54 protein-coding genes, 1 tRNA gene, 1 pseudogene and 1 riboswitch (2 of these 57 cut by a window edge) are annotated in these 56,729 nt (G+C 56.8%); of the genes and pseudogenes, 34 read left to right on the plus strand and 22 right to left on the minus strand.

The window, feature by feature from the left end:
- Positions 1-433, minus strand: partial view of an NAD(P)H-dependent flavin oxidoreductase gene (locus WFM49_RS09980; protein WP_009462684.1) — the 5' end (the start) only. Its footprint begins 539 nt before the window's first position; the window shows 433 of its 972 coding nt (coding positions 1-433); the start codon lies at positions 431-433; the stop codon falls past the left edge of the window.
- Between the two features lie 246 nt (positions 434-679).
- On the opposite strand from WFM49_RS09980, the gene WFM49_RS09985 reads away from it, so the two are divergent.
- The 16 genes from WFM49_RS09985 (at position 680) to WFM49_RS10060 (ending at position 17,806) form a co-directional block, all read left to right on the plus strand.
- Complete coding sequence (locus WFM49_RS09985; protein ID WP_250756627.1) at positions 680-1,912, plus strand: CaiB/BaiF CoA transferase family protein; 1,233 nt, start codon at positions 680-682, stop codon at positions 1,910-1,912.
- Positions 1,913-1,943: 31 nt separating this feature from the next.
- Positions 1,944-3,479, plus strand: coding sequence for a 3-hydroxyacyl-CoA dehydrogenase (locus WFM49_RS09990; protein WP_009462680.1), 1,536 nt, complete (start codon positions 1,944-1,946; stop codon positions 3,477-3,479).
- Positions 3,480-3,743: 264 nt separating this feature from the next.
- Positions 3,744-4,556 (plus strand): SDR family oxidoreductase, encoded by an 813-nt coding sequence (locus tag WFM49_RS09995; protein ID WP_254500014.1) that lies wholly within the window; start codon positions 3,744-3,746, stop codon positions 4,554-4,556.
- A gap of 24 nt (positions 4,557-4,580) precedes the next feature.
- Positions 4,581-5,114, plus strand: a complete 534-nt coding sequence (locus tag WFM49_RS10000) for a cupin domain-containing protein (protein WP_026484076.1) — start codon at positions 4,581-4,583, stop codon at positions 5,112-5,114.
- A gap of 25 nt (positions 5,115-5,139) precedes the next feature.
- Positions 5,140-6,060 carry an alpha/beta fold hydrolase gene (locus WFM49_RS10005; protein ID WP_247966080.1) on the plus strand — a complete coding sequence of 307 codons (921 nt, stop codon included), beginning with the start codon at positions 5,140-5,142 and terminating at the stop codon, positions 6,058-6,060.
- Entirely contained in the window at positions 6,050-6,853 is an 804-nt protein-coding gene (locus WFM49_RS10010) for an IclR family transcriptional regulator (protein WP_083054297.1), read from the plus strand. Before WFM49_RS10005 ends, WFM49_RS10010 begins: the two co-directional genes overlap by 11 nt.
- A gap of 64 nt (positions 6,854-6,917) precedes the next feature.
- Positions 6,918-7,751, plus strand: a complete 834-nt coding sequence (locus tag WFM49_RS10015; RefSeq protein ID WP_336973020.1) for an SDR family oxidoreductase — start codon at positions 6,918-6,920, stop codon at positions 7,749-7,751.
- Complete coding sequence (locus tag WFM49_RS10020) at positions 7,744-9,453, plus strand: thiamine pyrophosphate-binding protein (protein ID WP_254500011.1); 1,710 nt, start codon at positions 7,744-7,746, stop codon at positions 9,451-9,453. Before WFM49_RS10015 ends, WFM49_RS10020 begins: the two co-directional genes overlap by 8 nt.
- A gap of 11 nt (positions 9,454-9,464) precedes the next feature.
- Complete coding sequence (locus WFM49_RS10025; protein WP_251196452.1) at positions 9,465-10,265, plus strand: aspartate dehydrogenase; 801 nt, start codon at positions 9,465-9,467, stop codon at positions 10,263-10,265.
- 25 nt (positions 10,266-10,290) lie between these two features.
- On the plus strand, positions 10,291-11,778 hold the full coding sequence (locus WFM49_RS10030; protein ID WP_336973026.1) for an aldehyde dehydrogenase: 1,488 nt from the start codon (positions 10,291-10,293) through the stop codon (positions 11,776-11,778).
- A gap of 128 nt (positions 11,779-11,906) precedes the next feature.
- On the plus strand, positions 11,907-12,878 hold the full coding sequence (locus WFM49_RS10035) for a VOC family protein (RefSeq protein ID WP_254500010.1): 972 nt from the start codon (positions 11,907-11,909) through the stop codon (positions 12,876-12,878).
- A gap of 89 nt (positions 12,879-12,967) precedes the next feature.
- The gene (locus tag WFM49_RS10040) at positions 12,968-13,186 is read left to right on the plus strand and encodes a recombinase-like helix-turn-helix domain-containing protein (protein WP_026484082.1); all 219 of its coding nucleotides are present in this window, start codon (positions 12,968-12,970) and stop codon (positions 13,184-13,186) included.
- 43 nt (positions 13,187-13,229) lie between these two features.
- Positions 13,230-14,249, plus strand: coding sequence for an aromatic ring-hydroxylating oxygenase subunit alpha (locus tag WFM49_RS10045; protein ID WP_083054292.1), 1,020 nt, complete (start codon positions 13,230-13,232; stop codon positions 14,247-14,249).
- Between the two features lie 78 nt (positions 14,250-14,327).
- Positions 14,328-15,296: a PDR/VanB family oxidoreductase gene (locus tag WFM49_RS10050; protein ID WP_336973031.1), complete on the plus strand. Its 969-nt coding sequence runs from the start codon at positions 14,328-14,330 to the stop codon at positions 15,294-15,296.
- Between the two features lie 177 nt (positions 15,297-15,473).
- Positions 15,474-16,490 carry a porin gene (locus WFM49_RS10055; protein ID WP_336973034.1) on the plus strand — a complete coding sequence of 339 codons (1,017 nt, stop codon included), beginning with the start codon at positions 15,474-15,476 and terminating at the stop codon, positions 16,488-16,490.
- A 29-nt stretch (positions 16,491-16,519) separates the two neighbouring features.
- Positions 16,520-17,806, plus strand: coding sequence for an MFS transporter (locus tag WFM49_RS10060; protein WP_035274997.1), 1,287 nt, complete (start codon positions 16,520-16,522; stop codon positions 17,804-17,806).
- Between the two features lie 29 nt (positions 17,807-17,835).
- On the opposite strand, the gene WFM49_RS10065 is transcribed toward WFM49_RS10060, so the two are convergent.
- Together WFM49_RS10065 and WFM49_RS10070 are read right to left on the minus strand one after the other, a co-directional pair.
- On the minus strand, positions 17,836-18,444 hold the full coding sequence (locus WFM49_RS10065; protein WP_083054288.1) for a hypothetical protein: 609 nt from the start codon (positions 18,442-18,444) through the stop codon (positions 17,836-17,838).
- A gap of 183 nt (positions 18,445-18,627) precedes the next feature.
- On the minus strand, positions 18,628-19,521 hold the full coding sequence (locus WFM49_RS10070) for a c-type cytochrome (protein WP_035269225.1): 894 nt from the start codon (positions 19,519-19,521) through the stop codon (positions 18,628-18,630).
- A gap of 243 nt (positions 19,522-19,764) precedes the next feature.
- Here WFM49_RS10070 and WFM49_RS10075 point away from each other — a divergent pair.
- A tRNA-Arg gene (locus WFM49_RS10075) sits at positions 19,765-19,839 on the plus strand.
- A gap of 400 nt (positions 19,840-20,239) precedes the next feature.
- Here the strand turns inward: WFM49_RS10075 and WFM49_RS10080 are convergent.
- The 3 genes from WFM49_RS10080 to gshA all read right to left on the minus strand — a co-directional run bounded on the left by WFM49_RS10080 (position 20,240) and on the right by gshA (position 24,827).
- Positions 20,240-21,016, minus strand: a complete 777-nt coding sequence (locus tag WFM49_RS10080; RefSeq protein ID WP_060186157.1) for a class I SAM-dependent methyltransferase — start codon at positions 21,014-21,016, stop codon at positions 20,240-20,242.
- The gene (locus WFM49_RS10085) at positions 21,013-23,067 is read right to left on the minus strand and encodes a TonB-dependent receptor domain-containing protein (protein WP_336973037.1); all 2,055 of its coding nucleotides are present in this window, start codon (positions 23,065-23,067) and stop codon (positions 21,013-21,015) included. The genes WFM49_RS10080 and WFM49_RS10085 overlap by 4 nt, the downstream gene beginning before the upstream one ends.
- A 176-nt stretch (positions 23,068-23,243) precedes the next feature.
- Positions 23,244-24,827 (minus strand): glutamate--cysteine ligase, encoded by a 1,584-nt coding sequence (gshA, locus tag WFM49_RS10090; protein ID WP_250756630.1) that lies wholly within the window; start codon positions 24,825-24,827, stop codon positions 23,244-23,246.
- 194 nt (positions 24,828-25,021) lie between these two features.
- Between gshA and WFM49_RS10095 the strand changes: the two genes are divergently transcribed.
- Positions 25,022-25,552, plus strand: a complete 531-nt coding sequence (locus WFM49_RS10095; RefSeq protein ID WP_250756631.1) for a hypothetical protein — start codon at positions 25,022-25,024, stop codon at positions 25,550-25,552.
- On the opposite strand, the gene WFM49_RS10100 is transcribed toward WFM49_RS10095, so the two are convergent.
- Positions 25,482-25,757 carry a response regulator transcription factor gene (locus WFM49_RS10100; protein ID WP_009462666.1) on the minus strand — a complete coding sequence of 92 codons (276 nt, stop codon included), beginning with the start codon at positions 25,755-25,757 and terminating at the stop codon, positions 25,482-25,484. The genes WFM49_RS10095 and WFM49_RS10100 overlap by 71 nt on opposite strands.
- Positions 25,758-25,960: 203 nt before the next feature.
- Positions 25,961-26,039: riboswitch (SAM riboswitch) on the plus strand.
- On the opposite strand from WFM49_RS10100, the gene metX reads away from it, so the two are divergent.
- From metX to WFM49_RS10120, 4 genes are all read left to right on the plus strand, one after another.
- Positions 26,029-27,273 (plus strand): homoserine O-succinyltransferase MetX, encoded by a 1,245-nt coding sequence (metX, locus tag WFM49_RS10105; protein ID WP_009462664.1) that lies wholly within the window; start codon positions 26,029-26,031, stop codon positions 27,271-27,273. Its footprint overlaps the riboswitch before it by 11 nt.
- Positions 27,270-27,899 carry a methionine biosynthesis protein MetW gene (gene metW, locus WFM49_RS10110; RefSeq protein ID WP_336973041.1) on the plus strand — a complete coding sequence of 210 codons (630 nt, stop codon included), beginning with the start codon at positions 27,270-27,272 and terminating at the stop codon, positions 27,897-27,899. The genes metX and metW overlap by 4 nt, the downstream gene beginning before the upstream one ends.
- 17 nt (positions 27,900-27,916) lie before the next feature.
- The gene (locus tag WFM49_RS10115; RefSeq protein ID WP_254499984.1) at positions 27,917-29,146 is read left to right on the plus strand and encodes a muropeptide transporter; all 1,230 of its coding nucleotides are present in this window, start codon (positions 27,917-27,919) and stop codon (positions 29,144-29,146) included.
- An 8-nt stretch (positions 29,147-29,154) separates the two neighbouring features.
- Complete coding sequence (locus WFM49_RS10120) at positions 29,155-29,772, plus strand: trimeric intracellular cation channel family protein (RefSeq protein ID WP_009462658.1); 618 nt, start codon at positions 29,155-29,157, stop codon at positions 29,770-29,772.
- A 20-nt stretch (positions 29,773-29,792) separates the two neighbouring features.
- On the opposite strand, the gene WFM49_RS10125 is transcribed toward WFM49_RS10120, so the two are convergent.
- From WFM49_RS10125 to WFM49_RS10140, 4 genes are all read right to left on the minus strand, one after another.
- Positions 29,793-30,527 (minus strand): LrgB family protein, encoded by a 735-nt coding sequence (locus WFM49_RS10125; protein ID WP_021447054.1) that lies wholly within the window; start codon positions 30,525-30,527, stop codon positions 29,793-29,795.
- Positions 30,527-30,877, minus strand: coding sequence for a CidA/LrgA family protein (locus WFM49_RS10130; RefSeq protein WP_009462654.1), 351 nt, complete (start codon positions 30,875-30,877; stop codon positions 30,527-30,529). The genes WFM49_RS10125 and WFM49_RS10130 overlap by 1 nt, the downstream gene beginning before the upstream one ends.
- A gap of 145 nt (positions 30,878-31,022) precedes the next feature.
- On the minus strand, positions 31,023-31,520 hold the full coding sequence (locus tag WFM49_RS10135) for a RidA family protein (RefSeq protein WP_336973045.1): 498 nt from the start codon (positions 31,518-31,520) through the stop codon (positions 31,023-31,025).
- A 92-nt stretch (positions 31,521-31,612) separates the two neighbouring features.
- On the minus strand, positions 31,613-31,990 hold the full coding sequence (locus tag WFM49_RS10140) for a RidA family protein (RefSeq protein WP_009462650.1): 378 nt from the start codon (positions 31,988-31,990) through the stop codon (positions 31,613-31,615).
- A 117-nt stretch (positions 31,991-32,107) separates the two neighbouring features.
- Between WFM49_RS10140 and WFM49_RS10145 the strand changes: the two genes are divergently transcribed.
- The 8 genes and pseudogenes from WFM49_RS10145 to WFM49_RS10175 all read left to right on the plus strand — a co-directional run bounded on the left by WFM49_RS10145 (position 32,108) and on the right by WFM49_RS10175 (position 43,926).
- On the plus strand, positions 32,108-32,983 hold the full coding sequence (locus tag WFM49_RS10145; RefSeq protein ID WP_336973049.1) for an ATP adenylyltransferase family protein: 876 nt from the start codon (positions 32,108-32,110) through the stop codon (positions 32,981-32,983).
- Between the two features lie 332 nt (positions 32,984-33,315).
- The gene (locus WFM49_RS10150) at positions 33,316-34,095 is read left to right on the plus strand and encodes a response regulator transcription factor (protein WP_250756633.1); all 780 of its coding nucleotides are present in this window, start codon (positions 33,316-33,318) and stop codon (positions 34,093-34,095) included.
- Positions 34,096-34,373: 278 nt separating this feature from the next.
- Positions 34,374-34,493, plus strand: a pseudogene (locus WFM49_RS18645) (ESPR domain-containing protein); the annotation flags it as partial.
- Between the two features lie 111 nt (positions 34,494-34,604).
- Positions 34,605-40,022, plus strand: a complete 5,418-nt coding sequence (locus WFM49_RS10155) for a YadA-like family protein (protein WP_336973051.1) — start codon at positions 34,605-34,607, stop codon at positions 40,020-40,022.
- Between the two features lie 107 nt (positions 40,023-40,129).
- Positions 40,130-40,699, plus strand: a complete 570-nt coding sequence (locus tag WFM49_RS10160) for a SecDF P1 head subdomain-containing protein (RefSeq protein ID WP_152978318.1) — start codon at positions 40,130-40,132, stop codon at positions 40,697-40,699.
- A 42-nt stretch (positions 40,700-40,741) separates the two neighbouring features.
- On the plus strand, positions 40,742-41,539 hold the full coding sequence (locus WFM49_RS10165) for a winged helix-turn-helix domain-containing protein (RefSeq protein ID WP_009462640.1): 798 nt from the start codon (positions 40,742-40,744) through the stop codon (positions 41,537-41,539).
- A gap of 527 nt (positions 41,540-42,066) precedes the next feature.
- Complete coding sequence (locus WFM49_RS10170) at positions 42,067-43,770, plus strand: sodium:solute symporter family protein (protein ID WP_021447052.1); 1,704 nt, start codon at positions 42,067-42,069, stop codon at positions 43,768-43,770.
- Between the two features lie 33 nt (positions 43,771-43,803).
- A complete protein-coding gene (locus tag WFM49_RS10175; RefSeq protein WP_009462638.1) occupies positions 43,804-43,926 on the plus strand; it encodes a putative transporter small subunit in 123 nt (40 codons plus the stop codon).
- 217 nt (positions 43,927-44,143) lie between these two features.
- Here the strand turns inward: WFM49_RS10175 and WFM49_RS10180 are convergent, their stop codons facing one another.
- The 3 genes from WFM49_RS10180 to WFM49_RS10190 all read right to left on the minus strand — a co-directional run bounded on the left by WFM49_RS10180 (position 44,144) and on the right by WFM49_RS10190 (position 46,300).
- On the minus strand, positions 44,144-44,803 hold the full coding sequence (locus tag WFM49_RS10180) for a LysE family translocator (protein ID WP_336973056.1): 660 nt from the start codon (positions 44,801-44,803) through the stop codon (positions 44,144-44,146).
- A gap of 1 nt (position 44,804) precedes the next feature.
- Positions 44,805-45,539 (minus strand): 2OG-Fe(II)-dependent halogenase WelO5 family protein, encoded by a 735-nt coding sequence (locus tag WFM49_RS10185; RefSeq protein WP_009462634.1) that lies wholly within the window; start codon positions 45,537-45,539, stop codon positions 44,805-44,807.
- A 125-nt stretch (positions 45,540-45,664) separates the two neighbouring features.
- A complete protein-coding gene (locus tag WFM49_RS10190; RefSeq protein WP_250756636.1) occupies positions 45,665-46,300 on the minus strand; it encodes a threonine--tRNA ligase in 636 nt (211 codons plus the stop codon).
- An 86-nt stretch (positions 46,301-46,386) separates the two neighbouring features.
- On the opposite strand from WFM49_RS10190, the gene WFM49_RS10195 reads away from it, so the two are divergent.
- Positions 46,387-47,328 carry a LysR family transcriptional regulator gene (locus WFM49_RS10195; RefSeq protein WP_336973060.1) on the plus strand — a complete coding sequence of 314 codons (942 nt, stop codon included), beginning with the start codon at positions 46,387-46,389 and terminating at the stop codon, positions 47,326-47,328.
- Here WFM49_RS10195 and WFM49_RS10200 read toward each other — a convergent pair.
- Both WFM49_RS10200 and WFM49_RS10205 read right to left on the minus strand, forming a co-directional pair.
- A complete protein-coding gene (locus WFM49_RS10200; RefSeq protein WP_026484105.1) occupies positions 47,325-47,849 on the minus strand; it encodes a carboxymuconolactone decarboxylase family protein in 525 nt (174 codons plus the stop codon). The two genes, WFM49_RS10195 and WFM49_RS10200, sit on opposite strands and share 4 nt — an antisense overlap.
- A gap of 103 nt (positions 47,850-47,952) precedes the next feature.
- On the minus strand, positions 47,953-49,278 hold the full coding sequence (locus tag WFM49_RS10205) for an aspartate aminotransferase family protein (protein WP_022983376.1): 1,326 nt from the start codon (positions 49,276-49,278) through the stop codon (positions 47,953-47,955).
- A 155-nt stretch (positions 49,279-49,433) separates the two neighbouring features.
- Between WFM49_RS10205 and WFM49_RS10210 the strand changes: the two genes are divergently transcribed.
- Positions 49,434-50,321: a MurR/RpiR family transcriptional regulator gene (locus tag WFM49_RS10210; protein ID WP_235484291.1), complete on the plus strand. Its 888-nt coding sequence runs from the start codon at positions 49,434-49,436 to the stop codon at positions 50,319-50,321.
- Between the two features lie 5 nt (positions 50,322-50,326).
- Positions 50,327-51,364, plus strand: a complete 1,038-nt coding sequence (locus tag WFM49_RS10215; protein ID WP_009462624.1) for a C45 family autoproteolytic acyltransferase/hydolase — start codon at positions 50,327-50,329, stop codon at positions 51,362-51,364.
- A 62-nt stretch (positions 51,365-51,426) separates the two neighbouring features.
- Here WFM49_RS10215 and WFM49_RS10220 read toward each other — a convergent pair whose 3' ends face one another.
- Both WFM49_RS10220 and WFM49_RS10225 read right to left on the minus strand, forming a co-directional pair.
- Entirely contained in the window at positions 51,427-51,990 is a 564-nt protein-coding gene (locus WFM49_RS10220; protein ID WP_250756637.1) for a cob(I)yrinic acid a,c-diamide adenosyltransferase, read from the minus strand.
- 9 nt (positions 51,991-51,999) lie between these two features.
- Positions 52,000-52,524: a GNAT family N-acetyltransferase gene (locus tag WFM49_RS10225; protein ID WP_009462620.1), complete on the minus strand. Its 525-nt coding sequence runs from the start codon at positions 52,522-52,524 to the stop codon at positions 52,000-52,002.
- A 111-nt stretch (positions 52,525-52,635) separates the two neighbouring features.
- On the opposite strand from WFM49_RS10225, the gene WFM49_RS10230 reads away from it, so the two are divergent.
- Entirely contained in the window at positions 52,636-52,941 is a 306-nt protein-coding gene (locus WFM49_RS10230) for a copper-binding protein (RefSeq protein WP_009462618.1), read from the plus strand.
- Between the two features lie 227 nt (positions 52,942-53,168).
- On the opposite strand, the gene hslU is transcribed toward WFM49_RS10230, so the two are convergent.
- The 4 genes from hslU to WFM49_RS10250 all read right to left on the minus strand — a co-directional run.
- Complete coding sequence (gene hslU, locus WFM49_RS10235; protein WP_026484111.1) at positions 53,169-54,506, minus strand: ATP-dependent protease ATPase subunit HslU; 1,338 nt, start codon at positions 54,504-54,506, stop codon at positions 53,169-53,171.
- A gap of 17 nt (positions 54,507-54,523) precedes the next feature.
- Complete coding sequence (gene hslV / locus WFM49_RS10240) at positions 54,524-55,057, minus strand: ATP-dependent protease subunit HslV (protein ID WP_009462614.1); 534 nt, start codon at positions 55,055-55,057, stop codon at positions 54,524-54,526.
- 340 nt (positions 55,058-55,397) lie between these two features.
- A complete protein-coding gene (gene dksA / locus WFM49_RS10245) occupies positions 55,398-55,835 on the minus strand; it encodes an RNA polymerase-binding protein DksA (protein WP_026484112.1) in 438 nt (145 codons plus the stop codon).
- 82 nt (positions 55,836-55,917) lie between these two features.
- On the minus strand, positions 55,918-56,729 hold the 3' portion of the coding sequence (locus WFM49_RS10250) for a CobW family GTP-binding protein (RefSeq protein WP_009462610.1). Its footprint extends 289 nt past the window's final position; the window shows 812 of its 1,101 coding nt (coding positions 290-1,101); its start codon lies off the right edge, out of view; its stop codon occupies positions 55,918-55,920.

The raw sequence follows: 56,729 nt of genomic DNA on the forward strand, positions 1-56,729 counted from the left end.
CTTCCAGCGCTTTTTCAGCATGACGCAAGGTGGTTACGTCGTGGAAGACTTTGCCACCCCAGGCGTGCACATGCGGCACGATGTCTTGCGGGGCGCGCAGGCTGGTAATCACCAGTGGCACCTTGTGGTCGGCGCACACACGCAGATCCTGCTCCAGGCGGTCGTTGGACTGGTGGATGATGTGGTTGATGGCGTAGGGGGCGATGCGGCGCTCGGGATGGCGCTCGCGTAGTTCGGCCAGGGTGTCGTCGATCTCGTCCAGCCAATCCTTGAGCTTTTCCTGGGGGCGGGCGTTCAAGGCGGGGACGGAACCGATGATGCCGCTGGCGCATTGTGCAATCACCAGGGCGGGGTTCGAAACAATGAACATGGGCGCTGCCATTACAGGCAGGGTCATAGATTGATAAAGCTGCTGCGTTAATGCCGATGGCATAAGGTCGGTCTCCTGTTATCGAAAGAAGTGCCCTGCCTCTTGAAGGGGCGGGGTCCTGCAAGGAAGATCTGCCGCTGATAATCTATCGTCACCTATTCTAGGACGGTTTATCGTCGCCCGGCTTGGTGCGCTGCACAAATTCCTCCGGCCTCGAAAATGACCATGGTTTGAGCACTTTTTTCTGTCCGTAGACCGGACTAAGAAGACGTAGTGCACAATAAGCGACTTGAAGGATTTTTGTTTGCTATGACCACGACTGAACGAAAAGCGCCCTTGGCGGGATTGCGTGTTCTGGACTTGACGCGCGTGCTGGCCGGGCCCTGGTGTACTCAAAACCTGGCTGATCTGGGTGCGGAAGTCATCAAGGTCGAACGTCCGGGTGCCGGGGACGACACCCGAGGCTGGGGGCCGCCGTATCTGCAGGATGGTCACAGAGCGGACACGGAAGATGCAGCCTATTTTGGGGCTGCCAACCGTAATAAAGAGTCCATCATTCTGGATATAGGCACTGCACAAGGTGCCGAGGTGGTGCGTCAGCTGGTCAGTCGCTGCGATATTCTGGTGGAAAACTTCAAGGTCGGTGGCCTGAAAAAGTACGGACTGGACTATGAAAGCCTGCAAGCCATCAACCCGGCCCTGATTTATTGTTCGATTACCGGATTTGGGCAGACTGGCCCCTATGCAAGTCGTCCAGGATATGACTTCATGATCCAGGGGCTGGGTGGTTTGATGTCCCTGACAGGTGAGCCAGGTGGCGAGCCGCAAAAAGCGGGTGTGGCTGTAGCCGATGTCATGACAGGCATGTACGCCACCGTGGCTGTGCTGGCAGCCGTGGTGGAGCGCCACCGTAGTGGCCTGGGTCAGCATCTGGATATTGCTCTGCTGGATTGTCAGGTGGCCATGATGGCCAACCAGAACATGAATTACTTGTGTACCGGACAGGCGCCACAGCGCCCCGGCAATGCACATCAGAATTTGGTGCCCTATCAGGTCTTTGAGGCCAGTGACGGGCATTTGATTGTGGCGGTGGGCAACGATGCCCAGTTTCGCAGTTTTGCGCGGGAGCTGGGTCACCCCGAGTGGGCGGATGATCCCCGTTTTGCGCGCAATGCCGGACGAGTCATGCACAGGGACGAGTTGGTGCCCATGCTGGCGCAGATCATGCGAAGCCGCAGGCGCGATAGCTGGTTGCAGACGCTGGAAGCCGTGGGTATTCCAGCCGGGCCCATCAATACGATGGAACAGGTTTATCAGGACCCGCAGGTGCTGGCGCGCGGCTTGCGCCTGGACTTGCCGACCGGGCAGGGGGGGAGCGTGCCTTCGGTAGCCAGTCCTTTACGTTTGTCGGCCACGCCGGTGCAGTATCGCAGTGCGCCCCCGCGTCTGGGAGAACACACCCGCGAGGTCCTGGCACGAGTGCTGGAGCTGTCGCCCGACAAGGTCGAGGCCCTGGTATCCGGCTCCGCTGCACAGGCTTAATTTTTATTGCTTTTCGATCAGGTTGTGAATCATGAAACAGATACAAACCATCGCTATTGTTGGCGCAGGTGCTATGGGAAGGGGCATTGCCCAGATTGCTGCCCAGGCTGGCAAGCAGGTCTTGCTGTATGACCTGAATGCGGACTCGGTCAAGGCTGCTTTGGCGGATGTACACGCCGTCTGGAGTCGTTTGCAAGAAAAAGGCCGCATGACGGCTGAACAGGTGGACGCGGCCAAAGCGTGTCTGCAAACCGCCAGCGATCTGCAAGCTCTGGCCCCTGCCGATCTGGTCGTGGAAGCCATTGTGGAGCGTCTGGACGTCAAGCAAGGCTTGCTGCAACAGCTGGAAGAGATTGTGTCGGCCGACTGTGTGCTGGCCTCCAATACCTCTTCGCTGTCCATTACCGCCATTGCCCAAGCTTGCCGCCACCCCGAACGCGTGGCTGGCTATCACTTCTTCAACCCCGTACCGCTGATGAAAGTGGTCGAGGTTATCGACGGCCTGCGCACCTCGCCGGAAGTGGGCGATGCCTTGATGCAAGTGTCGCGCGATATGGGCCACACGCCGGTGCGCGCCAAGGATATGCCCGGCTTTATCGTGAACCACGCCGGTCGTGGCATGAACATCGAGGGCCTGAAAATCGCCCAGGAATGCGTGGCGCCTTTTTACCAGATCGACGCCATCATGCGCGAGCAGGCCGGTTTCCGCATGGGGCCCTTTGAACTGCTGGATCTGACCGCGCTGGATGTGTCCCATCCGGTCATGGAATCCATTTACCGTCAGTTCTACGATGAGCCGCGCTTCCGTCCTTCGCCCATTACCGCCGTGCGTCACGCCGGTAAATTGTTTGGTCGCAAGAACGGCGAAGGCTTCTACAAGTATGAAGATGGCAAGAAACAGGTTCCTCAAGAGCCTGCTGTTCCCGCTGTCACCTCCTTTGCTCCTGTGTGGGTCTCGCCTTACCACGAGCAAGGTCAGGCTCGCGCGCTGCAATTGCTGAGCGAACTGGGCGTAAAAGTGGTGGAAGGCGACCAGCCACCGGCTGATGCGCTGATTCTGTTGACGCCTTATGGTGAAGACGTGGCGACTTTGGTGTCCTTGCATGGCCTGGACCCAGCTCGCACCGTGGCGCTGGATACCTTGTTCGGCTTGGAGAAAGGCCGCCGCCGCGTGCTGATGTGCTCGGCTGCGACCACACCAGAATGGCGCGATCAAGCCTGGGCCATGCTGGCCAGCGATGGTACGGCGGTTAGCGTGATCGAAGACTCTGCCGGTTTTGTGGCCCAGCGTTTGGTGGCTACCATCGTGAACATCGCCAGCGATATCGCTCAGCAGCAGATAGCGACCCCATCAGATATCGACGCCGCTGTGCGTCTGGGCCTGGGTTATCCGCACAATGGCCCGCTGTCCATGGGTGATGCCGTCGGCTCGCGTGATTTGCTGGATGTATTGAACACCCTGCAAGCTGTCACGGGCGATATGCGCTACCGCGCCAGCCCCTGGCTGCAACGCCGTGTCCAGCTGGGTATGTCCTTGACGGCATTGGCTCAGTGCAAGGCGCAGTAAAGCTGTAGTCCTTTCCGTTTTATCTGCCAAACAGGGCCCCGCATTTGCGGGGCCCTGTTTGTTTTACCCGCCGGTTTTTATCTTTAAGTGTCTGTGTGTTTAGGGGCAGGCACCCTTTTGGGCTGTCGACTAGGGTTTTTGCCGATACTCCGTCCATAAGGCTTTCGTTAATCTGTGTTCATTCCATTAGTAAATCAACGTTTCATTAGTGAAACAAAACAGGTTTTACGATCTTGAGCAGATCTATTCCAAGGTTTTAAGCGCATGACTATTAGTACCGCTATCGATCCCACGTCCTTGCAGGTTCTGCTGGCTGATCTTCCTCGCGATTTACTTGCCGGGCGACGAGTGCTGGTGACTGGTGCAGCGCGTGGCCTTGGTCTGGCGTTTGCTCATTGCATTGCACAGGCCGGGGCTCGGGTGGTGATTGCCGACATTTTGTTTGATCTGGCACAGCAAGAAGCCCAGCGTTTGCGCGCTGATGGATTGCAGGTTCATGCCGTGGCACTGGATCTGGAGGACAGCGAATCGATTGATCGCTGTGCCACGCAGGCTGTGACTTTGATGGGCGGATTGGATGGTTTGGTCAACAACGCCGCCATCACCAACTCGGGTGGCCGCAATGCGCATGAGCTGGAAGCCGCCATGTGGGACAAGGTGATGGCGGTCAATGTGCGTGGCACCTGGCTGATGAGTCGTGCGGTGCATGGTGCGCTCAAGGCCAGTGGTCGCGGCGCCATCGTGAATCTGTCCTCGGATACGGCTTTGTGGGGTGCCCCCAATTTGCTCGCCTATGTGGCCAGCAAGGGGGCAGTTTCTGCCATGACGCATTCCCTGGCTCGGGAGTGGGGTGAGGACGGTATCACCGTCAACGCCGTGGCACCGGGGCTGACCTTGGTGGAAGCCACCGAATACGTGCCTTTAAGTCGCCATCAAGCCTATTTGGACGGACGTGCTATCGCCCGCGAGCAACAGGCAGCAGACGTGTGTGGCGCCGTGGTTTTTTCCCTTTCTGGACTGTCACGCTTTGTGACGGGCCAGGTCCTGGCCGTCAACGGCGGCTTTGTTATGCACTAAGGCTATCGATCAAGGAGCATGAAGATGAGTGAGCAGACCGTGGAGACGGAAGTAAGCAGCTGGAGTCGCCCGGAGGGTGCCTCGCTGGAGGATTGGATGAATACCCGCATTGCCCGTTATTCCACCCGCAAATACGACTGGAATGCGCTGAAGTTCCAGGCTGATTACGACCCGAAATTCCGTCGTGCGCAAATGCGTTATGTGGGTACGGGCGGCACAGGTGTTACAGCTGACATGAACACAGTGCCTGCAGAAAACTTCACCTTTTCGACCATGGTGATTCCGGCTGGTCACGAAGGCCCGCCCCACCTGCATACCGATGTGGAAGAGGTGTTTTTCGTGATGCGCGGCAAGCTTAAGCTGATCATTGAAAAAGATGGTGAACGGTTCGAGACCATCCTGACGGATCGCGATCTGGTGTCGGTGCCGCCGGGTGTGTATCGCGAAGAGATCAACATCGGTGATGAAGACGCCTTGATGTGTGTGATGCTGGGTGCGAAGAAACCCGTCACGCCTACCTATCCGGCTGATCATCCTCTGTCCAAGATCAAGCGTTGATTGGGCACAGCGGAGCATCCAGATCATGAATCCCCTGCCTGGCACCTTGCCGCTTTTATCCGCCCGGGAGACGCGCTATCTGCAGGCCTGTCTGCCCTTGTCGACCGTAGACATCGGTCGTGGCCGACAGGTGGCGGTGCGATGCGCGGGCGACGGTGAGCAATGGGTCGTTTGCTTGCACGGCATCGGTTCGGGCTCGGCGTCCTGGTTGCGGGTGGCACAGCAATTGCCACCGGGCCTGCGCTTGCTGGCTTGGGATGCTCCCGGTTATGGCTTGTCTACTCCTCTGGAAATGGACAAGCCCACGGCGCTGGACTATGCCCGGCGTCTGCAGGAACTGCTGCATGTTCTGGAAGTGAAGGATTTTGTGCTGGTCGGGCACTCCTTGGGTGCCTTGATGGCGGGCGCCTATGCCCGTCATCTTGATCAGGGAGAGATGCAGGCGTTGTTCCTGATGAGCCCTGCAATTGGGTATGGACGCCCGGGTTTGGAACAGCGCCGTCAGGCAGTGTGGGATCAGCGTATGGCGCAGGTGGCGTCGGGTGATATGGGCTTGATGGCTCGTCAGCGTCACCAGCGATTGCTGTCGGAGCAGGCTACTTCCGAAAACCGGGAGTTGGTGTTGTGGATTATGGCCAGTCTGCACCTGGCGGGCTATCAGCAAGCTGTGCAGATGTTGTGCCAGGAAGACCTGCTAACCTACCTGCCTCTTTCCAGCAGCGTGCCTGTCGCAGTGAGTTGTGGCGAAGTGGATGTGGTGACAACTCCTGAGGCGTGCGCCGGGGTGGCGCGGGCTTGTTCCCAACATTTACAACTGGTTCCCCAAGCGGGACATGCCAGTTATGTCGAGCAGCCTGGTGCCATGCTGGAAGCCTTGCAATCTTTGCTGGGCCAGACGCAAGCCTTGCGTTCCGTGGCCACGACCAGGAGTAGTCATGAGCAGTGAATTGAATAAGAGCGATGCCAGTGCTGACCGTTATACCGTGCCCGCGCTGGAGCGGGGCCTGCTGATTCTGACCCAGTTCAGCCGGGATCAGCGCACTTTGGGTGCGCCCGAACTGGCGCGACGCCTGGACTTGCCCCGCTCGACCGTGTTTCGCCTGCTGTCCACGCTGGAAGGCATGGGTTTTGTGGAGCGAACCGAGAATGGCCGTGATTACCGTTTGAGCGTCGGTGTCTTGCGCCTGGGTTTTGAATACGTGGCCTCCCTGGACGTGACCGAACTGGGCCGTCCGGTGATGGAGCGTTTGTGTGAGCAGGTGCGTCTGCCCTGCAATCTGGTGGTGCGTGATTTGCGCTCGATTGTGTATGTGTCCCGCATTGCGGCGCCAACCCCGTTTGCCAGCTCGGTGACGGTAGGGACCCGCTTGCCAGCGCATGCCACAGTGCTGGGCCATGTGCTGCTTAGCCAACTGAGCCTGACTGAGTTGAAAGAGCTGTACCCCGAACCGGAACTGGAGCGCTTTACCTCCCATACTCCAGCGGATGTGCCCCAGCTGTACGAGTTTTGCCAAGCCATACGCGAACAAGGCTATGCACTGAGTGAGGGCTATTTCGAGTCCACGATCTCGACCATTGCGGCCCCTGTGTTCAATGGTGCGGGCAAGGTAGCAGCGGCACTGGGCGTAACCGCCATGGCGGCCAGTTTTGAAGGTGAGCGTCTGGCCGAGATGATTGCTCAGGTCAAGGCAGCCGCCGCCGAGCTCTCGGAGCTCGTCAGGCATTCCCCCCATAGTTAAGACTCCGTTAGACGGGTCGTGGATGAGCGATCGGTCCGGGGCAGGAAGAAAGAGATAGAAAACCATGAATGTTGACAATAGGGTGCAGTTCTCCAGCGATATGCTGGCTGGTCGCGTGGCCGTCGTCACTGGTGGATCTTCAGGCATAGGCCTGGAGACCGTGCGCATTCTGGCGCAGGCCGGTGCCGCCGTTGCTTTTTGCGGCCGCAATGCTCAGCGTCTGGCCAGTGCCCGTGAAGTGGTCCAGCAATCCGTGCCACAGGCGAGTCTGTACACACAAGAGTGTGACGTCCTGGATGCGCAGCAGGTTGCCGACTTTGCCCAGGCCAGTCAGGACGCGCTGGGAGCTGCTTCCATATTGATCAACAACGCTGGTCAGGGGCGGGTATCCACCTTTGCCACCACCAGCGACGAGGATTGGCGTGCGGAGCTGGATTTGAAGTTTTTTTCCGTACTCAACCCCACACATGCTTACTTGCCACAGTTGCGGGCCCAGCGTGCGGTTCAGGGTGATGCGGCCATTGTCTGTGTGAATTCCTTGCTGGCACGTCAGCCCGAGCCCCATATGGTGGCCACCTCGGCAGCGCGCGCAGGCTTGTTGAATCTGGTGCGCTCCATGGCCACCGAGTTCGCACCGGACGGCTTGCGCGTCAACGGCATTTTGATTGGTCTGGTGGAATCCGGGCAGTGGCGACGACGTTTTGATGCGCGTGATGACGCCAGCCAGAACTGGGATGAGTGGAGCGCACAACTGGCGCGCAGCAAGCAGATTCCATTGGCACGCCTGGGCAAGCCACAAGAGGCCGCCAACGCCATCGTTTTTCTTTCATCCCCACTGGCTTCCTACACCACAGGCAGCCACATCGATATTTCTGGAGGTTTGTCCCGTCATGCGTAACGCCCCGAATAAACAGCCGCTCGTGACCGTCGGTGCCGTTGTTGCGGCTTTTCTGGAGCAATGCGATGTAAAGACCGCCTTCGGCGTTATTTCCATCCATAACATGCCCATCCTGGACGCTTTTGCCCAGCGTGAGCAGATCCGTTTCGTGCCCGCAAGGGGCGAGGCGGGGGCGGGCAATATGGCCGATGCGTATGCGCGTTCCACGTCCAGTCTGGGTGTGTGTCTGACCAGTACCGGCCCTGCTGCTGGCAATATCGCGGGCAGCCTGGTGGAAGCTTATACCGCTGGTGCGCCTTTGCTGCACATTACGGGTCAGATCGAAACGCCTTTTCTGGACCAGAAAATGGCATACATCCATGAAGCGCCCGATCAACTGACCATGCTGGAAGCCGTGTCCAAGGCGGCCTTTCGTGTACGCAGCGCAGACAATGTGCTGGGTGTGCTCAAGCAGGCTGTGCAATGTGCGCTGACAGCCCCCAGCGGTCCGGTCAGTGTAGAGATTCCGATTGATATTCAGCAGGCATTGATCCCCATGCCGCTGGACTTGTCCCCCTTGCCAATTCCTTGCTTTGAGCCGCAGCCTGCTGCGCTGGACCGCCTTGCCAAGTCCTTGCAATGTGCTCGCCGTCCCTTGCTGTGGCTGGGCGGTGGGGCTCGCAAGGCCGGTGCCGCTGTGCGTCGCTTGCAGAAGCTGGGCTTTGGGGTGGTCAGCACCGTGCAGGGTCGCGGTATTGTTCCTGAAGATGATGCAGGCACGCTGGGGGCCTACAACATTCACAAGCCGGTTGAAGATTTTTATCAGACTTGCGACGCCATGCTGGTGGTGGGTTCGCGTCTGCGCAGCAATGAAACCCTCAAGTATGAATTGAAGCTGCCCCGTCCTTTGTATCGCTGCGACGTGGATGCCGAGGCACAAGGCCGCGCTTATGTCAGTGATGATTTTGTTTGTGGCGACGCCGAACGTGTGCTCAATGGGCTGGCCGATCGTCTGGAAGCTCAAGACTACCAGGCTGATCCGCAGCTGTTGAAAGATCTGGCCAAGGTACGCGAAAGCGCGGTGGCCAGTTTGCATGACGGTCTGGGCCCTTACACCGAACTGGTTCAGCAGTTGCAGAAGCTGGCTGGCCGGCAGTTCAACTGGGTGCGTGATGTGACCATCTCCAACAGCACCTGGGGCAATCGCGAACTCCGTATTTTTGAAGCTGATGCAGGAGTGCATGCCACTGGCGGCGGGATTGGCCAAGGCATGCCCATGGCGATCGGTGCCGCTGTAGGTGCACAAGAAACTCAGTCGGGTCGCAAGACGATCTGTCTGGCCGGAGACGGCGGCTTCATCCTGAACCTGGGTGAGCTGGCAACAGCGGTACAGGAGAAGGCCGACATGCTGATCGTCCTGATGAATGACCAGGGCTACGGCGTGATCAAGAATATTCAGGATGCCCAATACGGCGGCCGTCGCTGCTATGTGGATTTGCACACGCCTGACTATGAACAACTGTGTGCTTCATTGCAGTTGCCGCATGCACGTGTGCAGCAGCTGGACGACTTGCCGCGTCTGTTGCAGCAGGGTTTGAAGGCTCAAGGGCCGTTCATGCTGGAAATTGACATGGTGTCCATTGGCAGTTTCAAAGGCCGTTTTGCAGGCCCGCCCGTCAACACGCTGAACCAGATTCCCGCTCTGGCGGGTAATCCAGAGTGAGGGAGGCGGACATGCTGACTATTGCCGTCATTGGTTGTGGTGCCATCGGTACCGCTTTGCTGGAAACCATCCAGAACGACAGTAATTTGTGCGTCGGAGCGATTGTGGTGCCTCAGGCCTGGATGGAACAGGCCCAGGCCACAGTCACCCGCTTGGCACCGAAAGCCCAAGTGGGTGAGTACGTGCCGGAAGAGGGCATTGATCTGGTGGTCGAAGTGGCCGGACACTCCGCCATTGAAGGTCATGTCTTACCGGCCTTGCGTCGTGGTATCCCGGCCATTGTGGCTTCGGTGGGCGCCTTGTCGTCGTCGGATCTGGCTGAGCAACTGGAGGCCGCCGCGGTGGCCGGTGGTACACGGGTGGAGCTGATTGCGGGTGCGATTGGCGCGGTAGATGCAATTGCCGCTGCACGTATTGGTGGCTTGGATGCTGTGGTCTACACCGGCCGCAAACCGGCTCACGCCTGGCAAGGTACGCCTGCTGAAGAAGCCTTTGATCTGGAGCACCTGGAAGCACCCACAGTGATCTTTGAGGGAAGTGCCCGCGAAGCGGCTCGCTTGTACCCCAAGAACGCCAATGTAGCGGCCACGATTTCCCTGGCAGGCCTAGGTTTGGATCAGACGCGGGTTCGTCTTTTGGCAGACCCTGGTGCCCAGCGAAATACCCATACGGTTGAGGCCAGCGGCGCATTTGGCGAGCTGTCGCTGACCATGAGCAACAAACCTTTGGCGAGCAATCCCAAGACCTCGGCATTGACGGTGTTCAGTGCCGTGCGAGCCCTGCGCAATAGCGCGGATGCCTTGGCGATTTGAGTCAGCAACAGGATTAGAGGTTTTTATGATTTTCCAGAACGTGCTTGATATTTGCGTAGCAGGCCAGTGGCGTCAGGGCGGGGGCGATGTGTATGAAAGCCTGTACCCTGCCACCGGCGAGCCGATTGCACGTGTGCGCGCTGCGTCCGAGGACGATGTGCTGGAGGCGATCGAGAAGGCGGATCATGCATTCCGTCACAGCGGGTGGGCACAAAAACTGCCACATGAACGCGCCACTGTATTGCACAAGATTGCCGCCTTGATTCGGGCCGAGGCAGAAGAGCTGGCGCAAAAGCAGCGCCTGGACAATGGCAAGCCCATTAGCGAAACCCGTGCGCTGGTGGCCAGCGCCGCTGCAACCTTCCAATATTTTGCCGCCGCCTGCGAAACGTTGGAAGAAACGATTACGCCGTCTCGTGGCCCTTTTGTGACCATGAGCGTGTACGAGCCCATGGGTGTGGTAGCGGCCATTACGCCCTGGAATTCGCCGATTGCCAGTGAAGCCCAGAAGCTGGCACCTGCTTTGGCGGCCGGCAATGCCGTTATCGTCAAACCTGCTGAAGTTACGCCCTTGATGGCGCTGGAACTGGCACGAATTTGTGAACAGGCTGGTGTGCCCAAAGGAATGGTCAGCGTGCTGCCCGGCAAGGGTTCGGTGATCGGAGATGTAATCACCCGTCATCCGCTGATCAAGCGCGTGTCTTTTACCGGCGGCACGAGCACGGGCAAGCATATTGCCCGTATCGCCGCCGACAAGATGATGCCGGTTTCCATGGAGCTGGGCGGCAAATCACCCACCATCGTGCTGGACGATGCGGATCTGGAACACGCTGTCGCGGGTGTGCTGTATGGCATTTTCAGCAGCTCGGGCGAGTCCTGCATTGCGGGCTCCCGCTTGTTTGTGTCGGCCCCCATTTATGAAGAGTTTTTGAATCGTCTGATTGCAGGCGCACAGTCCTTGCGCGTGGGCGATCCGGCACGTGATGACACGCAGATGGGCCCTCTGATTACGGCCCGTCATCGTGACAGTATCGAACGCTATGTGGAGCTGGGGGTATCGGAAGGCGGAGTGATCCGCAGCGGCGGGGTGCGCCCTGAGCACGACGGTTTAACAGGCAGTCTGCGCAATGGCTATTTTTACACTCCGACCATTATTGAAGGCCTGAGCAATCAGGCCCGTACGGCCCAGGAGGAAATCTTTGGCCCGGTGCTGGTTGCCATGCCGTTCGAGAACGAAGAATCCCTGATCGAAGAGGCTAATGACAGCGTGTACGCACTGGCTGCCGGTATCTGGAGCCGTGACTTCAAGCGAGCCTGGCGTCTGGGGCGGCAAGTGCAGGCAGGCACGGTCTGGATCAATACCTACAAGCAGTTTTCGGTGTCGACGCCTTTTGGAGGTTGGCGCGATTCGGGCTTGGGGCGTGAAAAAGGGCGGGCAGGGATTTTGCAGTATATGGAGCAGAAAAGCATGTATTGGGGCACGAATGAGGCCCCCATTGCCTGGGCAGGTTAAGCCCTTTGGGACTGTCGTCCGGCTTGAGGCTTGATCGCGCAGGCCTTTTAAAAAGCAGCGCGATTATCTGCAGAACGCCGTCAGCACGGCAAGACCCATAAAAAAACAGAAATTTGGATGGAGCGGAGATGAGCATAGTAGGCATTGATCAGATCACCTATGGGGTGGAAACGCTGGACGAATCGCGCCAGTTTTTTCAGGACTGGGGTTTGACGCTGGCAAAAGAAACGGCGGACACCTTGCACTTTGAGTGCTTGAACGGTTGTCAGGTTCTGGTGGTGGATATTGGCAAGGTGGATTTGCCGACCGCCATTGAGGATGGTCCAACGGTACGCGAAGTGGTTTGGGGTGTGGAGAGCGAGGCCGACCTGGATCGCTATGCAGCTGCCCTACGCGATCAGCCGGGGTTCTCTGACCAATCAATCCAGGGTGTGCGACGGGTTGCATGTCAGGACCCCAATGGTCTGGCCATTGCCTTGCAGGTGACTCGCAAGCGTGAGGTGGAGACCGATAGTGCACCCATGAACACCTGGAACGAGCGCCGTCGTGTCAACCAGCCAGCCCCTATCTATGAGCGTGCCGTGCCGATTGAAGTCGGGCACGTGGTGTTCTTTGTGGCGGATGTGGATCGCGTGGAACAGTTCTACGTTGAACACCTGGGCTTTGTGTCGTCGGATCGCTATCCGGGCCGTGGCGCCTTCTTGCGCTGCACTGAGGATGGTGGGCACCACGATCTGTTCCTGCTGCAGCTGCCTACTGGTAAGCGAGGCATTAATCACGTCGCCTTTACGGTGCGCGATATTCACGAGGTTTTTGGTGGTGGTCTGCACTTTTCGCGCTGCGGCTGGGAAACCCAACTGGGACCGGGGCGTCACCCGGTCTCATCAGCCTATTTCTGGTACTTCCGCAATCCGGCTGGAGGCCTGATCGAGTATTACGCGGATGAAGATCAGTTAACAGCGGATTGGGAGCCACGCGAGTTCGAGCCGGGCCCCACCGTGTTTGCAGAATGGGCCATTGATGGCGGCCTGGATGGCAATACACGCCGTCAGAAAACTGCGCTGGCACCGGAAGGGGCCTTCTTGACCGAGAAAAAATAAGGGATTGGGTCTCAGCCCCGACAAGCGGCTGCCAGGAGTCACTCTTAGCCCGCTCATTTTCAATACATGAACGTATTTCAGGAGGAATTATGTCTGTGCGTTATCTCCAGGCCAATCAAGCGCAACGGCGCGAACCCACCTTGTACGAAGACCTGCTTGGCGATGCAATCGAGCGCGCCTTTGCCAAGGGCGTGCATGATTTGCCCGGCCTGGTTCAGCAATTGAATCGTGAAGGCTTGTCCACCCCTGATGGACAGGCCTGGACAGAAGAAAACTACAGCGACGCGATTGCGGCCCTGGCCCAGTAAGCGCCGGCCCTCGCGTCCACCAAACCTGTTTAAGGAGACTCCCATGAACCATACGCCCGACCAGGCTGTTGAGCATTTACTGAAGGTTGGTCTGAAGAACCTGTGGTATCCGATTTGCCCCGCTTCTTTCATCAAAGAGACGCCCATTGCCCTGCGTCGTCTGGGGCAGAAAATTGTGCTGTGGCGCGATACCACTGGCACCGTGCATGCCTTGCTGGACCGTTGTCCGCACCGTGGTGCGCCGCTGTCGCAAGGTGTGGTGCTGGGAGATCGCATCTCCTGCCCGTATCACGGCGTGGAAGTGCGCAGTGACGGGGTAGTGACCCGTGTGCCCGGCAGCCCCGGCTGTTCTCTGGAAGGGTCGCGTGCAGGCCGTCGTTTCCATGTGCGTGAGGCTGTGGACACTATCTTCTTGTACAACGATGTCGAGCCCGTGGATGAGCCGCCCGAGCTGGTCTTGCCTGAAGAGCTGGCCAACCAGGAGTCCTACTCCAGTTTCCTTTGCTACAACGAGTGGAAGAGCGATTACCGCTATGTGCTTGATAACGTCATGGATCCCATGCACGGCACCTTTTTGCACAAGCAGTCGCACTCCATGGCCGAGGGCGATAGCCAGGCCAAGTTCGTCATTCGTCAGACCGATATCGGTTTTGTCTTTGAAAAAGAAGGCCAGCGTGATGTGAACTTTGACTGGACCGAGTGGGCCGACACCGGCATGCACTGGACGCGTCTGGAGATTCCGTATCCCAAGACGGGTGGCCCTGGCGGCAACTTCATTATTGTGGGTTGTGTCACGCCGATTGATGAAACCCTGTGTTCGGTTTTCTTCTGGCGTATTCGCCGTTTGCCCAAGGGTTGGCAGCGTGATACCTGGCGCTTCCTGTACCGCAACCGCCTGGAAGCGCGCCATTGGCATGTGCTGGAGCAGGACCGCGTCCTGTTGGAGGATATGGAGCCCAATGCTCGTGATTACGAGAATCTGTATCAGCATGATCTGGGCATTGTCCGCTTGCGCCGTCATCTGCGCTCCTTGGCGCAGGACCAGGTAGAAGCAAGCGTTTGATTGCCTGCAGGTGGCCCGCCAGGCGGGCCGGTTTTTCCCGATAAGGTCCGCTCTTGAAGGCGGGCAAGGTGTTCTCTTATGTCAACCCAGACTCTCACAGCGCGCATCCATGCCATGCGTTATGAGGCGGACGGTATCGTCAGTGTCGAATTTCAGCCTGCGACGGAACAGGTACTGTTCCCGTCCTTTGAGCCTGGCTCTCACATTGACCTGCATTTACCCAATGGCCTGGTGCGCAATTACTCCCTGTGCAATCCCCATACGGATCAGCAGCGCTATGTGGTGGCTGTTTTGCATGATCGCAAAAGCCGTGGCGGATCGCGCTATGTGCACGAGCAGTTACGGGTGGGTTCGACCATTGAAATTTCGGCGCCACGCAATAACTTCGCCTTGAGTGATCAGGCCCCCAAGTCTGTGCTGGTAGCCGGTGGCATTGGCATTACCCCGCTGTGGTGCATGTTGCAAAAGCTGGCCGAACAAGGGCAGGCGGTCGAGCTGTTTTATTGTGCGCGCAACCGTCGCGAAGCCGCTTTTGTAGCGGAGATTCAGTCGCTGTGCGACAGCCATCACATCCTGTGCCATTTTCATTTTGATCAGGAGCAGGGCGCTGGGCCGCAGTTGGAGTCTTTGCTGGCCGGGCAGGGGGCTGACACGCACTACTACTGTTGTGGGCCTGCCCCCATGCTGGATGCTTTTGAGGCGGCTTGCCAGTCCTTGGGTTATGAGCATGCGCATATTGAACGTTTTGCGGCAGCTCCCTTGGCGCAGACTGCTCCGAACGATGCTTTCGAGTTGCGCCTGGCCAAGAGTGGGCAGACGATCCAGGTGCCTGCGGGCAAATCCGTTCTGGATGCCTTGCTGGATGCAGGAATCCCGATTGAACACAGCTGCAAGGAAGGAGTGTGCGGATCGTGCGAGACGCGCATTCTGGAAGGAGAAGCGGACCATCGTGACGGGGTCTTGTCCAAAAAGGAGCGTGAGGCGGGTCGCAGCATGATGGTGTGTGTATCGCGCTGCAAGCGAGGGCCTATGGTGCTGGATATTTAATTCCCAAGGCAAGACCTGACGTTAGAGGCACAGCGTGAGACTGTGCCGTTTCGCCTAGGCCTTCCACTCTATTTTCAGTTTTCTGGCATATGCCGGTCTTGTTTCCAGGACCTGGGCAGGGGCGGTTTGTGCCTGCAAAAAAAACGATAAGCATACTTATAAGAGAGGACGGAGCAGATGAAAAAACCTGTCGTTATGGTGGGTGCGGCATTCAGCTTGGCGGGGGCGGTGCAGGCAGCTCCCAATACGCTGGAGATCTTTGGCACCCTGGATATGGCTGTGACGCATTTACGGGCGGATGGCCAGTCCCAAACCGGTCTGGCGCACAGCGGTTCCAATATCTCCCGTTTCGGGTTTCGAGGGCGTGAAGATCTGGGCTCGGGCTATGCCGCCGGGTTCTGGTTGGAAGGGGGCTTGCATCCGAATCTGGGCAAGGGCGCGGCCGAGGATGGTGGTCTGGACTTTCGTCGTCGAGCAACGATTAGTCTATTTAGCCCGTATGGCGAACTGCGTCTGGGGCGGGACGATTCGGCCACGTTTCTGAGCACCTTGTTGTTCGACCCCTTCATGACTAATGGGGTGGCCGGTACCAACTCCTTCATGATGCTGGGTGGCCCCATTCAGATCAGCAATGCGATCAGCTATTTTCTGCCGCCCAATCTGGGAGGCATTTATGGTCAGTTGCAGTACGCCTCCGGACCTACCTCGACACCGAGCAGCGGCAACTATCGCGGAGCGCGTTTTGGTTATGCACAAGGAGCGCTGAACGTGGCTCTGGCGGCCGGACGGCAGCAGGACAATGTGCAGTCCAGCTTGAGTCTGGCGAACTTGGCGGCCACGTATGACTTCGGTTTTATCAAGCCATCCTTGATTCTGGCGCAGGAAAAGCGTGGGTCGGCCCGGATTCGTGCCTATCAGCTGGGAGCCACAGCTCCGATTGGCCCGCACCTGATTCGCGGCAGTATTGGGAAGTACGACGTCAGCGGTCAGCAAGCCAATGCGGACTGGATCAAGTACAGCGTGGGCTACGCCTACAACTTCTCCAAGAACACGCAGTTTTACGCCTCCTATGCCTATGTGCATAACCAGTCAGGCTCGGCGCGAGCGATCAGCGTGCAAGGCATGGACTCGCCCATCAACAGCGCAGGTCGAAACTCCCAAGGCTACCAGTTCGGTATCCGTAAGTTCTTTTGATCGCGTCCTCCAAGAGCAAGAGAGACATCATGAATCCAAAGACATTTCGTTGGTATGGCGTGATCACCCTGTTGATCGTTGTGGCCATCTCCTACATTGACCGCATCAATATTGCGGTGTTGATTACCGATCAGGACTTTTTGAGGCATATGGGAATGCAGGCCCATGACCGCGTCAGCCAGGGCTTGCTGGCGACGGCTTTTATGGTGGGCTATGGCGTGTCTTCAGTGGTTCTGACACCGTTTTGTTCGGCCTTGCTGGGTGTGCGTCGCAGCCTGGTGATCGGGCTGATTTTCTGGGGGGTAGTCACTTATGTATCTCCCTTGATGCACAGTTATGGGCTGCTGTTGATGTCGCGCGCCTTGCTGGGAATTTCAGAGGGACCTCTGTTTGCTTTGGCAGGGGCGTATATCAAGGCCCACTTCGAGGCCAGCGAGAACGGCAAACCTAATTCTCTGGTGAATATGGGAACGGGTTTGGGGCTGGCCATTGGCTATCCTTTCATCGGCTTCTTGCTGAGCTCGCATAACTGGGATAACTCCTTTCATATATTGGGCCTAATGAATATTCTGCTGGGTATTCCTCTGGTTCTGGCCTTTGTGCGCATGCCCAAAGTGGAACGCGGGACGGCCAAGGCTTCCAGTGCCAAGGCCAGCTTGCAGCAAGTGGGGCAGATCATTCGCGGCTCTTTGCAAACCCGCCATCTTTTTCTGATCACCTTGCTGACCTCGGCTTTCTTGGCGTACTTGTGGGGCAGTAGCAACTGGTTGCCGGCGTATCTGAAAGAAGCTCGTGGCTTTAATTTGCGCGACCTGGGTTGGATTGCCTCCTTGCCGCAGTACGCAACCATTGTGGCCGTCTTTATTGGCGGCATGATTATTGATCGTTTGCCGCGTGAACGTGTGCCCTTGATCTTTGTTGGTGGTGCAACGGGGGTGGGCCTATGTATCTGGCTGGCAATCAGCGTGCCAGATCGCTATACCGCTGCCATGTGTCTAATTGCCGCCAACTTTTGTTGGGGACTGGCCAGCCCGGCAATTCCCAGCACAGTCCAGTATTTTTCCCAGGCCCAGCATGTTGCCAGTGCATTTGGGGTGGTGAACGGCGTAGGAAGTCTGTTTGCCGGGTTCATGCCAGCGATCATGGGCTGGGTAATCACGCAGTTTGCCGGCGGTAATGCGGCTAGCGGTGCCGGTTTTGCGGCAGGTTTTGGTGTCTTGATCGGAACCCAGATTGTTGTTGCTGTGTGTGGTTTGGTGCTGTACTTCCAGGAGCGTCATAGCCCGCATCGCCTGGCTGAACCGATCAAGTCGTAGCCTGCTTCCGCTTGGCACAGGTCAGCTTATCAAGGAGCGTTTATGGCAGTGGGTACTTTGACCTCTGCCAGGTCTGGGTAGAGGTCGACCAGCTCCGATAAAAGCTTGTCTTCGCTTAAAGGGATGATGAATAGATGTTCACCATCCTGACTGGCCAGCGTAGGGTAAGTCAGCTCGAAAGTCTCACTTTCTTTCTTGAATGTACGGCTGTAGTTGAACAGCGCGTAGGCGCGGCCCGTGCTGGTTTTGCCGAATCGGGCAGTTTCCAGATCGTAATGGCCGGTAAGGATCTCTACTGGCTGCTGCTCGTCCAGAGCGCGGCCAAACTTCGCAATCTCGACAAGTGCTTCTTGCCGGTTTTTTCCCATGGCCTCCGCCATTTTTTGGATTTTTCGAGGAGGCTGGAACTGCAAGAGGGTTTCCATGTCGCGGGCCATGGTGGCACGCAGCAGGGTTTGCATGGCAAGGTCCAGATTGTCTCGATTCACAGTGGCGCAGACTTGCTGCGCCCCTTGAGCGGCTGCCGAACCCTCTGTCCGCTCTTTGGCAGATACGGTGGTGGAGGGCAGTATTGCAAAGACAAAGGCCGATAGGATGCTTGCGAGTACTTGTCGTGCAAAGAGGGAGACACGTGTCATGGTAATAGCTGTTCGGGATTGTGGAGTGCAGTGTGTGCGGCTAACGTTGGTCGATTGTAGGGCTTGGGCGTGAGGATGCTTATCTGCGCAGCAGGTCTTGGCAATAAAAAAGCCCGATGAATATTCATCGGGCTTTTTTGTATCCCCAGGCTTTGTACGGTGACAGAGCCTGGGTGCGCAGTCTTACTTGGCGGCGTTAACCATGTGCTGGATGGCAGCACGGATTTCGTCGTCGGAGGCTTGCGAGCCACCGCGTGGAGGCATGGCGCCTACACCGTGAATGGCTTTTTGAACCATAGTGTCCATACCGGATTCGATATATGGCTTCCAGGCCGCTTGATCGCCAAACTTGGGCGCGCCAGCAACACCGGCTGCGTGACAGGCAAAGCAGATGGTGTCGTACAGCTTGATACCGGCTGGGTCGACCTTGTTGTCATCCGCAGCAGCGGTTTGGGTTGCTTTGGGAGCTTCTGCAGCAGGAGCCTCTTCAGCAGGCTTGGTATCGGCAGCCGCAGTGGCTTCAGGCTTGGCGTCAGCTTCTTCACCTTCTGGTGCGGGAGCGTCGGGTTCCTTGAAGTCAGCGCCAGCGGCGTTAGCCATGTAAGCAACGGCACGAGCCACTTCGATGTCGTCCAGCGAAGGGTTACCACCCTTGGCAGGCATGGCGCGGATACCATGAATAGCGTTCTTGACCAACTCGTCCTGACCCAGCTTGATCAGCTCGCCCCAAGCGCCCTTGTCGCCAAATTTAGGCGCACCGGCTACACCGGCGCCGTGACAGGCGGTACAGGTGGTTTCGTAAACTTGCTGACCAGTCTTCAGCTCTTTGACGGCATTGGCGTCAACCAGTTTGAAACCGGCAACAGGCTGAATGCGGGCTGCAATGGCTTCAGGGGATAGGGCGGCGGAGCCAGCACCTGCACCCATGGTGGAGGTAACCAGGCTGACCAGCATGACAATAATCGCGATGGGCACCAAGAAAGCCAGAGCCACGGTCACAAGCAATTGTTTAGGGGTTTTGATCATGGCTGAGTGACCCTCGTTGTGTTCTTCGGGTTTTTGTTCCGTGTTGCTCATTATCGGATCCTGCGAGTTCGTACAAGAAATGACGGGAGGGCCTTTAAAGGCCACCAATAAAGGCTTGCGCCTACCTAATGGGTGTGCGCAAGGACGTGTCTACCAAGCCACCGACCCAGATCGCGCAACCATGGATTATAGCGGAGTGTGTCGCTCTTGTATCTGACTCTTGATTTAGCGCACTCATAATTGCCGGATAGATGCTGAAAAAAACTCCAAACTCGCGCTACAATAGCGAGCTTGGCGTCCGTAGTTCAATGGATAGAATTAGGGTTTCCGAAGCCCTCGATACAGGTTCGATTCCTGTCGGACGCGCCAGAACTTCTTGTTTATACGGCTCTTTAGGGCTGCTTTTCAAGACCTGGTTTAAATTTCCAGTTATAAAGTGTCGCGATGCAAGCAGCCAAAGGCTGCTTTTTTTGTGTCTGTTGTTTGTCAAAACACGGCCTTATGCGCGGTTCAGGTGAAGTGGGCTAATTATTGATCCTGATCATTTGGCCTGGGACGAAATTGCGTATTCGCCTGCGTTGACAGGCGAGCTTGCGCTTGGGAGTTTGGCCGGGATAACGATCAGGCGTATAGGCGATGTCTGGACAGGCAGTGCCTGGAGTCTTGAACTTGTGGCCGTCGCTACAACCAGATGTGCTGCCATCGAAGTCTATGCAAGACAAAAGGGGCCGAAGCCCCTTTTGCTTTTTCCTGAGCAGCTTTCTGGTTTTTAAACAGCTTCGGCACAAATCACATAGTCGTGGCCATGACGCAGACCACCCAAGGTCTGGTTCAAGGCCAGAGCTTGCTTGCGCAAGGCTTGGACATGCTCGGACAAGGCCATGGCCAGGTTGCGGTCCTTCAGACGGCGCAAGCGCCCGTCACACATATCCAGTTGACCGTGGATAAAGCTGTCGCCGTAACGAATGCCAAAGCGCTGCGCATCCACACAGCGATAGCCGGACTGTCGCAGGTGGCGCAGGACCCAGTCCATCGGGTACTCGCGATACGGGCGCTCGCCTGCCAGCAGCAGGCAAGCATCACGCAAACGGCCTATTTCCACAATCAATTTGCCCGCCGGGTCCGTGCTGCTATAGGGCACGTAGGGCTCCAGACCAATAATGTAGAGACGCTGGCCGGTAAGCGGCCGCAGGCGGCTGAACAACTGGTCCTGGGTGTAGGGGGCAAAGCCGTCTATGGCACCCAGTAGATAATCGGCCAGAACCGTATCAAAGCGTTCGCCCTGCAAAAATTCAGGGTCGCTCCAGTTGCCCACCAGCAGACGGTCCTCGGGGCGTTTTTGATCGCCCAGCTCGCGGGTGACTTGTTCGGCCATGCTGGGAGAGGCGGTAATGGCCGTCCAGCGTTCTGTGTCCAGCGTCAGCAACCAGCGCAGCGAACCCTTGCCGGTGCCGGCATCCAGAAAGTTGCCCCAAGGGCGCTCGCCCTGCATGTCGGCCACGACCTGGTACAGACGGCTACCCGTGTGTATGGCGGTCTTGCTCAAAATTCCACCTGTATCCCGGCCAGGATGTTGCGTCCCATCAGCGGGGCCTGACGGGCAATAAAGGAGGTATGGCGGTAAGCCAACTTGTTCAGCAAGTTATTTCCTCTCAGGTACAGGGTGTAGGTGTTCTGATCCATATGCAGGCGGTAGCTTAAACCCATGCTGAGCAAACCGTAAGACGGCGAACGCTCTTCATGTTCAGCCAGTCGGTCCTGGGCAAAGGTGTGGGTGTAGCCGACAAAGCCGGACCAGTTCTGCCAGTTCAGATCCGTGCGAATACCCAGGCGGGCGGCGGGCATGCGGGGCAGGTTGCGGCCAGGATCTTGCAGTTTACCGCGCACCAGATCGCCATACACGCTGACCGAGGCCCAGGAACTGACGGGGTAAGAGGCTTCTGCTTCCAGGCCCCAGAACTGGGCCTTGTCCTGGCTGTATTGGATCAGCTGAAAGTCTTCGTGACGATCCAGGCTGCGGCCATAAATGTAGTTCGAGCTACGGGTGTAGAAGGTACGTAGATCAAAGCGCAGATCACCCAGGTGCTTTTGCAGTCCCAGGTCCACCGTATGGCTGGTCTCACGATCCAGGTTTGGGTCGCCACGCTCATAGCTCAGCGTGGCAAAGTGCACGCCTTTGGCAAACAGTTCCTGAGCCGTGGGCAGACGTTGAGAGCGGGACACGGACAGGCTGGCGGCGTATTCGGGTGCGAAGTCCCAGACCGTACCTAAAGAGAAGGAGGTCGCCGTGCCTTTGCGGCGTTCCAGCGTTTGCGAGTCGGGCGTAACGGTTTGCCATTCCTGACGTGCGCCCAGTTCCAGACGCCAGTCGTCCCAGTTCACGCTTTCCAGAAGGAACAGGCCCTGGCTGCGAGTACGGGTGGGCGGAATGAAGTTTTCAGCACCGTCGCGGGACGCAAAATCAGACTGGCTGGTCTGCAGGCCGATGACCCCTTCAAACGGCCCCCAAGGGTTGTGTTCCAGCTCCAGGCGCGTGTCGTAACCGCGATTGGTGAAGCGGGTGCCATCAATATCGCCATCTTTTTCAACGTGCTGGTAGTTGGTCGCACCAGCGCGCAGGCGAGCCCGTTTGAAGCCGGGCAGAGGGTCACGCAGTTCGCCACGGATATCGAAACGCTGAGTACGCAGGTGAGCGGTGGCCGAGTGTTCGTGATCATGTTCGTGGCTGTGGCCATGATCGTGGGCATGGCCGTGATCGTGACTGTGGCCGCCGCAATGCAGAGTGGCGCCGTGCGGGTGGCAGTCCTCGTATTCGTGGCTGTGACCGGGCAGACCGTAGCTGCCTTCACGGTAGGAGTAGGCCGCGCCTATATAGCCACGGTCCCCAATAAAGGAGAGGCCAACGCTGCCTGTGTCCGTGCTGGAGTCGGAGTCCTTGACGCGTCCATCGGTCCAGTTGGGGACGCGATAGTCGCGGCTACGGTGCGAGGCACCTTCTACGTGCAAGGCGATATTGCCTTCGCCGGCTGTCATCTCAACTGCGCCGATTCTGCCACGATCAGCCGTGGAGCCCTGGGCACGTACCGAGCCTTCAAAACCTTTTTCGGGGATGGCTGTGGGGATTTTGCGATCCAGCACGTTGACCACGCCACCAATAGCACCGCCTCCGTAAAGCAGGGCCGATGGGCCGCGCAGCACCTCGATGCGGTCCGCTTGCCAGGTATCGACCGTGATGGTGTGGTCGGGCGAAATGGCCGAAGCGTCCATGACCTCTGCACCATCGCTCAGAACTTTGACGCGGGGTGCCGTTTGGCCGCGAATGACGGGGCGGCTGGCACCGCTACCAAAGCTGTCTACATGGATGCCGACTTCACCGTCCAGCAATTCACCCAAGGTGCTGCTGCGGCGCAAATCCAGTTTGGGGCCTTGCAGGACCGTGCTGGCGGTGGCCAGCTCGGTTTGTCGCAAGGCCAGGGGGCTGGCAGAGATTCGGATAGGGGCCAGTTCAGGGACAGCTTCTTCAATTTCATTGGCTTGGGCCGAGGCGCACAAAAGCAGAGCCAGGGCTAGTGGCAGGGGACGGGGTTGGAAACGCATCTCATCTTCCGGTTTGTTAATTTTCGAGATGTTATAACATAACAATAATTATTCGAAATAGAGGAAAAGCCATTTTGAGAAAAGGGAGAAAGAGAAACTTCCTGCTGTATGAGCCTGCAGGTAACGGTCAAAAAAAAGCCGCCCTGGGGCGGCGGCTTGTTGTAATTGTGTGACGCTTAGCTGTTTTCCACTTCAGGCGGAATCAGATTGCGTTCGTAGCGATGGACGTAGTCCTCAAAGGACTCCTGATCCTGCGCTTCGATATCAATCTGGGCTTGCAGAGAATCTTTGGCCTGTTGCTCGAAAGCGGCTTGCTTGTCGGCAGGTAATGGATGGGCCAGCAAGGTCTGGTGATGCTCGCGGCTGCGTTGCAAGGCGTAGTCGTGAAAGCTCAAGCCGGTTTCGCGCAAACGGCTCAGCAGTTGAGCCGACGGTGTCAGCTCCGGGTTTTCCAGTTTGCGGATTTGGGCTTGCACAGCTTCTGTGTGACCTTGGGTATCCAGGGCCTGATCCAGCATTTGCGCGTAAGGCAGCAGCGATTCCAGAATTTCGTGGCCCCAGTCTTGCAGGCTGACGCTCTCTTTTTGCTGATTGGTCAGCATCAAGCCGGGGCGACGGCCTTCGCGCACGACGGTTGCAAAATTGTTCTTGCTGTCCTGACAGTAGCCGCCGTCCGGGAAGAAGGGGCTGTCTTGCACGGCACAGAACAGCAGGAACGTATCCAGGAAGCGGCAGGTTTGCTCGGAAATTCCAGTAGGCGATTCAGGGTCTATATCCAGACAGCGAACTTCGATGTATTCCACACCGCGCTGGGCCAGGGCTGTAGCCGGGCGCTCGCTGCGCTGGGTGGTGCGCTTGGGACGAATGCTGGAGTAGTACTCGTTTTCAATCTGCAGGATATGGGTGTTGAGTTGAATCCACTCGCCATCGCGGTGGGTACCCAGTTTTTCGTAATCCGGCCAAGGAGTTACGGCAGCGTGATACATGCGCATCACAAAGGTGTCCAGGTCGTTGTAGCAAAGCTGAAGCTCGGCCTGGGCTTCCTTGTTGTGATAGCCCAGATCGCTCATGCGCAAGCTGGTTGCCCAGGGCATGGTCAAGGTGTCCTCGTCGATCTTGTCCAGATTGTTGCGGCGACCTTGCAGGAAGTTCGCATCCAGCACGGGCGAGGCACCCAACAAGTACATCAGTAGCCAGGAATAGCGCGTGAAGTTGCGGATCAACGCCAAATACCCATTGGAGCGCTGATCTTGCAGATTGTCGCCACAGACATTCAACAAGGGCCAGATGCCATCAGGCAGGGAAAAGTTGTAATGCACGCCGGCAATACATTGCATGGGCTTGCCATAACGTTCGGCCAGGCCACGGCGGTATACATGCTTGAGCATGCCCGTGTTGGACTTGCCGTACCAGGCAATGGCAATGTCTTTTTCGGCGGGCAGCAATGCGGGCATGGACTGGTTCCAGATAATCTCCTGGTCCAGCTTGCCAGCCACAAAGGTGTGGATGTCGGTCAGCTCCTGCAGCACGTCCTCGACCCGGGCTTGCGGCTCGGTAATCAGCTCCAGCAGGGCCTCGGCGTAGTCGGTCGTGATATGGCCGTTGGTCAGGGCCGACCCAATGGCTTGCGGGTGGGGGGTGTTTGCCAATTGGCCCAGCGCATCGACGCGCAGTCCTTCTTTTTCGATGCCGCGCAAGATTCCCGTCAAAATCTCGGGATTCTGTTGCAGGGCAAGGCGGCGTTCGTGGCTGGTGTTCATGGTGGTGTTTCCCACTTTCGAAATCGGGTGCAAGATACGGGACTGTTCAAGGGGGCCTGGCCCCGTCTATAAATAGTAGTCCGACCAGACTTGCTTTGTTAAGTTGCGCCAAAAGGCGTATCGGGCAGGGCGAGTATAAGACGGCTGTTTAGCCAGCCGATGAAAAGCATGAAACGGGATATGGGATTAGCACCATGATGATCAGGCGCATGACCGCGGTACTGGCGGCTTTCTTGATGTTGGCAGCCTGCAGTCCAGAGTTTAACTGGCGCAAGGTTCAGCTTGAACAAACGGGCCTGTCGGCCATGCTGCCCGGCAAGCCCACGACCAGTCACCGACTGTTGGATTTCGAGCAGCATCAACTGGATTTTTACCTGACCACCGCCACGGCAGGCGGGCAAAGCTACACCGTGGGCCATGTGATTTTGCCCAAGGAACTGCAGCAGGACGAGGCCGCTCGCCAACGCTTGTACGAGGCACTGCACGATTCCCTGCGCGAGAAATTCATACCCGATGGGCAAGTCAGCGAGAAAAACCAGATACAACTACCGCCACCCGGACAGATTTTCTTCATGACGCGCGATGTGGGCGGTGTGGCCTTGCGCCTGGAAGCGATGATACGCATGGAACCAGGCTGGCTGGTGCAGGGTTTTGTTATGACGGATTCCGGGAAGGCCCCGGACGCGGCTCAGGCAAAGGTTTTCTTTGACGGCTTAGCTCGCTAGCCGGGTCGCCGCTGATCAGGTGCTGTTGCAAGGCCAGGGTAATGGCAGCTTGGCGGCTATAGACTCCAAGCTTGGCGTAGGCGTTCTGGAAGTGGAAGTTGATCGTGCGTTCAGTAATGCCCAGGATGATGCTGATTTCCCAGCTGGTCTTGCCATGGGCAGCCCAGTTCAGGCAGGACTGCTCGCGTGAAGTTAAGTGCGTCACGGTAAAGCCATTCCTCATGCATTCGTGGTAGACGTCGGGCCAATGTACTCAAATTTAGCTTAGCTGGCAGACAAATGTGCATGAAAATAATGATGTAAATCAAAGCATTGTCTTTTCTCTGACGTTACCGTTGCCCAGAGTTCTGAATCGATCCTGGCTGGTCGATTTGGACGCCGCGCCGCAGCGATGCTAGAATTTTGTCTTATACGTTTTGCGCCGATTTGCCTGATCCGCTTGCGGGCGCTCCATAAATCCAGCTAAAGAGGTCCTGATGGCCACTGATTCCGTCCCTAGCGCCGACACTGGCGCCCTTAGCCCATCCTGCGGTTTGATCCCCGAAGGTTCTGTGGGCCCTGTACATGCCGAACTGATCGCCTTTGACGAACCCCTGCATCTGCGCAGTGGGCAAGTGCTGCCCAGCTACGAGCTGGCAGTCGAAACCTACGGCACCCTGAACGAAGAACGCAACAATGCGGTGTTGGTGTGTCATGCACTCAATGCCTCGCATCACGTTGCCGGTTATTACGACGACGATCCTAAAAGCATTGGCTGGTGGGACAATATGGTCGGCCCCGGCAAAGCCGTTGATACGGATCGTTTTTTTGTCATCGGGGTCAACAATATCGGCTCCTGCTTTGGCTCTACCGGCCCGTCCAGCATCAATCCGGCCACTGGCAAACCCTGGGGCTCCGAGTTTCCCGTTTTGACGGTAGAAGACTGGGTGCGTGCCCAAGCCCGTCTGGCCGACTACTTTGGCATTCGCAAGTTTGCGGCCGTTATGGGTGGCTCCCTGGGTGGCATGCAGGCCCTGAGCTGGGCCATCAGCTGCCCGGAGCGCGTGGAAAACTGCGTGGTCATTGCCAGTACCCCGCGCCTGTCGGCCCAGAACATCGCTTTTAACGAAGTGGCCCGCAGCGCCATTTTGTCCGACCCGCAGTTTCACGGTGGTAATTATTACGAGCACGGTGTGGTGCCCAAGGCTGGCCTGGGTGTTGCTCGCATGGTGGGCCACATCACCTACCTGTCCGACACCGTCATGGCCGAGAAGTTTGGCCGCAACCAGCGTGCCCCAGCCCAGGGCGGCGAGTATCACTACAACTACGGCGTGGAATTCGAGGTCGAGTCCTATCTGCGTTATCAAGGCGAAAAGTTCTCGCGTTACTTTGACGCCAATACCTATCTGATCATCACCCGTGCGCTGGATTACTTTGATCCGTCGCGCCAGCACCAGGGGGACCTGGTCAAGGCGCTTGAAAAGGTGCAGGCCAAATTCCTGCTGGTGTCTTTCACCACGGATTGGCGTTTCTCGCCCGAGCGCTCGCGCGAAATCGTGCAGGCTTTGTTGCGCAACCAGCGCGAGGTCACTTATGCCGAAATTGATGCTCCGCACGGACACGATGCTTTCCTGCTTGAGGACCCTCGTTATCATGCCGTTGTGCAGGGATACTATGACCAGATTGCCGCTAATTTGGGCTTGCCTGCGCGCACCCGTACTACAGGGGTGTTGGCCGAATGACTAAGCCGCAAACTCAGGTGGATGCCGCCATGTTAAGACCGGACTTGCTGCGCATTGCGCAGTGGATTGAGCCAGGTTCGCGTGTGCTGGATCTGGGCTGTAACGATGGCACCTTGTTGGCGCATCTGCGTGACACGCGCCAGGTTGTCGGAACGGGGGTGGAGCTGAACGACCAGTTTGTGATTGCCTCGGTACGCCGTGGCGTCAATGTCATTCAGCAGGACTTGGAAAAAGGCCTGGCGCTGTTCAGCGACCAGCAGTTCGATACCGTTGTCCTGTCCAAGACACTGCAATCCATGCACCATACCGAGCACATCCTGCGCGAGATGGCGCGGGTGGCGCGGTATGGTATCGTCTCGTTTCCTAACTTCGGTTATTGGCCGCATGGCTGGAGCATTTTGCGCGGGCGCATGCCAGTCACGGGCGAAATGCCTTACCAGTGGTACAACACGCCCAACATCCATTTGTGCACCATGAAAGACTTTCAGGATCTGGCCCAGGCGGTGGGCGTACGTATTCTTGATCGTGCTGCCTTCAATGGTCGCGACACGGTGCATTTTTTGCCGGGCTGGCGCAGTACCTTGGCCATGTATCGTTTCGAGTCTCCCCATTTTCTTGCTGCTTAGCGCTAATAAGGCCTGACGTGTCACGTGTCTATACCAGTCCCCGAGTCTTGCCTTTGCTGATTCTGGGGTTCGCCAGCGGCCTGCCTCTGGCCCTGGTTTCAGGCACCTTGCAGGCCTGGGCAACAGTTGAAAATGTTTCACTGACCGAGATTGGTTTTCTGACCCTGGTCGGCTCGGCCTACACGCTGAAGTTTCTCTGGGCTCCCCTGATTGATCGCTACGCGCCGCCGTTCATGGGGCGCAGGCGCGGCTGGATTCTTGTCACTCAACTGCTGCTGGCCGCCTCCATTGCGGCCATGGGCCTGTTTTCTCCCTCGGTGAATTTGACCGCACTGGCCTTGCTGGCCGTGTGGGTGGCCTTCTTGTCGGCCACGCAGGACATAGCCTTCGATGCTTATTGCACGGACGTGCTGCAAGCACATGAGCGAGCGGCGGGGGCGGCGGTCAAGGTCATGGGCTATCGCATTGCCATGATTGTGTCTGGCGGTCTGGCCCTGATTCTGGCGGACCGCTGGCTGGGCTGGTCCAACACGTATTTTCTGATGGGTGCCTTCATGGCGCTGTGCGCGCTGGTGACCCTGATTTCACCCGAACCAAAGGAACAAAGCCGTCCGCCGCGCAGTTTGTCAGAAGCTGTGATCGCGCCTTTGGCCGATTTTTTTTCGCGTCCAGGTGCCTGGAGCGTTCTGGCGCTGATTGTGCTCTACAAGCTGGGTGATGCTTTTGCAGGCGCCTTGTCCACCACTTTTCTGATTCGTGCAGCCGGCTTTACCTTGTCCGAGGTCGGCACCATCAACAAGGTGTTTGGCTTGGCTGCTACCGTGGTCGGAGCCTTGATGGGGGGGGCGATCATGGCCCGCCTGGGGCTATACCGGGCCTTGATGATTTTTGGTATCTTGCAGGCCGTCTCCAACCTGGGCTATTGGCTGATCGCGATTGAAACCGCGCCATCCATGTGGCTGATGGGGATTGTGGTCGGTCTGGAAAACCTGTGTGGTGGCCTGGGCACAGCGGCTTTTGTCGCTTTGCTGATGGCTTTGTGTAATCGGACCTATTCCGCCACTCAATTTGCGCTGCTGTCGGCCCTGTCGGCAGTGGGGCGTACCTATCTGGCCGGGCCTCTGACGCCTGTGCTGGTCGAATCCCTGGGTTGGCCAGGCTTTTTTATTTGTACCGTCTTTATTGCTGTGCCTGGCTTGCTGATGCTGCGTTGTTATCGGGGTCTTATTCAACAGCTTGATGCGTAAAAAATATCATGCTCTTACTTGTTCTCTACATTATCGCCATCACTGCAGAGGCCATGACCGCAGCGCTGGCCGCGGGCCGTCGTGACATGGATTGGGTGGGGGTCTGTACCATCGCCTGTGTCACCGCTCTGGGCGGTGGCTCGGTGCGGGATGTGCTTTTAGGGCATTACCCGCTGACTTGGGTACAGCATCCTGAATACCTCTGGATCACGGCAGGGGCGGCCATTCTTACGGCTTTGATCGCTCCGATCATGCGGCGTTTGCACAGCCTGTTCCTGCTGCTCGATGCCATGGGACTGGTGGTCTTTACCGTGATTGGCTGTCAGATCGCGCTGGAAATGAAGCTGCCCATTACGGTGGTGCTGCTAAGCGGCATGATTACCGGTTGTGCCGGTGGCGTCTTGCGCGACATCTTGTGTAATGACATCCCCTTGCTGCTACGCAAGGAGATGTATGCCAGCGTATCCATGCTGACCGGCGCTTTGTATCTGGGTGCCCAGCATCTGGACTGGCACCCGTATGTGACCCTGCTGGGTCCCATGATTATCGGCTTGAGTTTCCGTATGCTGGCTCTGCACCGCAATTGGCAGATGCCCCGCTTCGTCTATCGAGACGAGTGGCGCTAGAGCCAGCCTGTCTTGCCGGGTCAGGCCACGCCTAACCAGCGCAGGACTATAGGAACAAAAGGAACCAGCACGGCAGTCATGATCCCGTTCAGGCTCAGGCCAATGGCGGAAAATGCCCCAATCGTTTCGTGAACCTGCAAGGCACGTGCCGTACCAATGGCATGTGCCGTTACACCCACCGCAAAGCCCCGAGCCTCGGGGCGATCAATACGCAGCAAGTTCAACAGCGGGCGCGCCATGATCGTGCCCGCAATCCCGGTAATGGCAACCGCCACAGCAGCCAAGGAAGGCTGACCGTCAAATTGTTCTGCCAGGGCCATGGCAATCGGCATGGTGGCCGAGCGTGGGGCAACCGACATGATGGTTTCAATTGATCCGCCCAAAGCCCAGGCAATCAGGACCGTGCTGAAAATAGCGGTAACCGAGCCAATGATCAGGGCAATGGTCAGCGGCTTCCAGATCTTGCGCAGCTGACGCAGTTGACTGTAGAGCGGTACAGCCAGGGCGACGGTTGCCGGTCCAATCAGGAAGTGAATGAACTTGGCCCCTTCAAAGTAAACGGGGTAAGGCGTGCGGGTCAGCAAGAGCAGGGCCACAATCACAACGACCGAGACCAGAATCGGCAACAAAAAGGGGCTACTGCCCGACTGGCGGTACATCCAGACCGAGCCTGCGTAGACCGAGCAGGTCAAGGTCAGCCACAGCAGGGGCGAGCTGGATAAAAAGACCCAGATTTGAAAAAGTCCGTCCGTCATTATTCTTCTTCCTGACGATTCTTAAGCAGACGATTGAGCACCAGGGCTGTGACCACCATGGTGATGACGGTGCCGCCCAGGGTGGCGATCAAAAAGGGCTGCCATTCCTCGGCCACCCGATCAAAATACAACATCACGCCAGTGACAGCGGGGATGAACAGCAGCATCAGGTTCTGCAGCATGACACTGGCCGTGCTCTCCAAAGAGCTGGGCACGCCGCCTCGAATCAGCAAGGCGGCAGTCAGAAGCAGCATGCCGGCCAAAGGGCCTGGCAATGGCAAGGACAAGGTCTGCACCAGGATCTCGCCTAATAGCTGAAAGGCGAATAGGGCAGTAATCGCGTAGATCATGAGAGTTTCCGTAAAGGCACGAAAACGCCAGGCGGCAAGCCTGGCGTGGGTAAAGGGTCTGGCTAAGGGTGTTAGTGTGCCATACAAGATAGCCAGGCTGTAAGCGGGCTGCTTATATCGAATTACCTATAGTAAGTGGCCTGCATCAATGCTTGGCGGGGCTGTTTTGCGCACCCATCCAGGCCTGAACCTCGATTTCCACATCCACACCACCCGCCAGTTTGGCTTGTACCAGAGAGCGGGCCGGGAAGTTGCTGCCCAGGCGTTCTTTATAGATTTTGTTGAATTGCTCGTACAAGGCAATATCAGATAAATAGACCGTGGCTTTGATGACATGGCTGAAGTCGGCACCTGCCAGCTTCAGGGTCTCTTCAATCCGGTCCAGCGTGGCATTGGTTTGATCTTCAATGCTGCCGCGTATGATTTCGCCTTTTTCATTCAGCGGGATTTGTCCCGACAGGAATAGAAAGTCCCCGGCCTGCACGGCGCGGGAAAAAGGCATGTCCGAGTCGCCCAGATAGCGTTTGATCGCAGTCGGTTCTGCGGTTTTGCCCGTGTTGGCGGCATAGGCGAGGTTGCTGGCGCCAAGACCTAAGGCAGAACAAGCCAGCAAAATGTGACGGGCCGAAGCAAAAAAACGCATCAGGATTCTCCTTGGACTAGGGGAATTCAGTGTGCCATAGCCAGGGCCAGGCAGCGTTAATTTGTGTGACGGCCCGTCGGCCTGAAGGCTGCTTAGGCGCGATCGCCCAGCCAGGCCTGCACTTCGATTTCTACGTCTACGTTTTTGGCCAGCTTGGCTTCAACCAGCGAGCGGGTAGGCAGGGTGTCGCCAAAGCGCTCGGCGTAGACTTTGTTGAAGTCGGCAAACAAGGCCATGTCGGATAACCAGACAGTGGCTTTGACTACATCGGCCAGGGTGGCGTCAGCCAGAGCCAGGCCTTCGATCAGGCGATCAAAGACGGCGTGGGTCTGGTCCTGGATGGAACCGCGCACCACTTCACCTTGGGCGTCGTAAGGAATCTGGCCGGACAAGAACAGAAAGCCGCCAGCCATGGTGGCACGCGAGAAGGGTAGTGGCAGTGGGCTGGCAATACGGCGGATACCGGACATGGAATACTCCTGATAGGGATGGTGGAAAATTCGGACTAGGCAGCAATGCGCGTTTATTCGCGTCTCTTGCCTACAATAAGGCGTCACTATACAACTTCAAATGAGGAGCGAGACGACGTGAGCAAGGAAATTTTGCAACGCCTGGACCAACTGAGCCAGGCCGCGCTGGCCAGCGGTGATTTGTTGCCCGTGCAAGCTCAGGAAGAGCTGCTGCACGATCAGGGGCTGACATTTTTTGTGCGTTGGGTATCCACTCTGGCGGCCAAGGATGCCGCCAGCGTCTCGATTCCAGGTGGACCACGTGACCCCAACTTCAATCCCTTTTTGCCACCTGCTCCGGCACTGACAGTGGATGACGCCAGTAGTACGCACAATATCGTGCTGAACAAGTTTGCCGTCTGTGATCTGCATCTTGTGCTGGCCGACAAGGTGTTTTCCGAGCAGCTCAGCCCGTTGCGCGAGATTGATTTCCGAATTCTGGCGGATTTCCTGGCTGTGCAAGGCGGTCTGGGCTTTTATAACGGCGGTGGCCCGGCTGGGGCCAGTCAGCGTCATAAACATACACAATGGATTCCGCAGGCGGCTAGCAACGGCTCGCTGGCCCTGTATCTGGACAAGCTCCCCACCCAGGCTGCGGCAGGCAGTGCGCATCAACATTCCGCGCTGGCTTTTGAACACTGTTTTGTGCGTTTGCAGGATGCGCAGGAGCCGGAAGTCTTGGCAGCCAGTCTTTTGAGCTCGTACCGAAACGCCTGCAATGAGTTGGGATTGGAACCGGCAGGAGATGGCTTGCTGCCGCCACATAATATGCTGGCAGGTCAGGGGTGGATGCTGGTGGTGCCCCGCAGCGTGGAGTTAGTTGACGGTATCTCGGTCAATGCACTGTCGTATGCAGGCTGCATTTATGTGCGCACCCCCGAGCAAATAGATCTGGTCCGCCAAATTGGCCCACTGGGTGTGCTGGCTCGTGCAGGCTATGCTCGCCGCGCCTGATTCTTGGGTTTGACCCAGCTGGACACGATGAACCCCGCTACAGCGGGGTTTTTATTTGGATTTTCCGTAGCTTTATGAATCTATATTTACTCTTTAGAAACAAAAATAAAATATGGATGTTTAATGCAGGTTTAATTTCTATTCGTTGCGGTTTGCTAAGCAATTAATGGGTGTTTAAAGAAAGAAATTGAAATAGTGTAACTTTTGTTTTTGGAAATTAAGTAAATAGGGGGTTTAAGAAAAATAGCTCATTTATAAGCAAGTCTTCTTGATTATTAGAATTTGTTCTAATTTGGAGTAATACGGCCTGTCTGATCTTGGGTGGATAGCTTATGCACGTCTCGTCTGAAGCTCATATTCTATTTATTGCTCCGGAACCGGCCGGTGTTGCAGACTTGCTGGTTTTATTACGCACTAATTTTGGTCGAATCAGTTTTGCGCTGGATGCGCAACAAGGTCTGGCTCGATGCCAGTCTCTGCGGCCTGATTTCATCTTGAGTGAATATCATCTACCTCGCTTGCGCGGGGATTCTTTCATGCGTCTGTTGCGCGCCAACCCGCAGACGGCGGCTATCCCTGTCGTATTTCTGTCGGCCTTGTCGTGTGCTGACAGCCAGTTGATGGCGTTGCGCAGTGGTGCTCGTGACTTCATCGATTATCGAACGAATGTGCAGTTGGTACTGGAACGGATTCGTTTGCATCTGAGTTTGAAGGAGATGCCTCAAGCGGGTGGTTCTCATGATTCCCCTTCTAGCCTGGAGGCTTGTCATGGGCTGCAGGTGCGCCATCATTTGGTGCAGGCTGTGCAGCAGTACGTGCTTCACAATCTGTCTGAGCCCCTGAGCACAGAGAGTCTGGCCGACTTGTTCGGGACGACGGGTAGACGCCTGAATGAGCTTTTCAAGACAAGCTGCGGCTTGACTGTGCATGATTACGTGCGTTCCAGCCGGATGAGATATGCCATGCATTTGCTCAGGGGCACGGATATAGCTGTCACGAACGTGGCGGTTGAGGCCGGTTATGTGAACCCTGCCAATTTTGCTACTGCCTTCAGGCAGTACAGCGGCTTGTCACCCTCAGTCTACAGGCAGCAGAACAGAACTAATATTTAGAGCTAAATTTAAATTGATGATTCAATGAAAGCTCATGTTTTGCAATAATTCAAACGGCTAACGTAAGAATTCAAAAGTAATTATTAAAAGTTGGTAAGAGAATAAAAAATATCCGAATAGGTGTAAGGGTTCGGTAAGACTTTTCTGAGTAATAAATTTCAATTTATCGCCATAACGAGGTGAGGGGCTGTGCTGTGCCTTGAAACTTTGTTACGCCAGCGCGAGGAATGAGCTCAGGGGGGCAGACATGACTAATTACTTTTGTAAGCGAACAGATCATGAACAGAATCTATAAGTCGGTTTGGAACGAGCGGACAGCAACCTTTGTGGCTGTTGCGGAAAATACCAAAACCTGCGGTAAGCGCAGCAGCGCAGGGTGCAGTGCATCGCCAGCTTTTGCAGGCTTGCGACCGGTCCTGCAGTTGCGCTCAGTTGTTCTGTCTTTACTGCTCCTGGGTGGACTTTCCTCTCCTGTTACCGCCCAGATAACAGACGGTTGGGAGCTTAGCGTGGATGGGGCCACTCCCTTCCATGTTATTCCGGGTGGGGCGTTCGTCCTGAGTTCGGGCAGTAATATGGTCTTGACCCAGACAGGTCAGGCCGTCTCTGTTGCATTGAGCTCTGACCTTAATGTGGACTCTGTCACGGCCACTGGCGCAATCAAAGGGGCGAGTGGGGAATTCACTGGGCAGTTAAGCGCGGGCTCAGCCGTCTTGCAAGGCGGATTACAGGCAAGCTCTGCGGCTATTACCAATACTGTGACGGCTGGTAATGTGAACACCGGTGGTTTGACAGTTGCAGGCAACAGTAGCTTGCACGGGGTGAATGTAAATAACAACAAAATCACTGGCTTGGCGGATGCGACAGTCAGCGCTGCCAGCACGGAGGCAGTGTCTGGCAAGGTTTTGTATGGTGCGTTGAACTCGGGCGATGGAATGAAATATTTCCATAGTAAGTCAACCAAGGCCGATTCAGTGGCCAGTGCAGCGGATGCGCTGGCTATCGGTCCGCAGGCTTTAGCCTCCGGTGAGGCAGCTTTGGCGGCGGGGCTGCAGTCCCAGGCTGCGGGCAAGGAATCGGTTTCCCTGGGTGCTCGTGCTGGAGTCGACAACACGGTTGTCAATGGGGTGATGATTGGCAGTGATGCCGGGATACAGAGCAAAGGCAATGGCTTGGTTGCTTTGGGTAACAAGGCGGGTCAGCGGCTGGAAGGTAACAATAATGTAGCAATTGGTAATGCGGCGGCCAGCTTGGTCGATCCTCTGGAAGTCGACAACACGGTTGCGGTTGGTAATCAAGCCCAGGCCAAGGCAACTGGAGCTATTGCGGTGGGCAATAGCGCGAATGTAGGTTTGTTGGCGACCAATGCAATTGCATTGGGGCACAACTCCACCGTTGCGCAGGATGCTGCCGGGGCAACGGCGGTGGGTTCAGGAGCAAGGGTTTGGGGCGTCGCTGGTACCGCAATGGGCACTGGTGCAAGTAGTTCCGGGACAGGATCCACAGCGATTGGTAACGTGGCCGAGGCATCCGGTAGTGCTGCTTTTGCCGGGGGGAGTGGCTCCAAGGCATTCGGTAGTAATTCGGTGGCAGTAGGCGCAGGGGCGATGAGTAACACCACTTCAGGTGTGTCTATTGGAGAAGGCGCCGGCTCGAATGCGGGTACACCGGTGATTGGCAACCGCTTCGGTCAAGTGGCTGTAGGGGGGCTGGCAGGGCAGGGAGTATATGGTGGTTATAACGTCGCTCTTGGCTACAAATCAGGTAGTGATATCACGGGCGACGATACGGTTTCTATTGGACGGGAGGCGGGCAACAAGCTTACTGGCGACCGTACGGTCAGCATTGGCTACGGTGCCAATAATCTGCCCGGTCAAACGGGTTCAGGCAGCCCGGTTGCCCCACCCGTGAAAGCGGCACATGCAGTCTCCATTGGTGAGCGGTCTCGTTCAGGTGCAGATGGCTCTATTGCATTGGGTTCCATGGCTACCGTCGTTGATTACGATATTGGCGGCATTGCGATTGGTAATCAGGCATTGGTTTATGCGGGTACTTCAACCAATGCGGCTGCAGGTGGAATTGCGTTGGGCGATCAGGCTCATGTCACGCATGCCAATAGCGTTGCAATTGGTGCCAATTCGAGGTCCGTCCAGACAGTGGGAGCGGGTTACGGTTCCGCATCTGGGGCATTGTTACCTTCATCCAGTGTGTCAATTGGCACGGTAGGAGGGGAGCGTCGCTTAAGCAATTTGGCTGCTGGCCGTTTGGATACGGATGCAGTCAATGTCAGTCAGCTCAAGCTGCTCCATGGAGATTTAACGGCCATTGTGGGTGGCAACTTGAAATGGGACGCAAACGGGCAGATGACTGGCCCGGCATTTATTATTAAAGACGAAAACGGGAATGATCATACCTATACCTCTATCGGGTCCGCATTTGAGGCCATGCGCACGGGGGTAGCAGGAGCGATTTCGGGACTGTCTGCTGTCACCTACTCCAATGCCGATCGCAGCTTGATTGATCTTGACAGTTCGACAGGAGCACCTGTGCGAATTTCCAATTTGGCCGCAGGGATAGCTGCAGGTGATGCTGTCAACAAAGGACAGTTGGAAGAACTGGAGTCAACGCTGATTGCGAGCCGCCAGCGCTATGTCAGTGTTAACTCCTCCAATAACCCCAATGAAAATAATAACGGTGCCACTGGTGCTGATGCGATAGCCATTGGGGCTGTGGCTCGTGGTTCCGGAACAGGGGCAACGGCGATTGGCTTGAATTCATCAGCGGGTGGGTTGACGCAGGCAAATCTGACCACCGCTATTGGTTCACATACCGAGGCCTCGGGCTTGGGGGCTACCGCCTTGGGCACCTCTGCCACGGCAGCGTCCGAGAGCTCCATTGCCCTTGGTCAGGAGTCGCGGGTATCGGATACGTCGAATTACGCGGTGGCCATTGGCTACAAAGCAGAGGTGATGGGTGATGCGCTGGCGCACGCCAAAGGAGCTGTGGCAATTGGGGAGCAGGCTCGAGTTACCCAGGAAGGGGGGATTGCTTTTGGACGCAATGCCTACGATCAAGCGATAGATGGCATCTCGATTGGTACCAGTTCCAGTGTTGCTCGGGGAGCAACGCAGAGCGTGGCGCTGGGCAGTGGCTCCTCGGCCTCGGGCAGCCAGTCCGTGGCGCTGGGCCATCAGGCTTTTGTGGCAGGCAGTGGCTCCCTGGCCTTGGGGCAAGGCAGCAAGACCCGTGCCAGCAATGCTGTGGGTGCCGGTTCGGATGTCGAGGCTGATGGTCGCCGTTCCATTGCTGTGGGTGACAAGGCCAAAGCCGGCTGGATCGAAGAAAAAACAGGTCCCAATGGCTTGATCGAATACATCATGCACGGTGAAGGGGCGATGAGCGTGGGCGCAGGCTCCAACGCCAAGGAAGATGGTGGCTTGGCCCTGGGCTTCAAGGCCATTTCCGAAGGCCTGGATGCCTCGGCTCTGGGGACTAATGCCCAGGCTTTGGCGGCTGGATCCCAGGTCTGGGGTAAGGATACGCGCGCTTCTGCCGAGAAGTCGCTGGCCATGGGGCAGGGCGCGATTGCCAATGAGACGGCAATTCAGGGTATGGCTCTGGGTGCGGGTGCAACCGTGTCGGCAGCCGGTGCAGTGGCGCTGGGGGCGGGGGCCACAACGAATGCGGCTTACACGTCCTCGACTGCGCGTTATACAGGCACGGTTACCCAGGAAGCCAGGCAGGGTGTGGTATCGATCGGTAATGGTTCAGAAAAACGCCGTATCACCAATCTGGCCGGTGGTCAGGATCTGACTGATGCGGTCAACGTTGCTCAGTTGATCAAGCTGGACCAGGATCTGACGGCCCTGGGGACCAACTACAGCGGCAATAACTTCAGTAGCGGCAACAGCAATACGACGATTCACAAGAATCTGGGGCAACGCCTGGAGATTCTGGGTGGGGCGACGACTGCGGGTAATTACAGCGGTGCCAATCTGCGCACCCAGGTCCTGAATGGTCAGTTGCAGGTACAGATTGCCGAGACCCCGTTCTTCAAGGGTGCTGATATGGGCAGCCAGAAGATCACCAATGTGGCCAAGGGAACCACAGGTACCGACGCGGTGAATCTGAGCCAGTTGACGGACGCCGAAGGTGGCTTGACGGCCAAGGGCATGGAGTTTGCTGCACAAAGCGGTACAGCCGTACATCGTGATCTGGGCCAGACACTGACCATCAAGGGCAGCAATGCCAATCTGAGTACCTCCACAGTGGGGGACGATACAGTGCAAGTGGCTCTGAATGATGATCTGACACTGACCAGCGTCACCACAGGTGATACCGAGATGACGACCGCGGGAGTGAAGGTCAAGGGTGCCACGGGCAAACCTGATGTCATTCTGGGCAATACCGGCTTGACGATCGGGCAAGTCAATCTGACCAATGCCGGTCTGACCGCCTTCAATGTGGTGATCAATGACCAGGGCATCCATGCTGGTAATCAGAAGATTACCGGCGTGGCCAAAGGCGTGGCGCCTACTGATGCGGTGAACGTCAGTCAGTTGGAAGGCCGTGATGATGGTTTGACCGCCAAGGGCATGAACTTTGCGGGCAGCACCGGCACGGCAGTGCATCGTGATCTGGGAGAGACGCTGAAGATTGTGGGCAGCAATAGCAATCTGAGCACCAGTGGCGACGGCGGCGATACCTTGAGCATTGCCTTGAATGACGATCTGGACCTCAAGAGTGTGACCGTGAAAGGCACGGGTGGCGCTCCTGATGTAGTCATGAATAATCTGGGCTTTGCTATCGGGACGAACATTGCCTTGAGCACTGCCGGACTGCGCGCTGGCAACGTGATGGTGTCGGCAACGGACAATGACATTACCGGCTTGAGCAACCGTACCCTGACGGGGGCCAACTTTGGCAAGAGCGGTCGTGCCGCCACTGAAGAGCAACTGGATCTGGTGCGGGGCGAAACCCAGAATCTGGGGGATCGTGCTGTCAAGTACGACCTGAATCCGGACCAGTCAGTGAACTATGGCAAGGTCACCATGGCCGGAGCCGAGTCTACTGATGGCGGTCGTACGGGTGGCACGGGCATCACTAATGTGGCGCGTGGTGATATCTCCGCGAACAGTACCGATGCGGTCAATGGCAGCCAGATTCACGATATGGGTGAAAGCATCGCCAGCGGCATGGGTGGGGGTTCGAAGTTCGAGAACGGCAAGCTGGTTACGGAGCTGAACGTAGGCGATAAAACCTACAACAACGTGAACGATGCTTTGGGTGGCTTGAATACCAAGGTAGAGAACGTGACCGAGCTGGCCAGTGCGGGCTGGAACATCCAGACCAATGGCGATACGGCCAGCAATGTGGCCCCCAAGTCTACAGTGCAGTTCCTTAATGGCGACAACATCGAAATCTCGCGCTCCGGTACGGACGTGACAGTAGCCCTGGCGCAGGACATCAAGGTGAACAGTGTGGTGGCCAAGTCCGTCACTACCAATGAAGTGAAGATTGTCGATGGCCCAACCATGAATCAGCAGGGTATCGACATGCACGACAAGACCATCAGCAATCTGGCCGATGGTCAGGCACCGCAAGATGCCGTCAACGTGCGTCAGTTGAACCAGGCGACCTCCAATATCACCAATCAGTTCAACCATCTGGACCGTCGTATCGACAAGGTGGAGAACCGGGCGAGTGCTGGCGTGGCAGCCGCCATGGCAATGGCCGGTTTGCCGCAAGCCTATGTTCCCGGCAAGAGCATGTTCTCCGTTTCTGGCGGTGTATGGCGTGGTGAAAGTGGCTACGCCATGGGTTTGTCCACGGTGACAGACAGCGGCAGTTGGGTCCTGAAGGGCAACGTTGCGGGATCCTCCCGTGGTGATTACGGTGGCTCGGTGGGTGTGGGGTATCAATGGTAAAGGGGTGAGGGATAAGGGTCGCGTGCCTGGGCACGCGGCCCTTTTTTCTGGGCTATGCCCGGTGTCTTGAACGGGGCCGCAGCGGCGGGTCAAAGCGGAGAGTGAATATGGCGACAACGCATAGTCAAACAGGGCAAGCAGTACTGGGCACGGCGATAGGCATGATGCTGTTTTTACTGGCCGGGTGCCAGACCACAGCAGCAGGAGGCGGGGCTGATTTGAGCCCGCCTGCACTGGCAAGCAACTATGAGCGGGAAGGGGCAGATGGAACACGCAGTTTTTTGGCCTCTCAGACACAGCGCTCGGTGCAGGTTCCTCAAGTAGATTTCTACGTGGGAATGCGCCAAGCCTCCCCCGGTCTGGTGCAAGTGCAGGGACCGCAAGGCCCTCTGTGGTTGTATCCGCAAGTTGTTGTGCAACGCAGCGATTTGACGCGTGTGGCGTCCTTGCGGACCGAACAGGGACAGCATCTTGTTCGATTCCAACTGAATTCTTTGGGCGCGCGTAAGTTGGCCGAGATCAGCTCTGGTAATGTGGGAGCCTTGCTGGTTTTGGTCATGGAAGATCAGGTGGCACAAGTCGCCCGAATTGGCGAGCCCTTGAAGCAGGGGGCTATTTATCTATCCATGCCTGACGACGCAGCAGCACAGCGTTTGTTAAGGCAGGTCCAAGGGTAAAAAAACATAAAGTGCCTGATAGGGCCAGCAAGGGTGAGGACTATGACGGTAGAACAGATTTTTCTGTTGTATGACGACAAGGCTGGTTTGCAGCAGATCGCTTTGGAGTCGGAGCAGTGGGGGGGCAGGATCCAGACGGTAGAGACGATGGAGCAGTGTCTGTCTCAGGCACATGCTTGCGGGGCGGAGACGGTGTTTGCTTTGGTGTGTCAGGCAGACAACGTTTTTTTACACATCAATCGTTTGCGTATGGATTTTCCTGCTGCCGGCGTCATCGTTGTGCGGCGCGACAAAATGGCCGGCCTGGAACGTGGACATTTGTTGCTTGCCGGGGCGGACGCCTGCTTCGATCAGGAGGTTTTGCCGGTGGAGGTGGTCGCTTGCGTGCAGGCCTTGCGCCGGCGTGGTTATGCTCTGCAGCGAAGCTTGCGTGGTTCTCCTGCAGAGCCGGTCAAAGCAGGCAATATCGCTTATAGATCCGAGCAGGAGCCAGATTCCCAGCTTTGGGATTTGATGGAGAATGGCTGGACCATGATCACGCCCAGAGGGCACTCGGTCATGTTGACTCGCGGCGAGCGACGTATTGTCCAGGTTCTCTTTGCTGTCAGCCCCCAAACCGTAGAGCGCGATCGTCTTTTTCCGCTGGAGGACGGGCGGGAGGCAACTGCCCGTTCTGTGGACGTTTTGATCAGTCGCTTGAAACGTAAATTAACCGCCATGGGAGAGGAGCTGCCCATTCGTTCGGTACGCGGGGAAGGCTACGCCTTTGTGGGTAAAGTGCCCGTAGCATGTCAGGAGCTGGCACGCGTGAGCCTTAATAATGATGAGGTCTATGAATGACTCGGAAAGGGCTTGATAGCCCGTTCTCGATGCTGAAACAGCATGATATAGACCCTTAAATTTTAAATATGTATAATTGGTCGCTCTGGTTCATTGAATCAGCTTCTCGAGCAGGCCGTTCAGGTGCGACAAAATTGCATAAAAAAATGACGGCCCGTTCTTCAACAGGTTGTTGCACAACAACCCGGCTTTAGCCCGAAACACCTTGCCCGGCCCTTGGGTCGCGGAACAACCAGCCGACTGTCTCACACGACATCGGCCTGCAACAGAGCGGCTTGTCTCTGGCCATGTTTATTTGCTGTAAGGCCCGCAGACTCGCCGCAATGTGAGGCACTTTGCGCTGTGTCTTGCTTTTTTCTCGCTTTGGCTTGTGCCAAGGGCGGGGGCGTGTGCGCGCGCGTTCGGTTCAAGTGTTTCGGTTCTGGTCCTGGGATGGGTGTCGCCCAGCGCGTTAATGCGGAATCGGCATGCATGCGAGTGAGCCAGGTGGTGCAAGTGGCTCTCGCGCAGAAGAGAAAAGGAAAGACATGCAAGAGGCGGAGTTTTTTACGCTTTCAACCACGACGGCCATATTGTTATTGGTCGGCTTTTATGGCGCGACGTTCCTGATGTCGCTCATGATTGGTCAAAAGAAAGAAAACGTGGACGGATACATGGTATCCAACAGTGCGGTGGGGTTTGGCCTGTCGGCGGCCAGCATGATTGCCACCTGGGTATGGGCGGCGTCGTTTTATGCCAGCGCGACCTCGGGCTTCAAGTACGGGCTATCCGGCCCTCTGCATTACGGGCTATGGGGAGCCTTGATGATCTTGTTCATCTACCCCTTCGGGCGACGTTTTCGCCAGTTGGCCCCGCAGGCACACACACTGGCCGAGGTGCTGCATGCACGGCACGGCTCGTCCAGCCAGATGATTATGGCGATTTCCAACGTGGTAGGCAGTGGTATCAGCCTGATGGTGAACTTCACCGCGGCAGGTGCGTTGGTCTCGATCCTTAGCCCTCTGACATTTATTCAAGGTGTGCTGATTGCGGGTCTGGGCGTCTTGTCCTATACCCTGTGGTCGGGGTTCCGCGCCTCGGTGATGACGGACTTTGCCCAGCTGGTTGCCATGATTTTGTCGGCCGTGGTCATTATCCCGCTGATTTTCTTTAACGCCGGTGGCCCGGAGATGGTGCAGGCCAACTGGTGGCGTCTGGATTCCGAGCAAGCCAACTTCTATTCCACCAAGGCAATTCTGGAGCAGGGGGCGCCGTATTTTGTGGCGGTGCTGGCTTACGCGATTGGTAACCAAACTATTGCCCAGCGCCTGTTCGCCGTACGCGAGGACCTGATCAAACCCACTTTCCTGACGGCCACCATTGGCTATGGTGCCGTGGTGATTGGTCTGGGCATGTTGGGTTTGCTGGCTCTGTTCACCGGCTTGCAGCCTGTGGATGGAAACATGAACAACATCATCCCGCAGATGGCGTCCACCTACTTGCCGCCATTTGGCATTGCCTTGTTCTTCATCCTGGTGGTGGGCTCCTTGTCTTCCACGGCGGACTCGGACCTGGCTGCACTGTCGGCCATTGTGATGACCGACATCTACGCCAAGAACATTGCACGTGGTCGTCCAAAACCAGCCCGCATGTTGTGGTGGGGCCGTATGACCATGGTGGTTGCCACGATGGTGGGTGTGATCTTCGCCAGCCTGAAGCTGGATATTCTGGTCATGCTGGTGTTTGTGGGTGCGTTGTGGGGCGCGATTGTGTTCCCGGTCATTGTCAGCTTTTACTGGGATCGTGTTACCAACAAAGCCTTTAGCTGGTCGGTGTTGTGTGCCGTCGTGCTGTTTACGATCGTGCGTTTCGAGCTGATTCCTATCGAAGGTGCGGTCGCCGTGTTCTACGAGATTACCGCTTCGATTGGTGGCGGTGTGGTTGCCGGTCTGATGGCTTTTGCCTTCTTCCGCAGCCGTATTGCGATTGCGGTGGGGGTGATTGCCACTGCGATTCTTTTGCCCAACTTCATTGGCTTCTTGCGTGAGTACATTGTTTTGCTGGGTTCCCTGACCGCCTATGGCGTTAGCGCTGTGGTGTGTGTGGCCATCAGCTTGCGTAGTCAGGAACGTTTTGATTTCTCTGTGCTTGCCGAGCGTGTGCAGTCGTTTCACTACGATGACACACCTGCACCGAGCAAGCAGAAAGTTCGGGAGTCGAAACAAGGTGAGCCGGCCTCGGCTCGTGCTTGAGAGTATGAGACAAGACGTTAAAAGGAGAACACTATGCTTATGACGATTTACTTTCTGGTCTGGCCGGTCATGTCGGCCATCATTCTGGTTCTGCTGGTCGGTAACCTGGTACGTGACTGGCGCAACGCCCGCAAGACGGGTGAGTCCATGGTCTAAGGAGTAAAAATCCCCGCCCTGTTTTCAGGGCGGGGATTTTTTTATGATGCGCAGAGCCCAAGCCAAGACCAAAGCGCCGCATAGGTGCCAGACGGTGCTCAGGCCAAGATGGTGAGTACAGGCATGAAGTCAAACCTGTGTGCTGTTTAGCGTCTGATGGTTCTGCTGCGCAGACCTTATCACTCGTAGCCTTGGGCTCCATGGCTTGTTGGCGGGCTTAAAGCAGGATGCGCTGACCGGCATGGATCAGCAGGCGCAGCGAAAACCCCAGCAGTAGAACCCCTGTCACGCGCTCAAACCAGGTCCCCATACGCAGGAATCGCTGACGTACGCGAGGATTGGTAAAGATCAGGCTGACCACAATAAACCAGCCCGCATTAACCAGGCACATCCAGACGCCGTAGAGCATCTGGGTCGTCAAAGGCGTGCTGGCGCTGACCACGGTAGTAAACACGGCCAGAAAGAACAGCGTAGCCTTAGGGTTGGCGGCATTGGTCATGAAGCCCAGCGTCAAGGACTGGCGCACGCTGACAGCAGCGGGTTTGCCATTGTCGGACTCGGCCAGGCTCACTTCCATCGGTGTGCTGGCCTGGCGCAGGAATCCCCAGCCTATATAGAGAAGGTAGGCACCTCCCAATACCTCGGCCACACTCATCAGCCAGGGGGTGGAGTGCAGCAGGGCTCCCACGCCCATCAAGGTATAGATCACATGCACGGAGATTCCGGCGCCAATACCAATGGCAGTGGCAATACCGGCCTGGCGGCCTAGCCGCACACTTTGGCGGATGGTGACAGCAAAATCTGGTCCAGGGGCAATAACGGCCAAAAAATGAATCAAAGCCAGAGTAGCGAACTCTGGCCAATAGGTTTGCAACACGTTAACTCCAGAAGGTCAGCGGCATGGCCGGACCGCGATATCCCACAAAGCAAGACAGGCTCAGGCGCAAATCGCCCTTGCCGGGGGTGACGGCATGCATTTTGCGAGAATTGAAAATAATCAGATCGCCCGGACCGGGGCGTATCTGTACTTCGGGGGTGCCCAACAAATCAGGATGGATGCCATAGCTGTCGCCACGCATTTCATCAAATTCATCCGGGCTCAGTTCGGTTTGCCAGATTTGCAGTTCACCTCCTTGTTCGGGCATTTTCAAATAGACATTGGCGGCCAACTGGCCTTGTAGACTGATGGCCTGGTAATTACCGGGGGCGTCCTTGGCCAAAATGTCGTGATGCGCCAGAAAGCGCACATCGGGTTGCACCACGCGCGACAAACCCACATACATTTTCTTTCCGTACAAGGTCTCCAGTGTGGCTCCGGCAGGCCAGACTTCATCCAGCGTGCAACGCAGCACGTCAATCGGGGACAGGTAGGGGGCGCAGCGGCGGCGCAGTTCGTCGATATTGTCAAAAACCCCCTCGAAATAGGAGGCCATGCGTTCGGGCTGGTTTTCGGCTTCGTAAAAAGCCATGCCAATGCGGCCGATGCTCGGAGCGTTCACATAGCGATCAAAGCCTTTGTCTATGATTTGCTCGCCCAGCTTTTGTGAGGTGGGCGCATCAATGAAGCCGGAGAGGCGGATAGCCAGGAGTTCGCCATTTAGCAGGGACTGCATATGCTCAGTCCGCAATCGTTCGGTCTCTAAATACATATCTCACTTCCCTTGGGGGTTCTAAAAGAATTGTTTTTCTTTTCCGATAATAGCCAAAGCTAATACACTGCCATGGTTTTTATTATTTATTAATTCATCATTTCATAATGAATGCTCAATTCATCTTTTTTGTTTTTTATACGGATTATTTTCAGTCCATTTAATTCGGATGTGTTTTCAACATGTGTGCCGCCGCAGGGGTAGCACCCCAGGCTACCAATCGCAACCTCGCGGAGCCCTTCCTGAAAACTGATGGAAATTGGCTGAGCCAATTGAATCTGTTCAGCACAACGATTGGACAAATCATCCAGAAAGGGGGGCAGAGCATCCTTGGGGTTGCGAAAGACCACCCGTGACTCGCCCCGCCAGTGATGCGCCTTTACGGCCTGCCAGCCTATGCGTTCAACCAGATGGCCGATAAGGTGGCCGGCCGTATGCAGGCGGGCGTGCTCCAGTCGGTGAGCGCGATCAATATGCAGTTCTACGGGCCCCAGCGGCAGGCGCACATGCAGGTAGTGCAGCACGTGACCGTCGCGGTTTTGAGCCACATGCAGGACCTCGTGCCCATTTATCGTGCCTTTGTCGCAAGGCTGACCCCCGCCTTGGGGATGAAATAAGGTTTTATCCAGCCTGACAGCATAACGCTCATTTTCGGAGTGATAACACTCCAGGATTTCCGCTATGCAGGTAAGGCTATTGCTAGTCAAATATAATTTATCTTGCATTTTATTACCTGTAGGTTGGTTTTAAGGCATTGTAGGCATAGTGAGCAGTCCTGATAATTGCAATTCATTGAAATAATTTATTCCCTATGAGCACAAGTAATCTCACTTCCCTGATGAGCGATATGGTGGTTTTTGTCAAAGTGGTGGAGACAGGCAGCTTTTCCGAAGCCTCTCGCCACCTGGGCTATACCCCGTCGGCAGTCAGCCGCTCCATTGCGCGTCTGGAGAAAGGTTTGGGAACGCGGGTATTGCAGCGCACGACGCGTAAATTACGGCTAAGCGACAGTGGCCAGGCGATTTACGAGCATGCCCGTGACATGCTGTCCTGCGCCCAGGCCGCGATGGAGATCTCAGGGCAGTTCCAGACCGAGCCGGAGGGGCAGATACGCTTGAGTGTTCCCAAAGCCGTGGGGCATTTTCTGATTCATCCGCATATGCCGGATTTCCTGGCGGCGCACCCCAAAGTGAATGTGCTGATGAATCTGGATGATCGCTATGCAGACCTGATCGACGATCAGCTGGATCTGGCGATACGCATCACGGATCAGCCGCCGCCCGGTTTGATGGGGCGTCATCTGACGGATATTCGGCATGGCTTGTACGCCAGTCCGGAGTATCTGGCCGAACACAGCCTGCCCGTTCATCCTCAGCAGTTGCGCGAACATAGCTGCATCTACCTGGGCGAGGCACCCAGCGATTCACGTTGGCGTTTCAATAAAGGCGGGCGGGTACTGAATGTGTCGGTTAGCGGGCGCTATGCGGCTAACCATACGGGTGTGCGTCTGGATGCGGTAGAGCGCGGCTTGGGGATAGGCAGTTTGCCCTGCTTTGTGGCCAGGGAGCCGGAGCTGGAAGGGCGTATTGTGCGCGTGCTGGCCGATTGGGAGTTCCGCACGCAGTATTGTGGTGCCTTGTGGGCCTTGTATCCGCCCACCCGCCATTTGCCTCCCAAATTGCGTTTGTTTGTGGAGTTTCTGGCGGGGCGCCTGGGAGGTGGCCGGACGGATGCGCTCAGGGTGCCGTTCTAACGCGAGTCGTCGGAATGAATGTGCAAGGCTTCAAGGAAGCGCGACACCATATTGTAGGTAGCGATGGTGGCGGTCAGCTCAACCGTCAGTTTTTCATCAAAATACTGGCGTACGTCCTGAAAAACAGCGGGCTCCACTTGCACATTCAGAGTCATGGCATCGGTGTAAGCCAGCACAGCACGCTGAATGGGCGTGAAGGCATCGGAGTCTTGCCAGTCGGGCAGGGCATCCAGTTGGGCTTGACTCAGCCCCTCTGCCAGCGCGATAGGGGCATGTTGATCGGCCTCGTAAGGGGCACGGTTCAACAGGGCTACGCGCATGATGACCAGTTCGCGCAGATCGCCCGGCAGGCTGCTGTTGTGGCGTATGCCGGTCAGGTGATTCAGCCAGCCTTTGGCAATGGGTGGGCTGTGCAGCAGCATCTGGTACAGGTGCAAGACGCTGCCGCGCTCTGCAATGATCTGTTCTACCAGTGGGGCGGCGTCGGGGGCTTTCAGGTCAGCATAGGGTAGGCGGGCCATGGTTCTCCTTTATGTATAACTAGCGGTGCCTCTTGCGGCTGGCTTGCCGCAGCGCAGTCAGCAGAGCGTTCTGACTGTTTGTTCGACGCTCTGCTTGACGGGTTTATCGGGGCAGGATGTGTTCGATGGTTTGGGTCAGACGTGTCACGATTTCGTGAATGTCGGCCTCGGTGCAGATAAAGGGCGGTGCCAGCAAGATATGGTCGCCGTGAACTCCATCTATCGTGCCACCCATAGGGTAGAGCATCAAACCTTGGGAAAACGCATGCTGCTTGATCTTGGCGTGGGTTTTCAAGCCAGGGTCCAGCGCTTGCTTGCTGGCCTTGTCTTGCACCAGTTCGACTCCGACAAACAGGCCACGACCACGTATATCACCCACATTGGGGTGGCTGTCCAACGCCTGATGCAGCTCCCGGCGCAATTGCTCGCCGCGCTGACGGACGTTTTCCAGCAACTGGTCTTGCTCAATCACTTGTTGCACGGCTAAAGCACCAGCGCAGGCTGTGGCGTGACCCATATAAGTATGGCCGTGCTGAAAAAAGCCCGAGCCATTCAGGATGGCCTGGTAAATCCGGTCACTGGCCAACATCGCACCAATAGGCTGATAGCCCGCCCCCAGACCCTTGGCAATGGCCATGATGTCCGGCACGACTCCGTCCTCTTCGCAGGCAAACAGATAGCCGGTACGCCCCATGCCCGACATGACTTCATCCAGAATCAGCAGCACGCCGTGCTTGTCGCAGACCCGACGGATCTTTTTCCAGTAATCGCCTACTGGCGCCAAGGCACCAGCGGTCGCGCCCACTACAGTCTCGCCGACAAAGGCCGCGACGTTCTGGGGACCCAGGCTTTGAATCATGTCGTCCAGTTCCTGAGCCAGACGGTCGGCATATTGCTCGGCACTTTCATCACTGCCTTGGTCGCGGTAGGGGTAGCAGGGCGAGACATGCTGGGCCGGAGCCAGTAGAGGCAGGAACGGCTTGCGACGCCATTCATTGCCGCCAATGGCCAAAGCCCCCAGCGTATTGCCGTGATAGCTCTGACGGCGTGCGATGAAAATATGACGCTCGGGCTGGCCAATCTCCACGAAATATTGCCGTGCCAGCTTCAGGCTGGCTTCTACGGCCTCCGAGCCTCCGGACAGAAAGTACACATGGTCCAGGTCACCGGGGGATCGGCTGGTCAAAAAATCTGCCAGGTCCTCGGCAGCCTGGCTGCTGAAAAAGGACGTGTGGGCGTAGGCAATCTGGTCCAGCTGTTGCTTGATGGCAGCGATCACAACAGGGTGGCTATGGCCCAGGCAGGATACGGCCGCGCCACCGCTGGCGTCTATATAAGCGTTGCCATTGCTGTCCACGATGCGGATACCATCACCTTTGACGGCGCAGGGCAAGGTTTGTTTGGGGTTGCGATGAAAGACATGTGTCATGGCGCAGATCCAGAAAGTAGGCCCGGAAGGATTTTCAACGTATGTTGAATATATAATAATACTTTCAACAAATAAATCATCATTGATTTGTCGGGACAGGTGGATAAAGGCCTCACTGTTGCGCCCAGACTGCATTTGCGCCCGATATATACTTGATGTCCCCTTTTGAAGCGTGTTGGCCCATGAACTCCTTGAGCAATCTGACCGAGCGTATTCAGGCAGTGTTTGCCACCATGTCGCCGCAGTTCCAGCAAAGCGCGCGCTATGTGCTGGATCATGCCGATCAGGTGCCCTTGATGTCCATGCGTCAGTTGGCCGCGCAGGCACAGGTGCAGCCTGCCACCTTGCTGCGCTTTGCCCAGTCTTTGGGCTTTGGCGGTTGGGCGGAATTCAAGGCTGTGTTCACCCAGGCGCTGCATGGACAGGGTGCACGGCGTTATGCCGATCAGGCCCGGGCGGTGGTACGCAATCGAAATAAAGAAGATCGCCTGGCGCAGACGCTGACAGCACAAATGGATACTCTGGCGCTGCTGCGCGAGGTGAATGAAGCACGCTTGCCACAGGCTGTGGAATTGCTGAACAAGGCCAAGCGGGTTTTTGTGGCCGGGTTCAGAGCCTCTTTTGCACCCGCTTTTTCCTTTCATTATCAGTACCGTCTGTTCCGGCCCTCGATTGGCTTGTTGCGTGGCGAGTCCGGTACTCTGGATATGGATCTGCGGGCGCTGCAAAAAGGGGATGTGCTGGTCTTGTTCGGTTTTGCACCGTATTCCCAGGAAGCCGTGCTGGCCCATGCAGCGGCCCGACAGGCAGATGCACAAATCCTGGCGATTTGCGACAGCTTGCTTGCCCCTATTGCGCAGCAGGCAGATGCCACATTATTGTTTGGAACCGACAGTCCGTCTTTTTTTCCTTCTCTGGTTGCTGCGCAGGCACTGGTGGAGGTCTTGCTGGAACAGGTTCTGGCCAAGGCGGGCAGTCGTGCTGTCAGCGGTATTGAGTTGGTTGAAAATCAATTGCACCAGTCCGGTGCTTACTGGAAATAGACGCAATGGCTAAGTTGTCCTATCTGGAGTTAAGTGGTGGTCCCAAAGAAATTGGCCATTCTTTGGGACGTTTCGGAGCCCCCGCCGTGCATGCCTACTTGCTGAACTCAGCAGCATGGCAAGGCATCATGCAATCGAAGGGGACGGCTGTAGCCGGTCAGCTGGCTCAGTACACCGAGCGTTATTTCCCCCGAATATGGACCGAGCTCCAGGGCCTGGCATTGGGTCTGGAGCTCCCCTTTGAAGACGTTTTCTTGTGGAATTGCCGGGGCGACTTGTGGGCCATGGCTCCCGATGGTTGCACCACCGTGCAAATGCCCGCCCAGGGCGAACCTCGTCTGGTGCATAACGAAGATGGTGATCCAGGTTTTGCCGGTTACTGCGGGGTGGCCAAATTCATCCCCGACAGCGGCATGTCCTTTGTCTCCTTTCTTTACCCTGCTTCCTTGCCGGGCCACAGCTTTGCAGTGACCCAGGCCGGTTTGGCCATGACGGTGAATAATGTGCGGGCGCGGCATGTGGCCCCAGGGGTGCCGCGCATGGTCCTGACCCGTGCCATGCTGGATCAGCCTGATCTGGATCAGGCAGTAGGGATCTTGCAGGATCACCCACGTTCCGGCGCTTTCCATTTGAGCCTGGCGCAGCGTGGCGATCCACGCTTGCTGAGCGTGGAGTTCAGTGCCGAGGCCGTTTCTGTGCAGACCATTGAGCAAAACCATCTGCACGCCAACCATGCGGTACATCCGTCCATGAAAGGCTTTGAACAGCGTATTACCCGGTCGTCCGAACTGCGGCAGGAGCGTGGGGATCAATTGTTGGCACAAGCCGGTGCTGCGCTTGATCCTTTGACCGTCCTGGCGGATCAGCACCATGCGGAATTTCCGATCTGGCGCTGTGACCCAGCGGACAGTGATGCGGAAAACACCCTGGCTACTGTGGATATTCAGGTGGGCAGCCAGTCCTTGAAGTGGCAGGTCTATGAGGACCCCACGGACGAGCCTGTGCTGAGGTTTGCGGATACCACTCGCATTGATCTGGCCTGAAAAGGAATAGGGCTCTGCTAAAGCAGGGCCCTATTCTTATAGTCGCAGTCGCGATGGGGCGATCAGCCCTTGCCAGGCTCGTTGCGCTTGGGCTCCCACAGCACGTCAGAGCGGCCTGCATGGCGGTTCAAGGTACGCGCCAGCACAAACAACAAATCCGACAGGCGGTTCAGATACAAGCGCGGGCCTTCTTGCGGCAAGGATTCTGAGGGCACCGCCACGACGCTACGTTCTGCACGACGCGCCACACAACGCAGTACATGTGCTTGTGCGGCTGCGGGGCTGCCACCGGGCAAAATGAACTCTTTGAGTATGCCCAAGGGCTCGTTGTAGTGACGAATCGCTTGGTCCAGACGTTCTACATGGACGCTGCCTATGACCTGATGGCCAGGGATGCACAGCTCGGCCCCCATATCGAACAAGTCGTGCTGAATGTCGGACAGCAGGACATCAACATCCTCGGGCAGTGCCATGCTGCGCAAGACGCCGATATAGCTGTTCAGTTCATCCACGTCGCCCAGGGCATGAATCAGGGGGGCAGTCTTGGGCAGGCGGCTGCCATCGCCCAGGCCCGTTGTGCCATCGTCGCCGGTGCGGGTGCTGATAATGGAAAGTCGTGTGGACATGAAGAAGCCTTATGTTTCGGCAGGAGTAGGGGTGCCTTGAGCCAAATTGACCAGGGCATCGCCAGTGACGCGTACCACGCGCCAGTCTTCCAGCACTTGGGCCCCCTGATACTTGTAGAAGTCGATTGCGTTCTGGTTCCAGTCCAGTACTACCCACTCCAGGCGGCCACAGCCTTGGGACACGGCCATTTGAGCCAGATGGCGCAGGGCCGCAGCGCCCAGACCGTGCTTGCGGTGAGCCGGGTCTATATACAAATCCTCCAGATAGATGCCGCGGCGATCCAGGAAACTGGAGTAGTTGTAAAACCACATAATGTAAGAAATTGGTGCGTCGGGCTGATCCTCAGGAGTAATCACCAGGCAGTAGGCACTGGGCTCGTCGGAGAAGAAACTGTTGCGCAGAGACTCAACGCTGGCCTTGAAAATATGCTCCAGTTTCTCAAAGGCGGCCATATCGCGCATCAGGCCCAAAATGGCCGGAAGGTCTGCGGGGGTGGCTGGACGCAGCACATACCCTTTAATAAATTCGCTCATGCTTTTGCAAAGGTTTAGCGTTATGCTTGATCGGAAACAGACGCCTCAGGCGTCCGAAAGTAGGCATTATGAGCTAATTGTCTGGCTCTGCCCAATTTGCAGGAGTGAAAAATGACGTGGACGAAACGAAGCGCAGCCTTGGCGTTGGGAACTTTGGGTGTGGTAGCTGGCTCGGCATATGTCGTGGTCGCCCAGGCTCAGGAAGCCAGTGCGTCGGGTGAAGTGCGCCGACTGGATGCCGAGGCCGGCAAAATTACCATCAAGCATGGTGAGATCAGCGACCTGGAACTGCCCGCCATGACATTGGTGTACAAAATTGATCCCGCCTTGCTGGCCAACATCAAACCGGGTGACAAGGTAAAGTTCACTGCCAAACGTGACGGTGGTGATTACGTGGTCACCAAGATCAGCAAATAAGCCTGTTTGAGTGGGTTGATAAAAGCCGGGTTCGCCCGGTTTTTTCATCTCCGACGCAGGAGAAACACTGGTGTGGGTTCGTGGTCGAGATGACAGGGTGATGTGATGACCATCGCGTTTACGTTGACAGGGTAGAGCCTGATGCCGTGTTGGATGTGGTCTGCAAGCGAAATGTAAAAAAAGGGCAGAGAAATCTGCCCCCTTTTCATGTCCGATCGAAGTCAGGCTTACAGCACGTAGCGCGCCAGATCCTGGCTGGCTGCGGTTTCCTGCAGCTGTTTGTTCACGTAGTCCGCATCAATGACCACGTTTTGCTCACCGTGGCTGCCAGCGCTGTAGGACAGCTCTTCCAGCAGTTTTTCCATGACGGTGTACAGGCGACGGGCACCAATGTTTTCGGTACGCTCGTTGACCTCAAAGGCCAGCTCGGCCAGACGCTGGATACCGTCGGGACGGAAGTCCAGTTGTACGTCTTCGGTGCCCAGCAAGGCTGCGTATTGCTTGGTCAACGAAGCGTCGGTCGTGGACAGAATCTGTACAAAATCCTGGGCGCTTAGCGATTCCAGTTCCACACGGATGGGGAAGCGGCCTTGCAGTTCAGGAATCAGATCCGATGGGCGGGACAGGTGGAACGCACCCGAGGCAATAAACAGGATGTGGTCGGTACGTACCACCCCGTATTTGGTGGTGACGGTGGTGCCTTCTACCAAAGGCAGCAGGTCGCGCTGCACACCTTGGCGGGACACATCGCCGCCGCTGCCCTGGCTCTCGCCTCGCGCCGTGATCTTGTCGATCTCGTCCAGGAACACGATGCCGTTCTGCTCGGCATTGGCCACTGCAGCAGTGCGCAAATCGTCTTCATTGACGCGACGGGCCGCTTCTTCTTCGGTCAGTTGCTTGAAGGCTTCCTTGACCGTCAGCTTGCGGGCTTTGGTCTTTTCCTGACCCAGACCGGAGAACATGCCGCGCAACTGCTCGGTCATCTCTTCCATGCCGGGAGGGGCCATGATTTCCATACGAGGCATGGCCTGGGCCATCTCGATTTCAATCTCGGTATCGTCCAGCTTGCCTTCACGCAGGCGCTTGCGGAACACCTGGCGGGCAGAGTTGTCCTCGCGTTGGGGTTGGCCGTGGGCATCGCGCGAAGGGGGCACCAGCACGTCCAGAATACGGTCTTCAGCGGCTTCCTCGGCCTGGGTGCGCACACGGCGCATTTCGATTTCGCGGGTTTGCTTGACCGAAATATCCACCAGATCGCGAATGATGGTTTCAACGTCGCGGCCTACATAGCCCACTTCCGTGAACTTGGTGGCTTCGACCTTGATGAAAGGCGCGTTGGCCAGCTTGGCCAGACGACGGGCGATTTCGGTTTTACCCACGCCGGTGGGGCCGATCATCAGAATGTTCTTGGGGACGATCTCGCTACGCAGGGGCTCGGCAACCTGCTGGCGGCGCCAGCGATTGCGCAGGGCCACGGCCACGGAGCGCTTGGCCTTGCCCTGGCCAACGATATGCTTGTCCAGTTCGGAGACGATCTCTCCGGGAGTCATATTAGGTGTAGACATGGTGGTGTATCCGGCTGTCAGAGTGTTTCGACGATATGGTTCTGGTTGGTGTAGATGCACAGATCACCTGCGATCTCCAACGATTTCTTGACGATGTCGGCGGGAGCCATATCGGTGTTTTGCAGCAAGGCCATGGCGGCAGATTGGGCATAGGAGCCGCCCGAGCCGATGGCGGCCAGGCCATGTTCGGGTTCGAGCACGTCGCCATTGCCGGTCAGCACCAGCGTGTGCTCCTTGTCCGCCACCAACAGCATGGCTTCCAGACGGCGCAGAACGCGGTCGGTGCGCCAGTCGCGCGTCAGTTCGACGGCGGCGCGCAGCAGGTTGCCCTGGTGCTTTTCCAGCTTCGCTTCAAAGCGCTCTTGCAAGGTGAAGGCGTCAGCCGTCGCACCGGCAAAACCGGCCAGGATGCTGTCGTTGTACAAACGGCGAATTTTGCGGGCCGTGCCCTTGATGACGATATTGCCCAGGGTGACCTGACCATCGCCGCCAATGGCGACCTGATCTCCGCGGCGTACACAGACAATAGTAGTGGCGTGAAATTGTTCCATGATTTCCTTCCTTTAAGGTTCCCATCTGGGGGCCGGGCAGGAAATTTCAAGCGCATGACAGCAGGAAGTTTTTGCCGACTGAGGGTCGTGCCTGGAAACCGGGCTGAAACAGGGTGGCTTCCCTTGGCAGGGGCTGCTGCAGGGGTTCTCGTATGTCGCCTGGCTTCTTGGCGTGCAAGCAGCCTGTTGGCCTGCTAGCGGTAGACGCAGCCGGCTTTTTTGAGCCTGCTTATTTTCAGCAGCGTACACAAGTGGGTTGGATCGAGTTGGGTGACCCACAAAAAAGCCCGCCAGAATGATCAGGCGGGCTTTTTATCAGGGTGATGGGCCTTGCCGCCTATCAGTCCCCAAACATCTTTTGACGCTTCTCGCGACGCTCCTGGGCTTCCAGAGACAGGTTAGCCGTAGGACGTGCCAGCAAACGAGGCAGGCCGATGGGCTCGCCAGTTTCCTCACACCAGCCGTATTCGCCCGAATCGATCAGGGCGATGGACTGTTGCACTTTCTTGAGCAGTTTGCGTTCGCGGTCGCGGGTACGCAGCTCCAGAGCGTGTTCTTCTTCGATCGTGGCACGGTCAGCCGGGTCAGGAACGAACTGGGTTTCACGCAGGTTTTCCGTTGTAGCACCCGCGTTGGCCAGAATGTCTTGCTCCAGCTGGCGCAAGCGATGCTTGAAAAACTCCAGCTGGGCGGCGTTCATGTAGTCTGACTCAGGCATCGCCAAAAGCTCCTGCTCGGTCAGCAGGGTTGTAGTACTGTCATGTGACTTAGTTGCCATGATGCTTACCTCTTGTTGACGTCTGGGAGCCTGTAACTGTCGTCACGCGCAATCGCTCCGCATTTACTGAATAATTATTAATTCAAACCAGGCAATTCTCCAGGCCCTGGGTGAATATGTCTTGTGGCAATTTGCGGCCAATAAAGACCAGCTTGGTGCCCTTTTTATCTTTGGCCAGCCAGGCATTGCCAGGCTCGGCGCTCATCATCATGTGTACGCCCTGAAACAGCATACGGCGATTGATGCCCTTCAGATACAGGATGCCCTTGTAGCGCATCAGATCTGGTCCAAATACCTGGACAATGCCCGACAGGAAATCTTCCAGACGCTCGGGGTCGAAAGGACGGTCCGAACGGAACACGAAAGCCCCGATTTCGTCATTGTGAGCTGCGTGCTCGTGGTGGTGATGATGGTGATCGTGTCCGCAGCCCGGACCGCACTCGCCTTCGTCGCCGTGGGCATGATCGTGATGGTGATCATGGCCGTCCGCCGCATCGGGGTGTTGCTCTGCCAGGAATTGAGGATCAATGTCCAAAATGGAATTCAGGTTGAAACCGCTGACTTCCAGCAAATCCTTGATGTCGGTTTCACCGAAGTGAACCGGCGTAATCGTGGCTCGCGGGTTGATGCGGATCAGACGGGCACGCAGGGCCTCGTAATCCACATCGTTGACCAGATCTTTTTTGGAGATCAGCAGGCGGTCCGCAAAACCAACTTGTTTTTGAGCTTCTTCTTGCTGGTCCAGTGTGGCCATGCCGTGTTTGGCATCCACGACCGTGATGACCGCGTCCAGCCGATAGTAGTCGGCAATATCATCGTCCATGAAGAAGGTCTGGCAGACCGGGCCGGGGTTAGCCATGCCGGTGGTCTCGATGATGACGCGCTCGAACTTCA

This window comes from Alcaligenes sp. PF14 (assembly GCF_037150615.1).
Lineage (GTDB): Bacteria > Pseudomonadota > Gammaproteobacteria > Burkholderiales > Burkholderiaceae_B > Alcaligenes > Alcaligenes phenolicus.

Bases quoted from the DNA above. Each gene is read 5' to 3' on its own strand.
- WFM49_RS09985 (WP_250756627.1), top strand. From the start codon at position 680: ATGACCACGACTGAACGAAAAGCGCCCTTGGCGGGATTGCGTGTTCTG.
- WFM49_RS09990 (WP_009462680.1), top strand. From the start codon at position 1,944: ATGAAACAGATACAAACCATCGCTATTGTTGGCGCAGGTGCTATGGGA.
- WFM49_RS09995 (WP_254500014.1), top strand. From the start codon at position 3,744: ATGACTATTAGTACCGCTATCGATCCCACGTCCTTGCAGGTTCTGCTG.
- WFM49_RS10000 (WP_026484076.1), top strand. From the start codon at position 4,581: ATGAGTGAGCAGACCGTGGAGACGGAAGTAAGCAGCTGGAGTCGCCCG.
- WFM49_RS10005 (WP_247966080.1), top strand. From the start codon at position 5,140: ATGAATCCCCTGCCTGGCACCTTGCCGCTTTTATCCGCCCGGGAGACG.
- WFM49_RS10010 (WP_083054297.1), top strand. From the start codon at position 6,050: ATGAGCAGTGAATTGAATAAGAGCGATGCCAGTGCTGACCGTTATACC.
- WFM49_RS10015 (WP_336973020.1), top strand. From the start codon at position 6,918: ATGAATGTTGACAATAGGGTGCAGTTCTCCAGCGATATGCTGGCTGGT.
- WFM49_RS10020 (WP_254500011.1), top strand. From the start codon at position 7,744: ATGCGTAACGCCCCGAATAAACAGCCGCTCGTGACCGTCGGTGCCGTT.
- WFM49_RS10025 (WP_251196452.1), top strand. From the start codon at position 9,465: ATGCTGACTATTGCCGTCATTGGTTGTGGTGCCATCGGTACCGCTTTG.
- WFM49_RS10030 (WP_336973026.1), top strand. From the start codon at position 10,291: ATGATTTTCCAGAACGTGCTTGATATTTGCGTAGCAGGCCAGTGGCGT.
- WFM49_RS10035 (WP_254500010.1), top strand. From the start codon at position 11,907: ATGAGCATAGTAGGCATTGATCAGATCACCTATGGGGTGGAAACGCTG.
- WFM49_RS10040 (WP_026484082.1), top strand. From the start codon at position 12,968: ATGTCTGTGCGTTATCTCCAGGCCAATCAAGCGCAACGGCGCGAACCC.
- WFM49_RS10045 (WP_083054292.1), top strand. From the start codon at position 13,230: ATGAACCATACGCCCGACCAGGCTGTTGAGCATTTACTGAAGGTTGGT.
- WFM49_RS10050 (WP_336973031.1), top strand. From the start codon at position 14,328: ATGTCAACCCAGACTCTCACAGCGCGCATCCATGCCATGCGTTATGAG.
- WFM49_RS10055 (WP_336973034.1), top strand. From the start codon at position 15,474: ATGAAAAAACCTGTCGTTATGGTGGGTGCGGCATTCAGCTTGGCGGGG.
- WFM49_RS10060 (WP_035274997.1), top strand. From the start codon at position 16,520: ATGAATCCAAAGACATTTCGTTGGTATGGCGTGATCACCCTGTTGATC.
- WFM49_RS10065 (WP_083054288.1), bottom strand. From the start codon at position 18,444: ATGACACGTGTCTCCCTCTTTGCACGACAAGTACTCGCAAGCATCCTA.
- WFM49_RS10070 (WP_035269225.1), bottom strand. From the start codon at position 19,521: ATGAGCAACACGGAACAAAAACCCGAAGAACACAACGAGGGTCACTCA.
- WFM49_RS10085 (WP_336973037.1), bottom strand. From the start codon at position 23,067: ATGCGTTTCCAACCCCGTCCCCTGCCACTAGCCCTGGCTCTGCTTTTG.
- gshA (WP_250756630.1), bottom strand. From the start codon at position 24,827: ATGAACACCAGCCACGAACGCCGCCTTGCCCTGCAACAGAATCCCGAG.
- WFM49_RS10095 (WP_250756631.1), top strand. From the start codon at position 25,022: ATGATGATCAGGCGCATGACCGCGGTACTGGCGGCTTTCTTGATGTTG.
- metX (WP_009462664.1), top strand. From the start codon at position 26,029: ATGGCCACTGATTCCGTCCCTAGCGCCGACACTGGCGCCCTTAGCCCA.
- metW (WP_336973041.1), top strand. From the start codon at position 27,270: ATGACTAAGCCGCAAACTCAGGTGGATGCCGCCATGTTAAGACCGGAC.
- WFM49_RS10120 (WP_009462658.1), top strand. From the start codon at position 29,155: ATGCTCTTACTTGTTCTCTACATTATCGCCATCACTGCAGAGGCCATG.
- WFM49_RS10125 (WP_021447054.1), bottom strand. From the start codon at position 30,527: ATGACGGACGGACTTTTTCAAATCTGGGTCTTTTTATCCAGCTCGCCC.
- WFM49_RS10130 (WP_009462654.1), bottom strand. From the start codon at position 30,877: ATGATCTACGCGATTACTGCCCTATTCGCCTTTCAGCTATTAGGCGAG.
- WFM49_RS10135 (WP_336973045.1), bottom strand. From the start codon at position 31,520: ATGCGTTTTTTTGCTTCGGCCCGTCACATTTTGCTGGCTTGTTCTGCC.
- WFM49_RS10140 (WP_009462650.1), bottom strand. From the start codon at position 31,990: ATGTCCGGTATCCGCCGTATTGCCAGCCCACTGCCACTACCCTTCTCG.
- WFM49_RS10150 (WP_250756633.1), top strand. From the start codon at position 33,316: ATGCACGTCTCGTCTGAAGCTCATATTCTATTTATTGCTCCGGAACCG.
- WFM49_RS10160 (WP_152978318.1), top strand. From the start codon at position 40,130: ATGGCGACAACGCATAGTCAAACAGGGCAAGCAGTACTGGGCACGGCG.
- WFM49_RS10165 (WP_009462640.1), top strand. From the start codon at position 40,742: ATGACGGTAGAACAGATTTTTCTGTTGTATGACGACAAGGCTGGTTTG.
- WFM49_RS10170 (WP_021447052.1), top strand. From the start codon at position 42,067: ATGCAAGAGGCGGAGTTTTTTACGCTTTCAACCACGACGGCCATATTG.
- WFM49_RS10175 (WP_009462638.1), top strand. From the start codon at position 43,804: ATGCTTATGACGATTTACTTTCTGGTCTGGCCGGTCATGTCGGCCATC.
- WFM49_RS10185 (WP_009462634.1), bottom strand. From the start codon at position 45,539: ATGCAGTCCCTGCTAAATGGCGAACTCCTGGCTATCCGCCTCTCCGGC.
- WFM49_RS10190 (WP_250756636.1), bottom strand. From the start codon at position 46,300: ATGCAAGATAAATTATATTTGACTAGCAATAGCCTTACCTGCATAGCG.
- WFM49_RS10195 (WP_336973060.1), top strand. From the start codon at position 46,387: ATGAGCACAAGTAATCTCACTTCCCTGATGAGCGATATGGTGGTTTTT.
- WFM49_RS10200 (WP_026484105.1), bottom strand. From the start codon at position 47,849: ATGGCCCGCCTACCCTATGCTGACCTGAAAGCCCCCGACGCCGCCCCA.
- WFM49_RS10205 (WP_022983376.1), bottom strand. From the start codon at position 49,278: ATGACACATGTCTTTCATCGCAACCCCAAACAAACCTTGCCCTGCGCC.
- WFM49_RS10210 (WP_235484291.1), top strand. From the start codon at position 49,434: ATGTCCCCTTTTGAAGCGTGTTGGCCCATGAACTCCTTGAGCAATCTG.
- WFM49_RS10215 (WP_009462624.1), top strand. From the start codon at position 50,327: ATGGCTAAGTTGTCCTATCTGGAGTTAAGTGGTGGTCCCAAAGAAATT.
- WFM49_RS10220 (WP_250756637.1), bottom strand. From the start codon at position 51,990: ATGTCCACACGACTTTCCATTATCAGCACCCGCACCGGCGACGATGGC.
- WFM49_RS10225 (WP_009462620.1), bottom strand. From the start codon at position 52,524: ATGAGCGAATTTATTAAAGGGTATGTGCTGCGTCCAGCCACCCCCGCA.
- WFM49_RS10230 (WP_009462618.1), top strand. From the start codon at position 52,636: ATGACGTGGACGAAACGAAGCGCAGCCTTGGCGTTGGGAACTTTGGGT.
- hslU (WP_026484111.1), bottom strand. From the start codon at position 54,506: ATGTCTACACCTAATATGACTCCCGGAGAGATCGTCTCCGAACTGGAC.
- hslV (WP_009462614.1), bottom strand. From the start codon at position 55,057: ATGGAACAATTTCACGCCACTACTATTGTCTGTGTACGCCGCGGAGAT.
- dksA (WP_026484112.1), bottom strand. From the start codon at position 55,835: ATGGCAACTAAGTCACATGACAGTACTACAACCCTGCTGACCGAGCAG.